Here is a 52,757-nt window from a genome sequence, read left to right as displayed (position 1 = left end):
GAACACCCTCACCGGCAACGGCGGGGGTGTTTCTTTTATACAGTGGCAACCGCAGCTCCCGACCCGCAACAGGTCACCGCCACGGGCTTTTTCCTGGAAGGCCTCCCCATCTGGCAGGCCTTCGCTTTTGAGCGGTCGCCGTCCGCTACGGCGAGATCCTGGAAGACCTCTCGATTCTAGTTTTCGGATACGGGCCAGCCGCGTCCATCAGGCTGGCGACCGACGCCGAGCCCCAGTTCGGCCCCGGCAGTGGAAGATGGCGCCGGCGGTGATACCCCAGCGCCACTCCTGTCCGGGACCATGATGCGCATCGCGCATGTCCAGTTGCTACGCTCTGTCAATGGCTCGCGTGGAAGGAATGGCGGTGGCGCAACGTTACATACTGGCGATAGATCAGGGCACCACCAGCTCGCGCGCCATGCTGTTCGACCGGGCCGGCGGCGTGGTCGGCTCGGCGCAGCGCGAATTCAGGCAGATCTTCCCGCAGCCGGGCTGGGTGGAGCACGATCCGCAGGAGATTCTCGCCAGCGTGTTGGCCACCGTGGCCGAAGTGCTGGCCTCGGCACGGGCCGAGACCAGCGAACTGGCTGGCATCGGCATTGCCAATCAGCGCGAGACCACGGTGGTATGGGATCGGCAGAGCGGCAAACCGGTCCACAACGCGGTTGTGTGGCAGTCCCGGCAAAGCCTGGCAATCTGCGAACGGCTGGAAGCCGATGGTCATGCGCCGCTGGTGCGCGAGAAGACCGGCTTGCTGATCGACGCCTACTTTTCCGGCAGCAAGATCCGCTGGATCCTCGATCACGTCGATGGCGCGCGTACCCGGGCGGAGCGCGGCGAACTGCTGTTCGGCACCATCGACAGCTGGCTGATCTGGAATCTCACCGGCGGCAGGCTGCACGTCACCGACGTCAGCAACGCCGCGCGCACGCTGCTGTTCGACATCCACACGCGTCAGTGGGACGACGAACTGCTGCGCATGCTGGATATCCCGCGCAGCCTGCTGCCGCAGGTGCGTTCGTGCAGCGAGGTCTACGGGCACACCGTGGCGCTGCCCGGTTTGCCGGCCGGTGTGCCGATCAGTGGCGTGGCTGGCGATCAGCAGGCGGCGCTGTTCGGCCAGGCCTGCTTCGAGCCCGGCGTGGCCAAGAACACCTACGGCACCGGCTGCTTCATGCTGATGCATACCGGCACCCAAGCCGTGCCATCGCAGCACGGCCTGCTGACCACGATCGCGTGGGAGCTGGATGGTCTCACCGAGTATGCGCTGGAAGGCAGCATCTTCGTCGCCGGATCGGTGGTGCAGTGGCTGCGCGATGGCCTGCACATACTGGAGCAAGCCAGCGATTCGCAGGCATGCGCCGAAAGCGTGGAATCGAGCGAGGGCGTGTACCTGGTGCCGGCTTTCGTCGGGCTGGGCGCGCCGTACTGGCGCAGCGACGTGCGCGGCGCGATGTTCGGGCTGTCGCGCGGCACTCGCAAGGAACACGTAGTGCGCGCCGCGCTGGAGTCGATGGCCTACCAGTCGCGCGACGTGCTGGCCGCGATGGAAGCCGATGCAGGCATCCCGCTGATGGAACTGCGCGCGGACGGCGGTGCCATCGCCAACGACTTCATGGCGCAGTTCCAGAGCGACATGCTCGGCGTGCCGGTGCTGCGACCGAAGATCGCCGAGACCACTGCACTGGGCGCGGCCTACCTCGCCGGCCTGGCTGTGGGTTTCTGGGAAAGCCGGGCGCAGCTCGCGAAGCTGTGGCAGGTCGAGCGGCGCTTCCAGCCGGCGATGGCTGAGCCCGCCCGCGAGCGCCTGTACCAGGGCTGGCGCCATGCCGTCGCTGCCACCATCGGTTTTCGCGTGGGCTGAAACGAACGAGGCTCCCGGCATGGCGAGGGAGCCTCGTTTCATTGTGACCAGTGGCGACCTGGCTCAATCCAGCGCGTAACCGAACTGGTCGAGGAACTCTGCGGCGAATTCTACATAGTCGAAGCGCTGGTTCTGCGTGCCGGGATGTTCCACCTTCAACGCGCCCATCAGCGAGGCCATGCGGCCGGCGGTCGGCCAGTCCTTGCCGTGCATGATGCCGAAGATCATGCCGGCGCGATACGCGTCGCCGCAGCCGGTCGGGTCCACGATCTGGCGCTCGCGCGCCGGCGGGATGTGGTGGGTATCGCCGCCGGCGTGGATGACCGAGCCGCGCGGGCCCTGCGTCACGATATACGCCGTCACCCGCTCGGCGATTTCGGAGGTGCTCCAGCCGGTGCGCGCCTGCAGCAGCTGCGACTCGTAGTCGTTGACGATCACGTAGGTCGACTTGCCGATCATCGAGCGGAACTCGTCGCCGCTGAACAGCGGCATCGCCTGGCCCGGGTCGAAGATGAACGGCACGCCGCGTGCGGCGAACTCGTCCACGTGCTGCAGCATCGCCTCGCGGCCGTCGGGGGCGACGATCGCAAAGTCGATCTGCGGGATGTCGCGCACGTGGTTTTCCTGCGCGCTGGACATCGCGCCGGGGTGGAAGGCGGTGATCTGGTTGTTGTCCAGGTCGGTGGTGATGAAGCACTGCGGAGTGAACTGTTCGTCGAACTCACGCACGCCATCGAGCCGGATGCCGCATTGCTCCATGTGCTTGCGGTACGGCCCGAAGTCCTGGCCCACGGCCGCCACCGGCAGCGGGTCGCCACCGAGCAGCTTGAGGTTGTAGGCGATGTTGCCGGCGCAGCCGCCGAACTCGCGGCGCATGCGCGGCACCAGGAACGACACATTCAGGATGTGCATCTGGTCGGGCAGGATGTGGTTCTTGAACTGGTCCTGGAACACCATGATGGTGTCGTAGGCCAGCGATCCGCAGATGACGGCAGGCATGACGTGCGGGAACCCCCGGGCAGCGAAGTGGAAAAGAGCACGCGCCCGGCCTGGAGCCGGACCGGGTGGCTCCGGTCAAAGGGTGGAATGGTAGCGCCATCTGCTCGTCTTGGCGACTTCGTGCGCCGGCGACCAGCTCACTTCGCGGCGCAGAAAGTGTGCTTATGATCGTGTTGTAGAAGGGTTTCTTAACGTTATTGTCCTTGCACCTGGCAGTCGCGCTGACTAGACTGGCGAGCTTGATTTTTAGCCAGGCCGAATGCGGCGGACCCATGTTCAAGAAGTTTCGCGGGATCTTCTCCAACGACATCTCCATCGACCTCGGCACCGCCAACACACTGATCTACGTGCGTGGCCAGGGCATCGTGCTGAACGAGCCCTCGGTGGTGGCGATCCGCCAGGATCGCGGCCCCGGCGGCCCGCGCACGATCGCCGCGGTCGGCAGCGATGCCAAGCGCATGCTCGGCCGCACGCCGGGCAACATCGCCACGGTGCGGCCGATGAAGGACGGCGTGATCGCCGACTTCACCATGACCGAGGCCATGCTGCAGCACTTCATCAAGCAGGTGCACAAGTCGCGCTTCCTGCGCCCGAGCCCGCGCGTGCTGGTGTGCGTGCCGTGCGGCTCGACCCAGGTCGAGCGCCGCGCGATCAAGGAGTCGGCCGAAGGCGCCGGCGCCCGCGACGTGTTCCTGATCGAGGAGCCGATGGCCGCCGCGATCGGCGCCGGCATCCCGGTGCACGAGGCGCGCGGCGCGATGGTGCTGGACATCGGCGGCGGCACCTCGGAAGTGGCGGTGATCTCGCTCAACGGCATCGTCTACTCGCAGTCGGTGCGCGTGGGCGGCGACCGCTTCGACGAGGCCATCATCAACTACGTGCGGCGCAACCACGGCACCCTGATCGGCGAATCCACCGCCGAGCGGATCAAGCTGCAGATCGGCTGCGCATTCCCGCAGAGCGAGGTCAAGGAGATCGAGATCTCCGGCCGCAACCTGGCCGAAGGCGTGCCGCGCATGTTCACCATCAACTCCAACGAAATCCTGGAGGCGCTGCACGAGCCGCTGGCCGGCATCGTGGCGGCGGTGAAGTCGGCGCTGGAGCAGACGCCGCCGGAACTGTGCTCCGACGTGGCCGAGCGTGGCATCGTGCTCACCGGCGGCGGCGCGCTGTTGCGCGACCTCGACCGGCTGATCTCCGAGGAGACCGGCCTGCACGTGCAGGTGGCGGACGACCCGCTGACCTGCGTGGCGCGCGGCGGCGGCAAGGCGCTGGAGCTGATCGATCAGCACGGCAGCGATTTCTTCGCGCCCGAATAAGCCGGGAGCCTGCTCGTGGCCTTCGAGTGCCCCGCGTCGCCATTGAGTGGCTGTCAGGTGGCAGGGCGTGGTGCGGGCCTGCCTGGCTGGCAGGCCAAGCCGCGCGCTGCCGCATGGGGGCCACTCAATGGAAACCCCAGCACTCATAAATTCCGGGGCCGGGTCTGTTTGCCCACATGCCGGCGTCATCACTCAGTCGCGGACGGACGTCCACTCCTCGCTCCTCAAAGCCGAGTCCATCCCTGGACTCTCCCCACGTGCCCTCGTTCTTCCTTGACCTGCACGCAAACAGCTGCCGGCGCGGGGTACTCGAAAACCATGAGCAGGCTCTAGCGATGGCGCGTGCACGTGACGAGTCCTCGCCGCTGTTCGCCGGCAACGCTGCGGGTACGCTGCGGCTGATCGTCTACCTCGCGCTGGCCGTGGTGCTGATGGTGCTCGACCACCGCAACGGCTGGCTGTGGCGCCTGCGCTACGCGGCATCGGCGGTGGTCGAGCCGGTGTACCGGCTGGCCGGGTTGCCGGCGGTCGGGATTCGCACCATGAGCGTGGCGTTCGCCGATCGCCAACGGCTGACCGAGCAGAACCAGCGCCTGCGCGAGGACCTGCTGCTGGCCAACGCCAAGTTGAATCGACTGGCCGCCGTCGCCGAACAGAACCAGCGCCTGAAGGAACTGCTCGACACCCAGCACAGCCTGGAACTGAACGTGCAGCTGGCGCGGGTGATCGGCGTGGATCTCGGCGCCTATCGCTACCAGCTCACCCTGAACATGGGCGCCCGCGACGGAGTCAGGCCAGGCCAGCCGGTGATCGACGCGCACGGCGTGATGGGCCAGGTGAAGGAAGCGCTGCCGACCACCTCGGTGGTGATGCTGATCACCGACCCGGCCCATGCGATTCCGGTGGTGGTCGAGCGCACCGGCCTGCGCACGGTGGCCTACGGCTCGCGCGACGGCGACCAGCTCAGCCTGCCGACCATTCCGCAGGCTGCCGACGTGCGCGTGGGCGACAAGCTGCTCACCTCGGGTCTCGGCGGGCGCTTTCCGCCGGGTTTTCCGGTTGGCGAGGTGCGCTCGGTGGCGCCATCGGCGACCGGCATGTTCCTGGTGGCGATGGCGAAGCCGTCGGCGGATCTCGACCGCAGCGAAGACGTGCTGCTGCTGCATGATCAGGCCGAGCCGGACGGCCCGCCGGCGCCGGTAACCCCGATGGGGCCGCCGGCCGGGTTGGCGCCGGCCGTTGCCGGCTCGACCCCCGCGCCGGCGAGCACCAGCGGAGCGCCGCGATGAACCGACAGCGCCTGAGCCTGTGGTGGTTCATCGGCACGCTGGTGCTCGCCCTGCTGTTGATGCTGGTGCCGCTGCCCGGCGTGCTGGAGCCGTTCAAGCCGTACTGGCCGGCCCTGTTCCTGCTGTACTGGTCGCTGGAATCGGAAGACCGGGTTACCCTCGGACTGGCGTTCACGGTGGGCCTGGCGGCGGACCTACTCAACGGCGTCGTGCTGGGCGAGCAGGCGCTGCGCCTGTGCGCGCTGGCGTTCATCGCGCTGCGCTTCCGCTCGCGGCTGCGCTTCTTCCCGATGTGGCAGCAGGCGCTGGCGGTGCTGGCGCTGCTGCTGAACGACCGCATCCTGCTGCTGATCGTGCGCGTGCTGGCCGGCGCGTCGCTGCCGCCGGCGAGCTGGTGGATCTCGCCGTTCGTGGGCGCCGCGCTGTGGCCGTTCCTGTTCCTGCTGCTCGACGACCTGCGCGCGCGGCTGCGGATCCAATGAGCCATGAACCAGTGACATGAAACCCCGGCGTTCGATCAAGGACCCCCGTGGCGAGAGCCTGTTGTTCCGGCGTCGCGCGTTGGCGGGTTTCGTGCTGATCGTGTTGTGCCTGTGCCTGCTCGTCGGCCGCTTCGTGTTCCTGCAGGTGATGCACCACGACGAGTTCGTCACCCGTTCGCAGGCCAACCGGGTCAAGCCGCGCGCGATCCCGCCGGCGCGCGGGCTGATCTACGACCGCAACGGCGTGTTGCTGGCCGACAACGTGCCCGCGTTCCGCCTCGAAGTGGTGCCCGAGCAGGTCAAGGACATGCCGGCGCTGCTGGAGCGGCTGGGCCAGGTGGTGCCGCTGGACCCGGGCGACCTGGACGCGTTCCGCAAGCAGCTGAAGCAGAGCCGGCGCTTCGAGAGCGTGCCGCTGAAGCTGCACCTGACGGAGGACGAGATCGCCCGCTTCGCGGTAAACCGCTGGCGCTTTCCCGGTGTCGACGTGGTGCCTTACCTGACCCGGCGCTATCCGCTGCGCGGGTTGTTCGCGCACGTGGTGGGCTATGTCGGGCGCATCGACGCGGACGACCTGGAACGGCTCGACCCCAAGCGCTACCAGGGCACCAGCCATGTCGGCCGCAGCGGCATCGAACGTTCCTACGAAAACATCCTGCACGGCACGCCGGGCTACGAGCTGCTCGAGGTGAATGCCGACGGGCGCACGCAGCGCGTGCTGGAGACGCATGCGCCCACGCCGGGCAGGAATCTCTACCTGAGCCTCGACGTACGCCTGCAGAAGGCTGCCGAAGCGGCGTTCGAGGGCCGTCCCGGCGCGGCGGTGGCGATCGACCCGCGCAACGGCCAAGTGCTGGCGATGGTCAGCGTGCCCAGCTTCGACCCCAACCTGTTCGTCAACGGCATCGGACAGGCCGACTACGCCGCGCTGACAAACGACCCCGACAAGCCGCTGTACAACCGCGCGCTGCGCGGGGTGTATCCGCCCGGCTCCACGGTGAAGCCGCTGATCGGCCTGGCCGGGCTGGAAACGGGCATGCGCACGCCGCAGGACACCGTGGTCTCCACCGGCGTGTTCTACATTCCCGGCCAGCAGCGCGGCTATCGCGACGACCAGCGTGGCGGCGTGGGGCGGGTTGACCTGGTGGGGGCGATCGAGCAGTCGGTGAATACCTACTTCTACAAGCTCGCGCTGGACATGGGCATCGACCGCTTCAGCGCCTACATGGGCAAGTTCGGCTTCGGCCGCCCGACCGGCATCGACCTGGTCGGCGAATCCTCCGGCGTGCTGCCCTCGCGCGAATGGAAGGCGGCCAACTTCCGCCAGCCGTGGTACCCGGGCGAGACGGTGATCGCCGGCATCGGTCAGGGCTACTGGGCGGTGACGCCGCTGCAGCTGGGACACGCGATCGCCACCTTCGCCGGCCATGGCGTGCCGTACGCGCCGCGTCTGGCGATGGCGACCCAGGGCGGCGTCAATGCGGCGCCGCAGCCGCTGGCCAATCCGCCGAGCGGGCCGTCGGTGATCCGCAAGCCGGCCGACTGGGACGTGGTGAACCAAGGCATGCAGCAGGTGATTTACGGCGCGCGGGGCACCGGTCGCCAGCTCGGCGTCGGCTTTCCTTACCTGATGGCCGGCAAGAGCGGCACCGCCGAGCGCTTCTCGCGCCGGTCCGAGGCCTATGACACGAACCGCAGCACGGAGTACCTGGCGACCCGCCATCGCGCCTGGTTCGTTGCCTACGCGCCGGCCGACAACCCGCAGATCGCGGTGGCGGCGATCCTGGAATCCGGCGCCTGGGGCGCCTCGGCGGCTGGACCGATCGTGCGTACCATCCTCGATACCTGGCTGGCGTCGCACGGTGGCGAGATCGCGGATGCGAAACGCCTGTCGGTATCGGCCGCGCCGCTGCCGCCGATAGCCCGGAACGCTCCGCCCGACGCCGGCGTGGAAGACAGCGAGCCGGTGGAGGATCTGCCGGCGCCGGCGACGAGCAGCGGAGGCACGCCATGATCGAGGCGCTATACGCGCGGGCGCACCGCTTCGTGCGCCGCATCCTGAGCCGGCCGCGGATCGACCTGCCGCTGGCGTTCGGTCTGTTCGTGCTGGCGCTGACCGGCCTGGTCACCCTGTACAGCGCCGGCGACGGCAACCTGGCGCTGGTCGCCGGGCAGGCCGGCCGCTTCGTGCTGGGCGGCGCGCTGCTGCTGCTGGTGTCGCGCATCCCGCCGCCGGTGCTGCGGGGCTGGACGCCCTGGCTGTACGCCGGCAGCACCGCGCTGCTGCTGGTGGTGGCGGTCCTCGGCGAGGGGCGCGGTTCCATCCGCTGGCTGGACCTCGGCATCATGCGCTTCCAGCCGTCCGAGCTGCTCAAGCTGACCATGCCGATGATGGTGGCCTGGTACCTGCACCCACGCCAGCTGCCGCCGGGCTGGAAGGACATCGTGGTGGCCGGGCTGTTGATCGCGGTGCCGGCCGGGCTGATCGCCGAGCAGCCGGACCTGGGCACGGCCGTGCTGGTGGCCGCGGCCGGCGCGTTCGCGCTGTTCCTGTCCGGCATGGCGTGGTGGCGCATCGGCCTCCTGGTCGGCGCGGTCGCCGGGATGGTTCCGGTCGGCTGGCACTTCCTGCACCAGTACCAGCGCGACCGCGTGTTGACTTTGCTGAACCCGGAGTCCGACCCGCTCGGCAACGGCTGGCACATCATCCAGTCGCAGATCGCGGTAGGCTCCGGCGGGGTCTTCGGCAAGGGCTGGCTGCACAGCACGCAGTCGCGGCTGGATTTCCTGCCCGAGCACACCACCGATTTCATTTTCGCGGTGTTCTCCGAAGAGTTCGGCCTGGTCGGGGTGATCGCGCTGGTTGCGCTGTACGCGTTCATCATTGGCCGCTGCCTGTGGATCGCGATGGAGGCGCGTGACACCTACTCGCGCCTGCTCGCCGGCGCGATCGGCATGAGCTTCTTCGTTTACGTGTTCGTCAACGGCGGCATGGTCGCCGGCATGCTGCCGGTGGTCGGCGTGCCGCTGCCGCTGATCAGCTACGGCGGCACCTCGGCGGTGTCGCTGCTGACCGGCTTCGGCGTGCTGATGTCGATCCACGCCAATCGCAAGATGCACCTTTAGAAACGCCGGTTTTCCGCCCGGTTCGCGCCCGCGTGCGTGCTAGGCTTCCGGCGACGTCGAAATTCTGTGAGGCAAGCCACGACATGACAGTTGCGCCCGTGCCGTCAGCGGTCCGTTTCTTCGCCATCCTCCTCGTGCTGTGGATGGGCGCTTCGACCCCCGCCACGGCGACGACGCACCCCGGCCAGGCCGAGCTGGTGCGCGAGGTGGCACGCGAGACCGGCAAGAACCCGCAGGCGCTGAATGCGCTGCTCGACGGCGCGAAAAGGCAGCAGGCCATCCTCGATGCGATCAGCCGCCCGGCCGAGGCCAAGCCGTGGAAGGACTACCGGCCGATCTTCCTCACCCAACAACGCATCGCCGACGGCATCGCGTTCTACCGCGCGCACCGCGCGCTGCTGGAGCAGGTCGGCAAGCAGTACGGCGTGGCACCCGAGTACATCGTGGCGATCATCGGCGTGGAGACCAGCTACGGCCGCAACACCGGCAAGTACAAGGTGCTCGACGCGCTGGTCACGCTGGGGCTGTATTACCCGCCGCGGGCGACGTTCTTCCGCGCGCAGCTGAAGGAACTGCTGAGCCTGCCGGACAACCACCTGGCCGGGCCGGTCGACACGCTCACCGGCTCCTACGCGGGCGCGCAGGGCTGGGGCCAGTTCATGCCCACCAGCATCCGTGACTTCGCGGTGGATGCCGATCACGATGGCCACATCGATCTGTCGAATTCGCTGCCGGACATCTTCGCCAGCGTGGCGAACTACTTCGTGCGGCACGGCTGGATTGCCGGCGGCCCGGTGGCGGCGCGGGCCCAGCCGGATGGCGCGGCGAAGCCGATCGCGGTGAAGGACGCCACGCCGCAGTGGCCGCTGGAGCAGCTGGTGGCGTGGGGCTACGCGCCGCTGCAGCACCTGCCACCGGGTGAACCGGCCAGCCTGCAGACGCTGGAAGGCCCGAGCGGGCCGGAGTACTGGTTCACCTTCCAGAATTTCTACGTGATCACCCACTACAACCGCAGCCCGCTGTATGCACTGGCGGTGGACCAGCTGGCGCAGGCGATCGCCGCCGGCGTCGGCCCGGCGGAAACCACGCGATGAGGGCGGCAGGCGCTGCGGTGCTTCTGCTGGCGGCTCTGCTGCTGGCCGGCTGCGGCGGTCATCGGACCAGGCCCTCGCATGGCGGCAGCCGGCAGGATCGCGCCTGGGGCCAGCCGGCAGACAGCCGCGGCGGTTTTTACGACGACCTCAGCAAGCCGCAGGGCAGTCGCTATCGCGACGGTGCCGACAGCGTGCCGCCGCCACTGGACGTCAGCAAACTGGTCGAGCCGGTGCCGAAGGTCGAGCCGCGTTCGCTGTACGGCAACAAGTCGCCGTACAGCGTGCTCGGGCAGACCTACCGCGTGCTGCCCAGCGCGCGCGGCTACGACGAGCGCGGCATCGCCTCGTTCTACGGCAACAAGTTCCACGGCTACAAGACCTCCAGCCTGGAAACCTACGACATGTACACGTTCAGCGCGGCCAGCACCACGCTGCCGCTGCCCAGCTACGCGCGGGTCACCAACCTGGAGAACGGCAAGAGCGTGATCGTGCGGGTCAACGACCGCGGCCCGTTCCATCAGAACCGGCTGATCGACCTGTCCTACGCCGCCGCGGTGAAGATCGGCATCTGGCCCAAGGGCACCGGACTGGTCGAGGTGCGCGGGATTGATCCGTCCACTCCGGCGCAGGAACTGCCGCTACCGGTTGCGGTCCCAGCCGGACAGCCGGACATCTATCTGCAGGTGGGTGCGTTTGCCGACGCCGACAACGCCGAAAGGCTGGCCCGGCGCTTGCGCCAGGCCAACCTGGGTGCGGTGCAGGTGAGCGACGCCACGGTCAACGGCCGTCGCATGCGCCGCGTGCGCGTGGGGCCACTGGCCAGCGTGGATCGCGCCGACCAGATCAGTGCCCGGATCGAGAACATGGGTCTGCCGCGGCCCCAGGTCGCAGTAGACTGAGCAGGATTTGCGCACCCTTTTTCCTTCCGCCGGCGCCGCGACGCCGACACCAGCCATCGGACCGATTTCCACGATGAATTTTCTCCGCCGCACCCTGATCCCGTTCGCCGCCGTCCTGCTGGTCGGCGTTGCCGTTGCCCAGACGCCGCCGCGCCCGTCGCCGGTACCGCGTCCGGTGGTGCCGGACGCGCCGGTGCCGCCGCCGCCGGATGTCGACGGCAAGAGCTGGGTGCTGATGGACTACGCCACCGGCCAGATCCTCGCCAGCAAGGAGCCGGACCTGCGCGTGGAGCCGGCCTCGATCACCAAGGTGATGACCGATTACGTGGTCTCCGCCGAGATCGCCAACGGCAAGATCCACATGACCGACCCGGTCACCATCAGCGAGAACGCCTGGCGCGGCGGCGGCGCCGGCACCGACGGTTCCACCAGCTTCCTCAAGCTCAACAGCCAGGTGCCGCTGAAGGATCTGCTGTACGGCATGATCATCCAGTCCGGCAACGACGCGGCGATCGCGCTGGCCGAGCACACCGCGGGTTCCGAGCCCGCGTTCGCCGGGCTGATGAACGCCTACGCCAAGCAGCTGGGCATGGTCAACTCGAACTTCCAGAACGCCTCCGGCTATCCGATCGCCAACCACTACACCACCGCGCATGACATCGCGATCCTGTCGCGCGCGCTGATCCACGATTTCCCCGAGGACTACGCGATCTCCGCGGTGAAGGAGTTCGAGTGGAACGGGATCAAGCAGCACAACCGCAACACCCTGCTGTGGCGCGACCCCAGCGTGGACGGCATCAAGACCGGTCACACCGCGGCCGCCGGCTACTGCCTGGCCGCCTCGGCCAAGCAGGGCGAGGCGCGCATGGTCGCGGTGGTGATGGGCGCCAGCAGCGAGAAGGCGCGCGCCGATTCGGCGATGGCGCTGATGAGCTACGGCTTCCGCTTCTACGAGACGCACAAGCTGTACGGTGCCGACAAGCCGCTGGCCACGCCGCGGCTGTGGAAGGGCGCGGCGAACCAGCTGCCGCTGGGCGTGGCCGACGACGTGCTGGTCACCGTCAAGCGCGGCCAGTACGACCAGCTCAAGGCGACCATGGACATTCCCGCCACGCTGATCGCGCCGTTCACCAAGGGCCAGCAGATCGGCACGCTGCGCATCACCCTGGATGGCCAGCCGGTGCAGAGCGTGCCATTGATCGCGTTGCAGGATGCGCCGCAGGGCGGCTTCTTCTCGCGCCTGTGGGACAGCATCCTGCTGTGGTTCCACAGCGACAAGAAGGCCGATGCCCCGGCACCGGCCAAGGGCGCGGACGCGAAGTGATGCAGCCGATCGACTTCAGCAAGGCGAAGCAGGAAGGCAAGGGCTTCCAGTTTCCCGGCGAGTTCGAGATCACCGCGGTCGGCAACGCCAGCGCCAACCTGCCGGCGCACGTGCCGCAACTGCTGGAGCGTGCGGGCCTGCACGTGTTGCATGAGACCGTGCGGCATCGGCACTCCGGCGCCGGCAACTTCGTCTCGGTCACGGTGAGCTTCGGCTGCGATACCCGCGAGCAGTACGAGGCCGCGCACCACGCGCTGCGTGCCGACCCGGATATCCGGTATACGTTGTGAGAGCAGGGAATAGGGAATCGGGAGTGGGGAGTAGGGAAGGCTGGCGTTCCCGGTTGCCTATGCCTCGACAGCCAGCATGAGCCCCCTGCACGCTTTCCGCCTCAAGCAACGATTACCCGTCCCCTTTTTCCGATTCCTTCGCCGACAGTGAACACCGATTTCCCATTCCCTATTCCCGCTTCCCTGCCCCTGAAAATCCGCCGCCTCGGTCGCCAGCCCTACGCGGCCACCTGGAAGGCGATGAGCGCGTTCACCGACAACCGCACGGCGGACACGCCGGACGAGCTGTGGCTGCTGGAGCACGACCCGGTGTTCACCCTGGGCCAGGCCGGCAAGATGGAGCACGTGCTGGCGCCGGGCGACATCCCGGTGATTCCGGTCGATCGCGGCGGCCAGGTGACCTACCACGGGCCGGGCCAGATCGTCGGCTATCCGCTGATCGACCTGCGCCGCGCCGGCGTGGGCGTGCGCGAGCTGGTGCACCGGATCGAGCAGGCGCTGATCGACACGCTGGCGCACTGGAACGTGGTGGCGGTGCGCCGCGAGGGCGCGCCCGGGGTCTACGTGGCGGACGCCAAGGTCGCCGCGCTCGGCCTGCGCGTGCGCCGCGGCTGCAGCTTCCACGGGCTGGCCTTCAACGTGGCCATGGACCTGGAGCCGTTCCACCGCATCAACCCCTGCGGTTACAAGGGTTTGGCGGTCACGCAGCTGCTAGACTTGGGCGGTCCGTCGCAGTTGGCCACGGTCGAGGACGTGCTGGTGGAGGAGTTTTGCCGCCAGTTCGGCTTCACCGCCGCGCCCGCCGCTCCCATTCTGCCCGAACTCCCCGCCCGCATGGCGGTCTGAGCCGTCTACCCATGAGCGAAATTTCCGCCCCTTCCCCCAGGATCATCCCGCTCGCCGTGGTCAGCGGCGCGCCCGCGGGCGAAAAGCAGCTGGGCAACGACAAGATCGCGCTGAACCGCGCCGGCTTCGATACCGGCGCGCCGACCCTGCGCAAGCCCAGCTGGATCCGCGTGCGGCTGCCGCAGGGCAACGCCGTGCAGCAGCTGAAGGCGCGCCTGCGCGAGAACTCGCTGGTCACGGTGTGCGAGGAAGCGTCCTGCCCGAACATCCACGAGTGCTTCAGCAAGGGCACCGCCACCTTCATGGTCCTCGGCGAGGTGTGCACCCGGCGCTGCTCGTTCTGCGACGTGGCGCATGGCCGCCCGGTGGCACCCGATCCGCTGGAGCCGGCGCGGCTGGCCGAGACCATCGCCGACATGCGCCTGAAGTACGTAGTGATCACCTCGGTCGACCGTGACGACCTGCGCGACGGCGGCGCCGAGCACTTCGCCGCCTGCATCCGCGCCACGCGCCATGCCAGCCCGCACATCCGCATCGAGATCCTCACCCCCGACTTCCGCGGCAAGGGCCGCATGGAACGCGCGCTGGAGATGCTGAAGGACTTCCCGCCGGACGTGTTCAACCACAACCTGGAAACCGTGCCGCACCTGTACCGCGAAGTGCGCCCCGGCGCCGACTACCAGTGGTCGCTGGACCTGCTCAAGCGCTTCAAGGCGCAGCACCCGCAGGTGCCGACCAAGTCCGGCATCATGCTCGGCCTGGGCGAAACGATGGAGCAGGTGCTGGAGACGATGCGCGATCTACGCGCCCATGACGTCGAGATGATCACCATCGGCCAGTACCTGCAGCCCACGCCGCACCATCATCCGGTGCTGCGCTACTGGAGGCCGGAAGAATTCGATGCGCTGCGCGCGGAAGGCGAGGCGATGGGTTTCCACCACGTCGCCTCCGGTCCGCTGGTGCGCTCGTCCTATCACGCCGACCTGCAGGCCCATGCAGCCGGCGTCACCGAGTCAGCCTGAGAACCCCCATGAAATTTCGTCCCGCGCTGCTCCTGCTGCTTGCCTTCACCGCGACCTGCGCGTTCGCGCAGTCGGCCGCTGACCTCGGCGCCGGCAAGGCCCGCAAGGCGGCTACCTGGCCGCTCACCTCCACGCCCGAGGAGGCGCAGGCCGCGCAGCTGTCGGCGCGTTTCCTGACCCGTTTCCACTACGACGCGCAGCCGCTCGACGATGCGATGTCGGCGCGCATCTACAAGGCGTATTTCAAGCTGCTGGACAGCGAGAAGGTGTTCTTCACGCAGGCCGACATGGCCAAGTTCGCGCCGCTGAAAACCCAGCTGGACGACGCGATCTGGAACCAGGACCTGTCTGCGCCGTTCGCCGTGTTCAACCTCTATGTGCAGCGCGCGGTGGAGCGCATGAACTACGCGCGCGGCCTGCTCAAGCAGGGCTTCGACCTCGCTGTCGACGAGAGCTACACCTTCGATCGCGAGCACGCCGACTGGCCGAAGGACCAGGCCGAGTTGAACGACCTGTGGCGCAAGCGCACCAAGAACGACTGGCTGCGCCTGAAGCTGGCCGGCAAGGACGACGCCGAGGTCCGCAAGACGCTGGACAAGCGTTACGCCAACTATATCGAACGGGTCCGCCAGCTCGACGGCCAGGATGCGTTCCAGGCCTTCATGACCGCGTACGCGGAGACCACCGACCCGCACACCGACTACCTCGGCCCGCGCGCGGCGGAGAACTTCGACATCGCGATGAAGCTGTCGCTGGAAGGCATCGGCGCGGTGCTGCAGCCGCGCGACGACTACACTCAGATCCGCGAGCTGGTGCCGGCCGGGCCGGCCGCCAAGTCCGGGCGCATCGAGGTGGGCGACCGCATCGTCGGCGTCGGCCAGGGCGACAACGGCCCGATCGTCGACGTGATCGGCTGGCGCCTGGACGACGTGGTCAACCTGATTCGCGGCAAGAAGGACACCACCGTGCGGCTGGAGGTCATCCCCGCGGACGTCGGCGTGGACGGCAAGCACGAGATGGTCAGCCTGGTGCGCAAGAGAGTCAGCATCGAGGAGCAGGCGGCGAAGAAGAAGATCGTGGAGATCAAGGACGGCGAGGCCACCCGCAAGATCGGCGTGATCGAGCTGCCCACGTTCTACTCCGACTTCGGCGCGCGCAACGCCGGCGACAAGGATTTCAAGAGCGCCACCCGCGACGTCGCCCGGCTGCTCGGCGAACTGAAGCATGAGGGCGTACAGGGTGTGGTGATGGACCTGCGCAACAACGGCGGCGGCTCGCTGGCCGAGGCCAATACGCTGACCGGCCTGTTCATCGACAAGGGCCCGGTGGTGCAGGTGCGCGACTCCAAGGGCGGGGTCGAGGTGCAGGGCGACGACGACCCGGGCATGGCCTGGAGCGGGCCGCTGGCGGTGCTGGTCAACCGCGGCACGGCGTCGGCTTCGGAGATCTTCTCCGCGGCGATCCAGGACTACCACCGTGGACTGATCATCGGCGAGCCCACCTTTGGCAAGGGCACCGTGCAGAACCTGGTGGACCTGGACCGCTTCGCGCAGGGCGACAGCGAGAAGCCGCAACTCGGCGAGCTGAAGATGACCATCCAGGAGTTCTTCCGCATCAACGGCGGCTCCACCCAGCTGAAGGGGGTGACGCCGGACATCGCGTTTCCGAAGAACGGCGACGACAAGGACTTCGGCGAGTCGACCTACGACAACGCACTGAAGTGGACGCAGATCGCGCCGGCCGGCTACCAGGTGGTGGCCAATCTCGCCGCCTACCTGCCGCAGCTGCAGCAGAAGCACGCCGAGCGCGTGGCCCATTCGCCGGCGTGGAAGCTGATGCTGGACGAGCTGGCGCAGTACCGCAGCATGCGCGCGAAGACCTCGGTCTCGCTGAACTTCGCCACGCGCGAGGTCGAGCGCAAGCAGCTGGAGGCGATCCAGGCCGACTTCCGCGCGCGGCACAAGGCCATCGACGGCAGCGACGCCTCGCTCGCCGACGAGGCGAGCAGCCTCGACGACGGTCTCAACGCGAACGAGCGCAGCCTGAAGAGCGAGCTGAAGCAGGAGAAGGACGCGAAGAAGGCCAAGGACGTGCAGCTCAACGAGACCGCGCACATCCTGTTCGACGCGATTGGCCTGATCAAGGCCAACCCCCAGCTGGCCGCCGAGGTGCTGCCGTATGGCGGCAAGTTCTCGCCCCACGCACTGGCCAGCCTGCCGGCAGCGGCCGCGAGCAGCGTCGCGCACTGAACAATCCGTTCCCGCATGACGGAAAAGGCAGCGCACGGCGCTGCCTTTTCGTTTCGTGGGTAGGAGCCCGCTTGCGGGCGATGCTTCTGGAGCCGGGATCCGGAATGACCCGACATTCGCTGTTGAAAACCGGGATTCGCCAGGGCAAAAGCATCGCCGCGCAAGCGGGCTCCTACGTCTCGTAGCCGAGGCGGTCGAGCCACGGCTGCAGCACCGGCAGCACCGGCTCGAACTGTTCGCGGTAGTGCTGCCAGCGGTCGACCGCCCTGCGATGGACGCCTTCGGTGACCTGCGCGTAGCTGGGCGTGCTGATGAAACGCTTGCGCCGCGCGTGTTCGGCGAAGCGCGTCATCGGTGACGCATCGGCGGTTTCGAGGAACTGGCCGAGGCGCGCAACCTGCGCGTCGAACTGGCCGACCACCGATTCGTAGCGCCACTCCAGCACCTGCGGCGCGAACGCCTCGACGTCGCGCGACCACTGTTCGAAGGCGTGCGCGTAGCCCTGCGCCAGGCGCTGCAGCGACGAGCACAGCACCATGAAGGCCGGCGAGCGGAACGCCTGCATGCTGCAGCTGAGCAGCACGTCGCACGGATGGCGCAGGCACAGGATGATGCGCGCGCGCGGGAACAGTCGCATGATCATCGGCAGGCACAGCATGTTGAGCGGATTCTTGTCCACCAGGCGGCGCTCGCCGAGCCCCGGCAGCACCCCGGCGACCCGGCGCCAATAGACGCTGCGCAGCTGGTCGACATCCTGCTGGCTCAGCGTCGCCAGGTCCGCCGGGTAGTGCTGGCCCACCAGCTCCATGCCTTCGATCAGCTCATGGATGTAGGCGCGCTCGTCCATGGACTGGAACGCCGGATGGGCGTCGAGCATCTGTTCCAGCAAGGTGGTGCCGGAACGGGGGAAGCCGACCACGAAGACCGGGCTGTGCCGGCCGTCGGGCGAGCACAGCGGCGGCCAATCGAGCGGGACACACCGGCCGGATGCCTCGCCACCGAGCTGCAACGGCCGGCTGTCGGTCGCCAGCAGTTCGGGCACCACGTGGCGGGCGATTTCGAGCTGCACGGCATGCGCCTGCTGCAAGGCCTGCCACGCCTCGGCATACCGCCCTTGCCGGTCGCAGGCGGCGGCCAGGCCGAAGGCGGCGCTGGCGCGGGCCTCGTTGTCGACGGCACCGTCGAGCGCACGCTGGTACAACGTCGCGGCGTCGGCCGGGGCGGCCGCGCGCATCGCCAGTGCCGCGTGCGCGCGCCAGCCATCGGCGCGCGCCTGCTGCGCCTCCGCCGGCAGCGCTTCGAGCGCGTCCAGCGGCAGCTGCCGCAGCTCGTCGCGTGCCGCGTCGATGCGGTTGTTCCTTTCGTGCAGCAGCACGCGCTGCGCGGCGATGCGCAGGCGCATGACCGTGGCCGTCGGCTCGGCGGGCAATTGCGCCTGCGCCAGCGCGTGCAGCGCCGCGTCCGGCTGGCCCTGCGCCGACAGCATGGCGGACAGCAGCAGGGCCTGCTCGGCCGGTTGCGCGGGCCAGTCGTCGGCGCCTTGCAGCATCGCTTCCTGCTGGGTGTTGTCGCCGCAGACATGGCAGGCATAGGCCGCCTGCAGCCGGGCTTCGATGAACGCCGGGCTCAGTTCCACCGCGTCCAGCAGGGCCTGCCGAGCGTCCATCCAGCGCTGCTGCTGCGTGTACAGCAGGCCCAGGTTGTAGTGCACTTCGGCATCGCCGGGTGCCAGCGCCAGCGCGGTGCGCAGGGCCTGCTCGGCGCCGGCCAGGTCGCCCGCCTGACGGCTGACCACGGCCAGGTTGTTCCAGTACGCCGAGACCTCCGGCCGCTGCTGCGCCAGCTGCCGGAAAGTAGCGGCGGCCTGCGCCGGGCGTCCGGTGGCCTGCTGCGCCAGGCCGAGCAGCAGCAGCACGCCTTCGTCGTTTTCCTGCGCCGGCGTGGCCTGCCCGGCCAGGGCGATCACCCGCTCCGGCTCGCCGGCGTTCCAGGCGTCGGCCATGGTGCCGGCCAGGTCCGTGTTCGCGGTGGGCATGCCTTCTCCGTCGATGGCCTTGCGTAACCCATTATGCAAGAGGGCCGCGAATGTTCGCGGCCCTCCCGTTTGTTGCCGGTTTGCTCAGACGATCAGAACTTGACCGTCGCCCGCGCCCAGTAGTAGCGGCCGAGCACGTCGTACGTGGCGGTGTCCACGTTGTAGTTCGAACCGTTCTGGTAGACCAGCGGCGGCGCCTTGTCCATGAGGTTGTCCACGCCGACGTCGAAGCGGGTGTGGATCGACGGCACCGCGTAGCCCAGCTGGATCGAGTGGTAGATCACCGAAGCCACCGGAATGTTCACCCCGGCAATGGCGGCGTCGGCGTTGAGCGCGGTCAGCTTGTTGATGTAGCGCGACTGCCACTGCGCGTTCCAGTTGCCCTTGTCCCAGTTGAGCGTGACCGTGCCGCGCCAGCGCGCGATATTGCCGAACTGCGGGCTGAGGGTGCCGGCGTAGTTGACCGTCTTTGCGCCCGGCTCGCCGGGTGTGGCGTTGACGTTGTACGTCGACGTGTAGCTGGTGCTGAGGCCGGCGCGGAAGTTGCCCGGGTCCACGCTGCCCAGGTTGAAATGCGGGATCTTGTAGCGCAGCGTGTAGTCGATGCCGGTGGTGCTCAGGGTGCCCAGGTTGACCACCGGCGTGTTGATCAGGAACACCTGGCCGGGCTGCCTGCTGGTGCTGTCCTCGCGGTGGATGAACGAGCAGTACTGGCTGCTGGCGTTGTTGTAGCAGGAGTTGACCACGGTATCGGCGGTGATCGCCGTGAGCGTGTCCCTCAGGTAGATGTGCCAGAAGTCGAGGCTGGTGGACACGCCGGGCAGCCAGTCGGGGTCGTAGACCAGGCCGATGTTGATGGACTTGCCCTTTTCGGGCTTCAGCGTCGAGCCGACAGTGTTGGAGCCGGAGTAGAACGTGTTGACCTGTGCGGGCGAGTTGCCGGCCCAGTTCACCGGAACGAACTGGCATGCTGCCGCATGCGCCGCCAGTTCGGTCGCGCTGAGTCCGACGCAGGGATCGTTCAGGTTTGGCTGGACCAGGGTGCGGCCATCGTAGAGTTCATTGAGGTTGGGCGCGCGGAACACCTGTGAGATGGTGCCGCGTACCAGCAGGTCGGCAATGGGACGCCACTCGATCGCGAGCTTGCCGTTGGTGGTGGTGCCGGTGGTGCTGTAGTTCGACGAGCGCACGCCGAGGTCGAGGTTCAGCGAGTGGGCCCATGGCTGGTCGGCAAGCAGCGGGATCAGCGTCTCGGCGTACACCTCCTTGACGTTGAAGCTGCCGCGGCCCGGCGAACCGCAGGCTTCCTGCAGGATCTGGCAGGTGGTTGTGGTCGGATCGAGCACGGCGAAGTCGCTCACCGTGTAGTTCATGAACTGCTTGCGGTACAAGGCGCCGGCGGACAGCTGGACCGCGCCGGCGGGCAGATTCCACAGCTCGCCGCTGGTGTCGAACTGGGCCTGCTTGGTGGACTGGGTGTAGATGTAGATCGGCGTCTTCACGCCCTTCCTCAGCTGGTCGCCCACGCTCGCCTGGTCGAAGATGTTGGCGCCGCCGTCGACGGCTGCCTGCAGCGACGGGATGTCCACCTCGTTGGTGTCGCGCTGGTCACGCTTGGTGTGGCTGTAGTTGACCGACGCGTCCCAGGTCCAGCTGCTTTCCTGGCCGAAATTGCCGCGCAGCCCCGCGTTGATCTGCGAGGTGTCGGTGGTGTAGTGGTGCACGCGGGTGCCGGCCCCGGTGAGGCGGGTCTGGAAGTTGTAGCCGCTGTTCGGGTCGCCCGGAACCGGGTTCTGGCTGAAGGTGATGCCGAACGGATTGATCGGGTTGCTGGAGGAGATGATCAGGCCGTCGCCGGTGCCGACCGGCGAGGGCGCGTCCTGGCCGCTGGATACCGTGTGGTTGTAGAACGCATCGACGAAACCGGTCAGATTGTCGGTGAAGTCGTAGCTGCCGAGCACGAAGCCATTGGTGCGCTTCTGCGCGGTCTGGATGTAGTTGAGCGCGGCGTAGTTGAAGGTGTCCGAGGGGAGCCGGCAGCGGTAGTCGCCCAGCGAGGAGCCGTTGCCCGTGGCCAGGGTCACCTGCGCGTAGCCGCTGGAATTGAGCTTGCAGCCGTATTGGCTGGCGATCGACCCGGGCACCTGGATACGGCCGGTCGGGATCGAGCTGGAACCGGCCGGGATGACCGAGCCGCTGGACAGGTACAGCTGCTGCTTGGAGAACTTGCGCCTGGAGGCGAGCGTCGCGTCGTACTTGTTGTAGTCGAGGCCGGCGGCAATGCTGTAACGCTCGCCGGTCATGCCGCCGGTGAGGTTGAACCCGCGGCGCTGGGCGTCGCCATGGCTGGAGATGCCGTCATTCAGGCTGAACTGGGCGCCCTTGAAATCCTTGCGCAGGATGAAGTTGACCACGCCGCCGATGGCGTCGGAGCCGTACACCGTGGAGGCGCCTTCGGCCAGCACGTCGACCTTCTCAATCATGTCCGGCGGGATCAGGTTGATGTCCGGGTTGGACATGCGCTGGCCGTTGACCAGCACCAGCGTGCGGCTGATGCCCAGGCCGCGCAGCGAGACGCGCGAGGCGCCATCACCGGCTTCCAGCAGCGGGCTGGCGACACCGCCGCCGTTGCTGTTGTTCTGCGGGTTGGTCGCGTTGCCCGAAATGCTCGGCATCTGCTGCAGCACGTCACCCAGCACGGGCTTGCCGGAGTTGCTGATGGTCGCGCGGTCCAGCGTCACCACCGGGCTGGCCGTCTCCACGTCCACGCGGCGGATCAGCGAGCCGGTCACCACCACCGCTTCCAGATTCTTGGCCTTGCTCTTGGACGGCGGCGTGGCCTGGTCCGTCGAGGTTGGGTTGTCCGCCTGCGGTGCCTGCGCCTGGGCCACGCCCGCCGCGGCGAAGACGCCCGCGGTCAAGGCCAGTCGCACCGCCAGTGACAAGTGATTCATGCCGTATTTCATTTGTTCTCCCCATTGGATGTTGTTATGTGATGCGTTCCCAGCCCTCGAACCTGTCGCGCCCCTCCCGGGTACACACTGGAACACGCCACGACAACCACCCGCGGTGCCCAGCCGGCAAGAGACTACTCTCAGTAATGGCCCCGCGCACCACCACCATCGGTGCGGTCGACGCTCAGTCCGCCCGCACTCAGGACCGGGGCGGTGCGGCAGGCGCCGTCCCGCTTTCGCGGTTGAAGTCGCCGATGGCGGCGACCAGGTCGGCCACCGCCGCCCGTTCGGCCTCGCTGAGGTCGGGGTTCCAGCTGTCCAGGATCAGCACCACGCGGGTCTGCGTGCCGCGGTTCCATGCTTCGTGCTCGAAGGTGTCGTCGAAGGTGACGCAGCGGCCTTGTTCCCACACGTGGGTTTCGCCACCCACGCGCAGGGCGCAGTCCGGCGGCACGATCAGCGGCAGGTGGGTGACCAGGCGCGTGTTGGTGACGCCGCGGTGCGGCAGGATGTGCGTGCCTGGACGCAGCACCGAAAACAGCGTCTCCGGCGCGTGCTCGCGCACCCGCACCAGTGGCAGCGAGTCCAGCATCGCGCTGGTGCGCGGGCAGCGGGTGCAGTGCAGGTCGTGGCGCTGGCCGTGCCGGTAGAAGAAGAACGCATCCCAGGCCGGCCCCTGCGTGCCGGACGAATCGAGCAGTTCCCCGCTGGCGTTGGTGCCCAGGAACGGCACCAGATCGTCCTGGGCGAGCACGCCGCGCAGCTCCTCGCCGATCGTCCCGGCGGCCGCCTCCAGCCGCGCGTGCTCCGGAAAGCGCTCGCGCGGATAGAACGTGCGGCTGGGAATGCCGGGAAAATACAGGAAGGTGGGACGCTGCCGCGGGTCCGGCAGGTCCGCTTCCCGCTCATGCAGGTAGATCGCCAGGCACTGGTCGACGCGGGTCAGCTCCGAGCGGCCGTAGCGTTGGCGCAGCGGCTCGATGACCGCGTCGAACAGTTCGCGCCGGCCGGCCGCCACGAAGCGCGCGGCATGCTTCACCGCCTCGCGCAGGCCGGGCGCGGTGGTGTCGTCGCTGAGCCAGCGGCCCTGCGCCTGCGCGGCGTCGAGTGCGCCGAGGTAGGCCAGCATCGCCTCGTGCCGACGCCCCAGCTGTTCGAGCGCCACGCCCAGGCGCAGGCGCGCCACGAACATGCCGGGTGCGAGCTGCAGGCCCTGGCGCAGGCTGTCGACGGCGGCTTGGTGTGCGCCGGCCAGCATCTGCACCTCGCCGAGACGGTGCAGCACGGCGGCGTCCTCTGGCTCGGCGCGGTGCGCCGCGGCCAGCAGGGCGATCGCGCGCTCGGCATCGCCCCGGCCAAGCTCGCAAGTGGCCACGAACTGCAGCGCTTCGGCGTCGTCCGGCAGCAGCTCCAGCAGGCGCCGAAAGGCCTGCTCGGCGGCTGCCGTGTCGCCGCGCTGCCAGGCGGCCAGCGCCTGCTCGCGGCACGAGGCGGAAACGGCAAGGGGGGGCGGCTGCATCGGCAGGATCCATGGCTGGACGTGCGGTGATTATAGGGACGCCCGCGGCCGTCCGATCGGTTATTTCCCCGCGCGCGGCGCTGCCCGCTGCTGCTTCATCCATTGCTGGTAGGCCACCACGTGCGGCATCTCGCGCAGCACCTTCGAGCGCGGGTCGACGATCAGCAGGCTGCCGGCCGGCACCTGCAGCTGGCCGCTGCCGTCGCTCATCGGCAGGGTGTGCAGGGTGTCGCCCACCTGCACCTCGACCGGCATCGGGAACGGCTTGCCATGCTGGGTGACCCAGCGCAGCTTCAGCGTGTCGCCCACGCGCTGCTCGTCCAGCCGCGGCAGCGTGGCGTCGCGCAGGTAGACGTCGAAGAACCAGTCGAGCTTGCGGCCGGTGACCTGGTTGACGATCGCCACGTAGTCGCCGGTGCTGGCGTAACGCGGGCTGAAGTTGCCCGGTCTGGGATCGGGGCGGCCGTAGACCAGCCGGCGGATGCTGTCGAAGAAGGCCTCGTCGCCGATCAGCTGGCGCAGCGTGTGCAGCATCAGCGCGCCCTTGTTGTAGATGTCCTGGCCCGGGCCGGCCTTCTCGTCGTAGACCTGTTCCTCGGTGCGGCTGCTGCCGGAGACGATCGGATGGCGGTTGCGCAACTTCAGGCGCAGCTCGTGCAGCCAGCTGAAATAGTCCATGTCGCCGTTGAGGTACTGACTGTACAGCGACTGCATGTAGGTGCCGAAACTTTCGTGCAGCCACATGTCGTCCCAGTCGGCGTTGGTCAGCTGGTTGCCGAACCACTCGTGGGCGAATTCGTGCTGCAGCAGGCTGTCGTAGCCGTAGCCATTCAGGCGGTAGCGGTTGCCATAGGCGTTGATGGTCTGGTGTTCCATGCCCAGGTGTGGGGTTTCCACCACGCCCATCTTCTCGTCGCCGAACGGGTACGGGCCGATCTGCTGCTCGAAGAAATCCAGCAGGCGCGGGAACTCGCCGAACAGTTGCCGCGCACCGGCCGCATGCTCGGGCAGGTACCACAGCTCCATCGGGATGGTGTTGCCGTAGCGGCTGGCGTAGTTGCCCTCGAGCAGCTTGAACGGACCGACGTTGATCGAGATCGCGTAGGTGTCCGGGTGTTTGGCGCGCCAGTGGTACGTGTGGCTGTCGCCTGCATCGGTAATGCCGACCAGCACGCCGTTGCCGGGTGCGGCGAGCGTCTTCAGCACGGTGATCCAGGTATCGACCAGGTCGGGCTCGCCCTGCGGCTGGTCGATGCACGGCCAGAACAGGTCGCAGCCTTCGCCCTCGACCGCGCTGGCCACCCACGGCTGGCCGTCGGCGGTGTGGCTCCACACGAAGCCGCCGTCCCACGGCGCCTTCTTCGCCACGTGCGGCTTGCCGCCGTAGCGGATCGTCACGCTCAGCTTGCCGCCGGTGGCCAGCGGTGCCGGCAGCCGGATGCGCAGGCGGCCGTCGGGATTGCTCCACGCGCTGGCGGCGAGCGGACGGCCGTCCAGCTCGATCGCGCCGATCGGCAGGTTGCGGTCCAGGTCCAGCAGCAGCGTGTCGGTGGCGGACTTGGCGGTGAAGCTCAGGATGGCGCGTGCGTCGATGCTTTGCGTGGCTGGCAGCACGGTGAAGTGCAGCTCGGCGTGGTCGAAGTGCACGCGCGCCTGTTCGGCCGGCATGCCGCCGCCGGAGCTCAGCGTCTGCGCGGTCAGCGCCGGTCGGGCCGGTGCCGCGGTGCGGGCGACGGGAACGCCGGTGCAGGCGGCGAGGCCGAGCGCCGCGCTGATGGCGAGCAGGTGCAGGCGGAGCGGCATGGCGGGTTTCCGGCCGGGGAAACCCGCAGGATGCAGTCTTTCACTGCGGCACGACAACGCCGGAAGTCATGTTGCCGTAGCGCTGGTGCAGGAACGCGAACATCGCGCGCAGACCCATCGCCTCGCCGCCGCGCGGGCGGCCGGGGCGGTCGGCGTCGTTCCAGGCGTAGGTGTCCAGGTGCAGCCACGGCGTGCCGTCCGGCACGAAGCGCTCCAGGTACAGCGCCGCGGTGATCGCGCCCGCGTGGCGCGACGCGCCGGCGTTGGCGAAGTCGGCCAGGTAGGAATCGAGCATCTTGCGGTACGGCCGCCACAGCGGCAGCCGCCACAGCGGATCGTCGACCGCGCGACCGGCGGCGAGCAGCGCGGCGGCCGCGGCCTCGTCGTTGGCGAACAGCGCCGGCAGGTCGGGCCCCAGCGCCACGCGGGCGGCGCCGGTGAGGGTGGCGAAATCGAGCATCAGCTCCGGCTGCTGTTCCGCGCCGTAGGCCAGCGCATCGCACAGGACCAGGCGGCCCTCGGCGTCGGTGTTGTCGATCTCCACCGAGTGGCCGGCGCGGGTCACCACCACCTCGCCCGGGCGCAGCGCGTTGCCGGCCACCGCGTTTTCCACCGCGGGGATCAGCAAGGTGAGGCGCACCGGCAGTTGCGCCTGCATCACCAGCCCGGCCAGCGCGATCGCGTGCGCGGCGCCGCCCATGTCCTTCTTCATCCAGCGCATGCCGTCGGACGATTTCAGGTCGAGCCCGCCGGTGTCGAAGCACACGCCCTTGCCGACGATCACCAGCTTCGGGTCCGCCTTGCGGCCCCAGCTCAGCTCGACCAGCCGCGGCGCGCGATGGCTGGCGCGGCCCACCGCGTGGATGGTCGGGAAGTTCGCCTTGAGCAGCTCCTCGCCGACCCAGTCGCGCACCTTCGCCTGATGCGCCTTGCCGAGCCGCTTCACGGCATCGCCGAGCTGCTCCGGGCCCATGTGCTCGGTCGGCGTGTTGACCAGGTCGCGCACCAGCGCGGTGGCTTCGGCCAGCGGCGCCAGCTGTTGCAGCTGGGCCGCCGGTACGGCGAGCCGGGCCGGTGCACGTTTCGCCTGGCGGTAGCGGGTGAACTGGTAGGCGCCCAGCGCCCAGCCCAGCGCGGCCTGCAGCGGATCGGCCAGCACGCCTTCGTCGGCGAGATGGTAGGTCGCTTCGGGCAGGCTGCACGGCAGTGCGGCCAGCGCCGCCAGCGGCTCGCGCGGATCCACGCCTGCCAGCACGCGCACCGGCTTGCCCGTGGCATCGGACAGCAGCGCGTACGTGCCCGCCGCCGCCTCGAAACCGCTGTCGGTCAGCCAGCGTCGCTGCGCCGCGGTGAGCCGGCGACGGGTCGCGGCGTAGTGTGCGGCGTCGGTGGTCTCGATGGCGATGCTGCGGCGGTTGCCGGACTGGCGTTCGATCAGGGCGGACATGCGGGATCCTTCGGGCTTGCGGCGGCACGGTGCGCCACGACATGGGCGATGAGCCGGCAATGATGCGCGCATCGCGCACAGCTTGCCTATGGTCCCTTGGTCAGCGGGCGCCGTGCGCGTCGAGCCAGTTGGCCAGCTCGGTCATGTCGCGCAGGTCCAGCTCCGGCGCCACGCCCAGTTCGGCTGGCCAGGGCAGGCCCGCGCGGTTAATCCAGGCGGTGCGCAGGCCGGCGTCGCGGGCGCCGGCCATGTCCATCGCCGGATCGTCGCCGACGTGCAGGATCTGCCCGGGCGCCACGCCCAGCCGTTCGGCCGCGGCCAGGAAGATGCGCGGGTCGGGCTTGGCCACGCCGCTGTCGCGCGCGCAGACGTGGTGGGCGAAGTGCGCGTGGATGCCGATGCGCTGCAGGTCGGCATTGCCGTTGGTCAGGCTGGCCAGCGGCCAGTGCGTGGCGATCCGTTCCAGCGCGGGCAGGCTGTCCGGGTACAGCTCCACGCGGTTGCGCGCGGCGAAGTAGATTTCCCATAGCGCTTCCACCGGCGCGTCATCCACGCCGCAGGCGGCGAATGCCTGCTGCAGGGTGAGCTGGCGCTGGCGGGTGAAGTCGTGCGCCAGGTCGAGCCGCTCGGCAGCGACCTGCAGGCGCAGCGCACGCATGGCTGCGATCGGCCACGCGCGGGCGACCTCGGGGTGGTGCTGCCGCAGCCACGTGTCCACCGCCTGGTCGGCGCGTTCGAGCGCCGGCAGCACCGGCCACAAGGTGTCGTCGAGGTCGAGCGTCAGCGCGAGGATCGGCACGTCCGCGCGGGCTCAGCACTCGAGAAGAAAGCCACTTCCCGTGGTTTTCTTCTGTCGCGAGTCCGGTACATGCCCGGACTCGCTCATGCGAATCAGCCACTGACGTGCCCGATCCGCGTCCGGCCATCGGGCAACCGCTCCTTGCGTTGCCTCAACTCGGGCATCGGGCAACCGCTCCCTGCATTGCCTCGACTCGGGTATCCATGCCTTCGCCATGCCCTCGCCATGGCCGGGCTTCGCGGTCGAAAAATTCATGGGCTCTCAGCGGTCGCGGAGGCGCAGCACCTGGCCGAGCTTGAGCTGGTCGTTCTTCAGGTGGTTCCACAGGCGCAGCTGGGCCACCTCGACCGAGTGCCGCTTGGCGATCGTCGACAGAGTGTCGCCCTTGGCCACCTTGTAGGTGGTCAGCGCGTGGCTGGCGTTGGCGTCGACCTTGCCGAAGTCCTTGCCCGCGCTGCGATCGAGCGAGGTGGCGCTGCCGCTCGCATGGTCCACGCTGGTGACGGTGACGTCGCTCACGCTGCCCTGGATCCGGCTCAGGCGGGCGTTGTCCTTCTCTTCGGCGCGGCGGCGTTCGACCGCCTGCCGGGCCGCCAGCGTATCGGGCGAGGTCGGCGCGATCGCGGCGCGTGCCGCGTAGGTGGCGCCCGGCGCCGACACCGGCGTGCCGCGGACCGGGCGCGCGCCCGCTTCGACCAGGATCCGGCTGCGCCGCGAGGTGTCCAGTGCCACCAGCGCCGCGCCATCCTGGTAGGGCAGCACCGCGTGCTTGCGCAGCGCGGCCTCGGCCGGCGCGGTCTGCATGAAGTCGATGAAGGCCTGCGCCTGGGCGGCCTTCGGGCTGCGCGGGTTGGTCACCAGGTACAGCGGGATGAACAGCGGGTAGCTGCCATCGGCGATGTTGGCGGCGGTGGCCGGCTTGCCGTCGATCGGGATCGCCTTGAGCTTCGGGTTGCCGCTGATGCTGGCCAGGGTGCTCACGCCCAGGCCGTTCGGGTTCAGCGCAATGCCTTCCTCCAGCTTGCGCGTGTTGACGTACAGCCGGGGCGCCGCCACCGGCTGGTTGCCGCGGCCGAACAGCAGCTCGCGCAGGCTGTATTCCACGCCGTCGCCGGGGCTGGCCACCGCGTAGACGTCGATCGGCGCATTGCTGCCGCCGACTTCGCTCCAGTTGTGGATGCGGCCGTAGTAGATGTCGTGTACCTGCTTAAGGCTGAGGCTGCGCACCGGGTTGGACGACTGGGTGACGATCACCAGCGCGTCCCACGCCACCGGGGTGAAGGTGAGGTTCGCGTTCTGCGCGCTGTTGTCGCTGGCGCGCGCGCTGCCGGCCAGGTCGGCGGTGCCGCCGGCCACCGCGTCGATGCCCGAGGCGGTGTTGAACGGCTGCAGCTCGATCCGTCCGTGGCCGCTCTTCTCCCACGCCTTGGCCACTTCGTTGACCACGCCGTTGGCGGTGGCCACGTCGCCGCGCCACACCAGGCTGCTCTTGACGGCGGCGCTGGCGTGCTGCGCCTTGGGCTTGCTCTTGGCGAACGCGGGAGTGGCGAGACAGGCCCCGATCAGGGCAACGGACAACAGGCGGGCAAGACGGACGGACATGATGGTGGGGAGCCCCGAGGTCATTTGGGTGTGGAGGGAGAGGCGCGAGTATGGCGCCTCGCGGGCGCACACTGGGTGAAGCGATACGCGTATTTCATCGGCCCGAATGCAGAACATCAAGCGCTTTTACCGCTTCGCGCGGCGGCACGGGCCCAAGCTGTGCACCGGGACACGGCCCGTGGGCGATCCCGGCCACGCTTTCGCCTGAATGGTTTTGGCCCAAGGATGCACTGAACGGGTCAGCGCATCCCTGGAAAGGTCTTCTTGCCCGTCATTCCTGCGAGGCGCGCAGAATCCAGCGCGTCGCTAGTTCACCACCACGTAGCGCGTGCCGTCGTCGTCGGCGACCACCAGCACCAGCTGGCGCGGTTTCACTCCGGCCAGCCCGCGCAGCATGTGCAGGCTGGTGATGCGCTGGCCGCCCACGCCGATCACCACGTCGCCGGCGCCCAACCCGGCGCGCGCCGCGCGGCTGCCCGGCTGTACCGCGCTGACCGCCGCGCCGTACCAGCCCTGATTGCGCTGGCCCTGGCTGAGTTCGCTGAAGCGCACGCCGGCCAGGCGCGGATCGAGTTGGCCGCCGTCGACGCTGGCCAGTTTCTCTTCGGTGAGCGTGGCGTTGACCTCGCGCAGCTTGCCGTCGCGCAGCACGCCCAGGCGCAGCGTGCTGCCCAGCGGCAGCAGGCCCTCGGCGTTGTTCAGCTCCTGCACGTTGTGCAGCGGCTTGCCGTTCAGCGTGGTCAGCACGTCGCCCGGCTGCAGGCCGGCGTGCGCGGCGGCCGAACCGTCGGTCACGCCGGTGACCACCACGCCGTTGCTGTCCTTCAGGCTCAGCAGGCGGGCGATGCGCGGGGTGATCGTCTGGGTCTGCACGCCCAGGCTGCCGCGCTGCACCTTGCCGTGCGCCAGCAACTGCGCCATCACCTCGCTGGTGAGGTTGCTGGGGATGGCGAAGCCGATGCCCACGTTGCCGCCGGACGGCGAGAAGATCATGGTGTTGATGCCGACCAGTTCGCCGCGCAGGTTGACCAGTGCGCCGCCGGAGTTGCCGGGGTTGATCGAGGCGTCGGTCTGGATGAAGTTCTGGTAGCCCGAGCTACCCAGCCCCGAGCGGCCAAGCGCCGAGACGATGCCGGCGGTAACCGTCTGGCCCAGGCCGAACGGGTCGCCCACCGCCACCACGTAGTCGCCCACCTGCAGCGCGGAGGAGTCGGCCAGCGGCAGCGCCTTGAGGTTCTGCGCCGGGATCTGCACCACCGCCACGTCGGTGGCCGGGTCGGTGCCCAGCAACTTGCCTTTGAACGTGCGCCCGTCCTGCAGCGTCACGCTGATGTCGTCGGCGCCGCCGACCACGTGGTTGTTGGTCAGCACGTAGCCCTTCGCCGCATCCACGATCACGCCCGAGCCCAGGCTCTGCTCGACCCGCTCGCGCGGCGTCGCCGGCAGGCCGAAGAACTGGCGCACCATCGGGTCGTCGAAATACGCATCGCGCACCTGCACCCGGGTGGTGGTGGAAATGTTCACCACCGCCGGCGTCACCCGCGTCAGCATCGGCGCCAGCGAAGGCATCGGCTGGCCGCCGACCGCCGCCGGCAGGGTGGCTGCGCGGCCGCTGGCCGGCACGCTACCGACGGCGACGACAGTCAGCATCAGCAGGCCGGTCAACCAGGTCATAAGGCGCGAAGGCAGCTGCAACATGGGGTCCTCCTGAAAGCGACGAAAGCGGCGCAGGTTCGACCGATGGGCGGCGCCACGGTTCCATGAGGCCGCCTGCACTCGCAGGCCTTTGACAACCGGCAGCGAGGAGGGTTAACTTGCCTACCCGATATCAACCACAACATCTTGTGTTAACGAGCTAGCGCTCAGACTAGCACTGGTGTCGACCGCCGTACTCTTGGGGGAGAGTCGCTGCTGTCGGAAATCAGCTGGCGCATGGGCCGGGGGCGTCCCCGCCGGCCCTTCAGGCGCCGCCCACGTGGCATGAGCAACAGTACCGCATCGAATAAAAAAACAACGCCGGCCGTGAGGTCGCAGCGAGAGGTCAGGAAGCCAATGAGCACAGTGCGTGCACCAGCCACCAGTTCAACCGCCGGCGCGAACCCAGGTTCGGGCGCGCCAGCCACCAACCGTGACGCCGCCGTGGAAATCCCGCTGCAGCCGGCGTCCTACGACATCTGGGACAAGAAGTACCGTCTGAAGGCGAAGTCCGGCGAGCCGGTGGACGCCACCATCGACGGGACCTACCAGCGCGTGGCGCGCGCGCTGTCCGAGGTGGAAGCCAGCGACGAGCTGCGCGGCCACTGGTACGAGAGGTTCCTGTGGGCGCTGCGCCGCGGCGCGATCCCGGCCGGCCGCATCACCTCCAACGCCGGCGCGCTGGCGCACAAGCCGGCCACCTCCACCATCAACTGCACCGTCTCCGGCACCATCCGCGACTCGATGGACGACATCCTGGAGAAGGTGCACGAGGCGGGCCTCACCCTGAAGGCCGGCTGCGGCATCGGTTACGAGTTCTCCACGCTGCGCCCGCGCGGCGCGTACGTGTCCGGCGCCGGCGCGTACACCTCCGGCCCGCTGTCGTTCATGGATATCTACGACAAGATGTGCTTCACCGTCTCCAGCGCCGGCGGCCGCCGCGGCGCGCAGATGGGCACGTTCGACATCAGCCACCCGGACGCCAAGGAATTCATCCGCGCCAAGCGCGAGGACGGCCGGCTGCGCCAGTTCAACTTGAGCCTGCTGATCACCGACGGCTTCATGCAGGCGGTCGAGCACGACCAGGACTGGCCGCTGGTGTTCCCGGTGCACGTGAAGGAGCAGGACGAGCTGGACCTCACCAACCCGGCCCAGGTGGTCTGGCGCGAATGGCCCACCCACGAGAACTACGTCGACCGCGAGGACGGCCTGGTCGCCTGCAAGATCTACGGCCACATCCGCGCGCGGCACCTGTGGGACATGATCATGGTCTCGACGTACGACTACGCCGAGCCCGGTTTCATCCTGATCGACAAGGTCAACGAGATGAACAACAACTGGTGGTGCGAGCACATCCGCGCCACCAACCCGTGTGTCACCGCCGACACCTGGGTGCAGACCGCCGAAGGCCCGCGTCAGGTTGGCGACCTGCTCGGCCACGGCTTCATGGCGCGCGTGGACGGTACCGATCACGCCACCGGCGCCGAGGGTTTCTTCCGCACCGCGACCAAGCCGGTGCTGGCGCTGCAGACCGAGGAAGGTCACCGCCTGCGCCTGACCGAAGACCACCGCGTGCGCCGCGTCTCGCGTATGACCCGCTGGAACGTCGAGACCGAATGGTGCGCCGCCGGCGCGCTGCAGCCGGGCGATCGCGTGCTGCTGAACGACCATCGCGCCAACGCGCAGTGGCCCGGCGCGCTGAGCGCGGAGCAGGGCTACCTGCTCGGCCTGCTGGTCGGTGACGGCACGCTCAAGCACGAAGCCGCCGTGCTGTCGGTGTGGCCGCAGGCTGCCGTCGTCAACGGCTCCGTGAACGACGGTGCTCGTGCCCTGATGGCCGAAGCCATGCGTTGCGCGCAAACCCTGCCGCATCGCGCCGATTTCGCCGGCTGGTCGGAAGTGGCCGGTCGCGGCGAATACCGCATGAAGTCCGCCGCGCTGCGCGACCTCGCCTTCGATTTCGGCATGGACATCGGCAGCAAGGCGATCACTCCGGCGCTGGAGCAGGCCTCGAGCGAGGCCTACCGCGGCTTCCTGCGCGGTTTCTTCGATGCCGACGGCTCGGTGCAAGGCAGCCAGGCCAAGGGCGTGTCCGTGCGTCTGGCGCAGTCGGACCTGCCACGGCTGGAAGCGGTACAGCGCATGCTGCTGCGTTTGGGCATGCCGTCGCGCATCTACCGCAACCGCCGCGGCGCCGGCGACAGCCGGTTGCCGGACGGCCATGGCGGCACGCAGGCATACGCCACCCAGGCCCAGCACGAACTGGTCGTCGCCGGTGAGTCGCTGCAACGTTTCGCCGAGCTGATCGGCTTCGCCGACAGCGACAAGGCCATGCGCCTCAAGGCCGCCCTGTCCGGTTACAGGCGCACCCTCAACCGAGCACGCTTCGTCGCCACCGTCGAATCGCTGCGGGCCGACGGCGTCGAGGACGTCTACGACGTGCAGGTGCCGGGCATCAACACCTTCGACGGCAACGGCCTGCACGCGCACAACTGCGGTGAGCAGCCGCTGCCGCCGTACGGTTCGTGCCTGCTCGGCTCGGTCAACCTGACCACCTTCGTGCGCGACCCGTTCGGCCCCAAGGCGCGCTTCGACTGGGACGAATACCGCGAAGTGGTCAAGGTGTTCACCCGCATGCTCGACAACGTGGTCGAGATCAACGGCCTGCCGCTGGAACAGCAGCGCAACGAGATCATGGGCAAGCGCCGCCACGGCATGGGCTTCCTCGGCCTGGGCTCCACGATGACCATGCTGAAGCTGCGCTACGGCTCGGCCGACGCGGTCGCCTTCACCGAGGAGGTGTCGCGCGAGATGGCGGTGGCCGGCTGGGAAGTCGCGCTGGAGCTGGCCAAGGAAAAGGGCGCCGCGCCGATCCTGCTGCGCGACTACACCGTCACCGGCGACATGCTGCGCAAGCGCCCGGAAATGGCGCAGGACGGCTGGAAGGTCGGCGACAGCATCCCCGGCCGCGTGCTGCACGCGAAGTACAGCCGCTACATGCAGCGCGTCGCCACGGTGGCGCCGAACCTGGTCGGGCAGCTGGCCGAGACCGGCGCGCGCTTCACCCACCACTCGTCGATCGCGCCCACCGGCACCATCTCGCTCAGCCTGGCCAACAACGCCAGCAACGGCATCGAGCCCAGCTTCGCCCACAGCTATTCGCGCAACGTGATCCGCGAAGGCAGGAAGACCAAGGAAAAGATCGAGGTGCTCAGCTACGAGCTGCTGGCCTATCGCGCGCTGATCAACGCCGACGCCAAGATCTCCGGCGACGAGCCGGCCAACAAGCTGCCGGATTACTTCGTTGCCGCCGACGACATCAGCCCGAAGCAGCACGTGGACATCCAGGCGGCCGCGCAGCTGTGGATCGACTCGTCGATCTCCAAGACCGCGAATGTGCCCACCGACTACCCCTACGAGGACTTCAAGGACATCTACTTCTACGCCTACAAGCAGGGCCTGAAGGGATGCACCACCTTCCGCTTCAACCCCGCCGCGTTCCAGGGCGTGCTGGTCAAGGAAGCGGACCTTGAAAGCACCCTCTACCGCTTCGAGCTGGAAGACGGTAGCGTTGTCGAACTGAAAGGCAATGAGCAGGTGGAGTACGACGGCGAAATGCACTCCGCCGCCAACCTCTTCGATGCCTTGAAGGAAGGCTACTACGGCAAGTTCTGAACCGCCGTCCCTGCAGCCGCGGGCGGCAACTCAAAGCGGTCCACCGGAGGGGAACACCAGCATGTCCATCGATAACGAAGTTGAAGTGAACGGCACCACCATCACACCGGCCGCCGCCGAGGCGCCCGCCGTCGTCCTGCCGGTTCTGCCGGAAGTGCCGCCGGCCGCGCCGGTGGCCGCACCTGCACCGGCGAAGAAGAAGCCGGCGGCGAAGAGGAAGGCTGCACCGAAGAAGGCCGCCGCCAAGAAGAAGGCAGCACCGAAGAAGGCTGCGGCCAAGAAGAAGGCAGCGCCCAAGAAGGCCGCAGCGAAAAAGGCCGCGCCGAAGAAGGCTGCCGCCAAGAAAGCCGTGAAGAAGGCGGCGAAGAAGGTCGCCAAGAAAGCGGCGGTGAAGAAGACGGCGAAGAAAGCCGCGGCCAAGAAAGCCGTCAAGAAGCCCGCCGCCAAAAAGGCGGTGAAGAAAGCCGCGAAGAAAGTCGCCAAGGTGGCTCGCAAGAAGCCCGCCAAGGCAACCCGGAAGGTCAGCAGCAAGAAGACGGCCAGCAAGAAGGCCGCACCGAAGAAGGCGGCAGCGAAGAAGTCCGCCAGCAGGAAAGCCGTCGCCAAGACGGCCAAGAGGTCCACTGCCAGCAAGAAGGCGGGCACCCGGTCGGCAGCGCGCAAGCCTGCCGCCAGGAAGGCCGCCGCAAAACGGAAGTAAGCGACACCCGCATCCGGCCCGGCCGCTGCGCCGGGCCGGATGACCTTCGCCGCACGCCGCGTCCACTCCGGCATCAACACCCATAAATAGAAGAAGCGAACACCATGGCGATCAAGATCGAAAAGAAGATCACCGGCTACAACGTGGTCAAACCCGAAGACAAGGTTGCCGCCGCCCCGGTCACCGCCGCCGCGCCGAAAGAGGCGCCGACGGCTGAAGTGATCCAGATGCACGAAAGCGTGGAGCGCCCCGAGACCCTGGTCGGCTCCACCTTCAAGATCAAGTCGCCGCTGTTCGAGCACGCGCTGTACGTCACCATCAACGACATCGTGCTCAACGCCGGCACCAAGTACGAACAGCGCCGTCCGTTCGAGATCTTCATCAACTCGAAGAACATGGACCACTTCCAGTGGATCGTGGCGCTCACCCGCATCCTCTCCGCCGTGTTCCGCAAGGGCGGCGATGTCGCCTTCATCGTGGAAGAGCTGAAGGCCGTGTTCGACCCCCGCGGCGGCTACTTCAAGGCCGGCGGCATCTACATGCCCAGCATCGTCGCCGAGATCGGCGGCGTGATCGAACAACACATGAAGAACATCGGCCTGATCCACGATCCGGAGATGGACGAGGCCACGCGCAAGCTGATCGCCGAGAAGCGCGCCGCCTACGAGGCGCTCGGCGCAAAAAAAAACTCTGAAGTGAGCGCAACGGCCGCGGCACCAGGCGAAGCCGCATCCTCCGAGACACTCACTTTTCCCGCCGGCTCGATGATGTGCGACAAGTGCAACACCAAGGCGCTGGTGTTGATGGACAACTGCCAGACTTGTTTGAATTGCGGGTATTCGAAGTGTGGGTGAGGTATGGTTGAGAATGTGGTGGTGGAGGGGCGGCATATGCCGCCCTTTTTTTGCTGGGCCGATTCAAACTCCGTGTGCAACACCTCGATAGATCGCCCCCATCATGGCTTGGTGACCAAGGTGGTGGGGAATGGGGCTGTCAACGGCGCGACAGCGCTTGCGTAGCCGTTGACAGGCCCATTCCCCACCCAATCATGGGCTTGGCCATGATGGGGGTGTTGCATGTGGACCTTGAAACCGCCCTTCTTGGCATACGCGCCATCATGATCTACAGTAAGTTTCCGCAAGGAATTGCGACGATTTCAGGGGATTGATATGAATTGGATTGGTACGGTTGGACTTGCATTGCTTGTAATCCTCGGTTCTGGTTGTGTTCAAAACACGACGAAGCCCGTGACTACTCGCAATAGCGAGCTAACGCATGGCAACGTACAGCTGAATGTGAAGGTCGGGCAGACATCCAAAGCTGACGTTTTGGAGCGTTTTGGCGCGCCAAACATCACCACCGTAGATGGGTCTGGTCAAGAGGTTTGGTCCTACCAACGCCAAGCGACTGTCACTCAGTCCAGTTCTAGTGATAACTACTGGACTGTGATCCTTGCAGGGGGGAGTAATTCTGCCGCGGGCTTCGAGCAGACGCAGCGAACCATGACCTTAATCATTAAGTTCGGAAAGGATGATCTGGTTTCTGATTTTAGAAGCCGATCGAGTGAGTTTTGACACGCATGGAGAAACAGGGGATGAAAAAAATTATTGTTGCGGGTTGCCTTGCAATGGCAACCTTGTCTGGTTGCGCAACCTCGCCCAAGTCAGCACCAACTTCATTACAGGTTCAGTCTTTCCAGACGAAAGAATTTGAAACAACTAAAACGATCGTCTTTGGGTCGGTTTTGAGCGTATTCCAAGACCTAGGATACATCGTTCAGAGTGCCGATAAGGATACTGGATTTATAACTGCCGCCAGCCCAACTTCCAACAAGACAGGTTTTTGGCAAGCGATGGCTGGTGTGGCATCCAGCGGGCAGACAAAAGCCACGGCATTTGTTGAGGAGATTCGGCCAGGAAACGTCCGCGTACGTTTGAATTTCGTCAATACGCGCAGCAATTCAAGCTCGTACGGCCAGAATCAAACTCAGGACGTCCCCATTTTGGATCCGAAAGCCTATCAGGTGGCGTTCGAAAAAATTGATGATGCTGTTTTTGTCAGGAAAGGCACCACAGCCACTAGCCAGAACTAAGTCAAAAAAACCGAAAGCTGGGGCCGGAGTGCGCTTTCTATGTAAAGTCGACTCTGGCCCGTTTTTTTGAAGCACTGCAAGGGCTATCGTCTGAGCTCTGGAGAAGGTGGGAGAAGGTGTCGAGAAGAGAAAAAAGGTGTCCGATACGATACGATAACGGGGTCAGGTTCACTTATATAGCTCTCAGAAGTGAGCCTGGCCCCTTTTCGCTTGGAACAATTCCTGTTTGGCCCGTCGTATCGGCGCCAGCCTGTCGTTGGCTCGCTTCACCGCGTGGTGCAGGGGTTCGTGGGCTGTCGCGCAGGCGATCGCATCGAACAACTGCCACGTCAGTTTCACCTGATAATAATAATAATAACGGGGTCGGGTTCACTTATCTAGCTCTTAGAAGTAGACCTGACCCTGAGGTCTCTCCACGAATCTTCCCATTCAATCAAGAACTTGCACGTGGGAGGAAGGTGCCAGGGACAATTTCCGTAGTGGTTTATTTAGAATTTCCTACTGCGCCTTTCGATTATGCTTTTACTCCCAGTGAATCTTAGTGCGTAAACTTTATGAAGAAACCTTCCAACCCACTGGATGAGATCGGTGCCACTGTTATTGGTGGAGTGCTCGACGCAGCGCGCACTCTCATTATAACTGGCCCCGTCGCAATACTTACGATTGGGGCGGGCCTCTACCTTTTTGCAGCCCATTGGAAGCTGGTGGCTGCCGCGGTCGTGCTAGTTTTATTACTTGCCGCTGTGCTCTTTTGGTACGAAGGGCCCAAGGAAAAAACTTATCGAGAGCCTCACAGCCTGATTAGCGTAGAGTTCCGCACGGAGGGGAAGGAACATCCTGACCCAGTATCGAAAAAGGAAAGAAGAGCTATAGATCTAGTTGGCAGCGAAGTTCGCTCGAATGAAAGGCGAGCCAGAAGAGAGGCTGAGACAGCAAGTGCAGATCATGCAAAGAAGGCAAACAGTCGACTTGCACCTTTTTTCTATTTGCCAGTGGTACGCCCATCAGCTGGCCGTGAGCTCTTTGCCTATACCGATGCCTGGTTGACGCTGGCCGGTCTTTTTGAAGGCGGTAGTATTAAGAAAAATTTGGCGTTTGAAGTTGCGAGAATGGCTGCAATCAACTACCACCTAAAACTGGCGAATTTCGGTTTGTTGGGGGACCGCGGAGAGCTTCTCTCACTGACCGATAAAGGCGTGGCTTTCTTCAAGTCAAGGCGCCGTGTTGGACAAAAAAACTTCGCACAACCTGGTGATGTAAAGGGGTGGATCCAATTCTTTACTAGTGGTAGCGGGCCAAAGGCGGCCTGAAAGATAAAGAGATAACGGGGTCAGATAACGGGGTCTATGAGATAACGGGGTCAGGTTCACTTATCCAGCTCTAGGAAGTGAACCTGACGCTGCTTTTGACTAGTTTTTGCTGGAGTATGTGATGCGTCTTTTTATTTTGGGTTTAGCCGCCTTCAGCCTTGCCGCTTGTGGACCGTCCCCTGAGGAGGTCGAACACCAAGCGCGCATTCAAAAAGATCGTGAGATGTCTGCGTTGATTGACAAGGCAAAACAAGCGATTTCGTCTCAAATGATAGATCCAGGCTCAGTTCAGTGGCAGGATGTCCAAGTCATTCCAGCTGACCTGAATCCTGCCAAGACCGTGGCTGTCTGCGGCAAGTTCAATGCGAAAAATGGTTTCGGAGCCTACAGCGGCTTTGAGTTATTTGCGGTCGCCATGACGCCGGAGGTTCAGCCACACTTTCTGCCCTCTGCTAAATCGCGGAGAGCCGTAGATTTGGCAGGTCTCACCAGCGTCGCGGGGAGCGCGGAAAAAATGGAGGACCGGATCCAGGCACTTGGGGAGCTAGGCGAAGCGGCGTCTCAAGCGACCGATGAGTTCATGGAGATTGAGAAGATGAGGGCGCTGTGCACCATCGACGAAGAGGTTGTGCAGAGAATAATGAGCAGAAAGTGATAAAGAGAGTCACGATTTTGCTGCTGTGATCAATAAAGCAATAGAGGGGACGGAGGTAATTAAATCAGAATAATTACCTTCACCCCTTTGATTCGAACTTATCCCCGTGCTAAAGCGCGTTATTACGAATGTCGGATGAATCATGAACCCGAACGAAGCCTTCCACCGGACAACGGGGTCGGACAACGGGGTCAGGTTCACTTATCTAACTCTCAGAAGTGAACATGACCCCCGTTCTTTTTCAGTCAGTTCGCCTGCATCAGCGTCCACTGCTGATTGGGGCCGCCATGGCAGGGGTACTGGATGAGTCCAGTGCCTTTCGTGGTCGAGGAGTTGGGTACGTCGAGACATTGGCCGCTGTGCTGGTTGATCAGTTCGTAGCCGCTACCCTGGATCTTGCGCTGCCACTGTTGCTCGGCCCCGCCCGTGCAGGTCGCCTGGACCACGGCAGCGCGGAGGGAGGTCGAGGCATTCGCGACGGCCGCGCACAACCCGCTCAGCACGTTCTTGATGGTCCATGAGCCGCTGACACCCTGCGTAAACACCCACTTCTGGTTGTTGTAGCCGCTTTTCGGATACTGGATCAGCTGCGTATTGCTGGTGGTCGAACTCCGCGGATCGTCCACGACCAGGCCCGAGTTGACGTTCTTCACCCAGTACGCCACGCCGACGGGCGCATTGACGGTGAGGTTGATGGTGCTGTTGTGGACGAGCGAGCCGGCGACAGCGGTCACGGTGACCGTTGCACTGCCGACCGCGGCCGAGGGTCCCGCGGACAGCGTCAGCGTGGAAGTGACGCTTCCGCTGCTCGAAGGCATCAGCGACGCGGGCGAGAACGTCGCCGTCACCCCGCTCGGCAGTCCGGAGGCGGACAGGGTGACCGCTGAATTGAAGCCGCTGGAGCCGGAGACGGTGACCGTGCTGGCGGCTTGCGCCCCCTGACTCACACCGACCGACGTCGGCGACGTGAGTACGCCGAAGTCGGGCGCACTCGTAGTCGTGCTCCAGACATCGGTGATCGGTGTGGCGGCGGAGGCATTGCCGAGCGGAGCCAGGCCATACATGTCTTCCAGCGTCCGCAGCACCCGGTAATGATCGATCCGCTCCGCATAGGCGCCCGCGTTGATGTTCGCGCCGACGAACAGCGTGATGATCTGGTTCGCTTCGGCGAGGCTGTCGTTCTCGTCCCAGGTCAGAATCAGCAGGCTGTTATGGGTCTTGGCCCAGTTGACGTAGGCGCCGATGTGGGTGCTCAACCAGTTGTCGCCGGTGGTTATGGAGCAGTCGTGCATGTCGTTGCACAGGTTCGGAATCACGAACGACAGCGTCGGCAATTGGGTGAAGTCGCTCGGGAATGCGGTGTAGGGTAGGTTGGTCGACGGCGAAAGGTTGCTGAAATTCACCCAGGGGTTGTGCCGGCGGACGTATCCGGACAAGCCATACCCGCAGCCGCTGTAGCCGATCGACGGCATGGTCTCCGAGTAGCCGGCAAAGGTGTGGCCAGCGGCAATCAGCTGGTTGCCGAGATTGTCCGTGCCGAAGGTGTGCGGGCAGCTGTCGTCGGTGATGCCCTGGGCGGATCCGGAAAACAGGGCCACGTAGTTCGGCTGGCTCGGGTGCGTTACCGCATAGGCCTGGGTGAAGTTGGCGCCACTGGAAAGCAGCGAGTTGATGTACGGCGCGTCGACGGTGTTGCCGACGATGCTGCTCCTGCTGGCGTTCTCCATGACGACGATGACGACGTGGTCGTAACGGGGAATCATGCCGCTGGTTGCCGCCGTGGCGGACAGGGAAGAAAACTGCCCCTTGTGATCCGGCGTAGTGGTGGTGGACCGCGTGGGAGTGTTCACCGCGCCGTTCAACGCTTGATACCCGCTGGGTTTGGCGTCGAAGGCGTGTGCATTGCCAACGGTAGCGACGGCTACGACAGCGAGCATTGTCAAGGGAAGATACCTGGTTAGGCGACATGCTTTCATGACGGTGACTTTCTCGAAATTGGATGGAATTTGGGATGCACGCGTTTGCGTGCTGAAAGCACGAGTTGGTCTGCCCTGGTGGAACTCATGAAACAGCTGGGGCACGCCTGGTCGGATTGAGCCGCGTCATGCCGCATGACCAAGCTTGAGCTCGCCGCTCGCGGCGCATCGAATACAAAAACGCGCACATCCATCGGGCGAACGTTAGAGCGATGTCCGAACCGGGCTATCGCTCCTCGACCCAAGTAAACTCCATCGAGCGCACTTCACCCATCCCCGAAAGGGCGTGGATGCCAGGAACTGTGACGAGATCCGCAGGATGCCTGCACCGTGCGGGCATTCGGCCGACATGCGCTGCGGCGCGTTCTGGTGTAGGCAGGAGTGGAAGCGACCTGAACATCGTCGGGGACGCGCATCGCTCCAGTCCCCGCTGATGTTCGGGTTGACCGGGCAGACATCTTCCTGTCATCGCCACGCCCGGAAAACCGGGTAACGCGGAACGCACTTCCCGAGCGGTGGCCTCGGCGGGGTTCTTGGAACTCGGCGGTGCACCCCTCACAGGGCGTGAACCTTGAGCCGAGTCGTACAATGGCAATACCGGGCATCCGTCAGTGTGATCCATGTCCAGCGACGCCATGAAGCCAAGAAAACTCCCTTCGCACTACGGCAGGTACGTTACGCCGCTGATCCTGACATTCCTGATGACCTTCGCGGTCGCTGGGATCAGTACGTGGATCGCCGTGGAATCGCTGGGTGTGTTTTTCCTGAAGAGCTGGATGAAATCCTGGATGGTGTCGTGGGCGATGGCATTTCCGGCAATGGTGATGTTGATGCCGGTGACCCAGCGCATCGTCGCGCTGATCGTGCGCAAGGATCAGGAAGATCGATAACGGGGCCAACTCAAACTGACCCTGCTCAGTTGGCTATTTCAAGGCCGGCGGCGTCTACATGCCCGGCATCGTTGCCGAGATTGGCTCGGTGGTGGGGCAGCGCATGCACATGAAGAACATCGGACTGATCCACGACCCGGAGATGGATGAGACGCCCCGCAAGCTGATCGCCGAGAAGCGCACGGCCTGTGAGGCGCTGGGCGCAAAAAAAAAGTTGATGCCGGCGTAACTGCCGAGTCGACCAGCGCCGAGACGCTGACCTTTCCGCCCGGCTCGATGATGTGCGACAAGTACAACACCAAGGCGCTGGCGCTGATGGGTAACTGCCAGGCCCGCTTGAATTGCGGGGCCGCCCTGAAGCCATCAATAGTCAAGGCCCATGCCCAAGCATGGCGCCTTGGCATAAATGACCCATTTGGACCATTTTGGGTACTATGGGCCACGGCTGACGTAGGAGATCTCCCATGTCCTTTGCCACAAAATCCGATGCGATCGATGCATTGCCGAAGACCCCGGCGTCCGACATGAAGAAGCTTGGCTGGCGCGGCGTGATGCGCGATGTCCAGAGGAGCGGACGCGTCGTAGTGACCAATCATAATGCGCCTGAAGCGGTCATCCTGTCGGCGCAGGAGTACGAGACGATCGTCCAGGCCTTGGACAAAGCCAGGGGCAGGGATCAGGCGACACTGGGGGCCCTGCGGGAGCGCTTCGATGAGCGGCTGAAGGCACTGAAGGCGCCGGGAGCGGCGGCCGGCTAACGGGGTCAGGTTCACTTCCTGGCTAAAGTGAACCTGACTCCGTTCGACTGGAGGGCTTCGCCGCCGGTCAGGACAATGGCCAGTTCGCGGCGGTAGGAATCGGCCGTGACAGCAAGCACACGGTGGCAATCGTGTCCAAACCGTGTGCTGCGATCAGCCGGCAGGTCAACGGGGGCGTTGTGCGCTACTCCGGCGTGCTACGGCTAACGGGGTCCGGCTACGGCTAACGGGGTCAGGTTCACTTCCTGGCTAAAGTGAACCTGAGCCCGTTCGACTGCTGTGTTGTCCATGATGTGCGCTGCGCTGACCAGCTCTGCGTCGCTGCAGCTGAAGTTGCCGCACCAGTAGGCCCGAGAGAGTGGGTCATCCATGTCGATATGTTCGTCCATGGCTGCCACGTTCCCGCAGCTTGGCCGTCGCGGATATCAGCGGCTGGATCGGCGTTCTGTAGGCACTTGCAACCGATGGGGTCGGGCATTGCCGCGCTCAACCAAAATCGGTTGGAAGAGGACGGAAGAGGACGAGCTGGCATCTTCTAGCAGTTCACCGCTTTCCCTGCTCGGGCACTTGGCCGCTTCCGATCAGCGTTTGCCCCTGCTCCGCCCTTTGAAATCAGCAATCAGCTGCGCAAGTTCGTCATCTTCGGCATAGAAGTAGGCCACCGGTAGTTTGAGGACCGCTGCAAGGCGCTGCAGGGTCTGCAGGTCGGGCTGGTGTACACCTGTTTCGTAGCGGTTGACGCGGGTGCTGGCGACGAATTCGTCCAAGCCGGCCTTGATGCCCAAGGTGCGTTGTGAGATGTCGAGGGCTTCGCGTGCTTCACGCAGCCGCCGACTATACACGGGGAGCGGACCCTTCTCAGCCACGGGCGCATGTGTCTTGAGCTTCCATGCAGGGAAGCTTCCGGATACATGTGCAAATGCGATACTACGTTAAACGTAGTAATCTTTCGACCAGGTAAGAAGCTCCACTGAGATGTTCCGTGGCGCGTCAAGTCAAGTGGGCATGATGACCGCCGGAGATAGCCGCCGATCGCATGGTGGCCTTACTTCTCAAGCACGTCGCTTACGCATGGGGCACGAGTCAAGAGCCAGGAGGATGGCGAGGACCTGCTCCCGTCGGGGATCTACTTTCCCTTCAACTTTCTCTCGATCGCCTCTTTCAGCTGGACCGGCTTGTCGCTGCGCGAAGCCTCCGCGATCAGTCGCGCTTCCTCGTCGTCCTCGATGTAGAAGTATTTCAAAGGCAGTGCCAAGGCCTTGGCAAACAATTTCTGCAGCCCAAGTTTCACCTCGTGCTTGCCAGTCTCGTAGTGGCTGACGCGGCTGCCTGCAACGGACTGATCAAGTCTCGCCGCTATCCCCAGCTGTGTTTGAGAGAAGCCATAGATCTTCCGTGCCTCGCGTAGGCGACGACCGTAGATGGTTGCCGGGCACTTCTCGGTCATAAGCGCATATCAGTTCCGATATGCAGCAGCTTCCCGGCGGGTGCTTGACAGCGATACTACGTAAAACGTAGTGTTAACAAAGCTACGTTTATCGTAGTCACGGGGCTTTTTGCCGGTGAGTCGGCGCAAACGTAATCCAGCCGGAACCGGTGAGGGGTGAAGACAAAGACATGGCGGCTTAGCCGGCGGCAGGCTTGTACGCGCTGAGAAGCGCGATCCGAGCCTGTGAACAAGTAGCAGCTGGCAACGCGCCAATCAGGGGAAAGCAAGGGACGCAGCATGAAGACACGCACGCTACGCAACGCCATTTCCATCGCCTTGCTCGTGGCTGCCTCCGGCACCTGCGAGTGGGCCATGGCCCAGGACTCCACGAAGGACACGACCGCGCAGGGCAGGGCGCCGGTGGCCGAGGCACCGGCCAAGACGCAACCAAAAAAACCGGCCGACAAGCCTGCGGCACCAGCGGCAACCGAATTGCAGACCGTAACCGTCACCGGCACGCGCATCCGCGGCGGCACCACGCCCTCGCCGGTCATCACCATCGGCAGCGAGCAGATCCGGCAGGAAGGCTTCACCGATCTCGGCGAGGTCATCCGCAGCGTGCCGCAGAACTTCGGTGGAGGGCAGAACCCCGGTGTTGTCGTTGGGGCGACAGCCGGGGCAGGGGGTATTGCAAACCAGAACATCACCGGGGGCTCGTCGCTGAATCTGCGCGGGCTGGGGCCGGATGCAACCCTCACGCTACTCAATGGACGGCGCCTTTCCTATGGGGGCTTCGTGCAGGCGGTGGACATCAGCGCAATCCCTATGGAGGCGGTCGATCGGATCGAGATCGTCCCGGACGGGGCTTCGGCCATCTATGGCTCGGACGCGGTTGGCGGTGTGGGCAACGTCATCCTCAAGCGGGATTACGAGGGGGCCAAGGTCGGGGTGCGCTATGGCGGCGCGACAGACGGCGGATTGGCCACACGGGAATACACCGCCACCGGCGGTGCCCTCTGGTCCAGCGGTGGGCTGCTTGCCACCTTTCAGGACACCTCGACCGATCCGATCTATGCGCGCCAGCGTGATTACACCGACTACATGTTCGATCCCAATACGCTCTATCCGCAGAGCAAGCTGCGCAGCGGGCTGATCAGCGCACACCAGTCGTTCGGGGAGTCCGTGGAATTTCGGCTGGATGCACTGAGGACCACCCGTTCGCAGGACATGTATCCCTGGAATTCGGGCCTGGCCCCTTACTACTTTCATGTGAACACTAAGACGAAGACCTCTCTGGTCGCACCGACCTTGGAGATCTCACTGGCCGGCGACTGGACGCTGTCGATGGGGGGAAGCTGGGGCAGGGACGAGAACATCCCGCGACTGTCGACCGTGGACATCGCCTCATCCACGCCACAGACCTTCGTCCTTAACTGCTACTGCAACCGCGCGCGCTCCTGGGAGGCCGGTGCGGAAGGGCCGCTGATGGCCATGCCGGGTGGCGATGCCCGCCTTGCAGTCGGTGCCGGCTACAGGAAGAACGAGTACGACCAACACGACCTGCTGCTTGGCGTCGACACCACACGGGGTGAGGAGAGCAGTCGGTTTGCCTATGCGGAGCTGGGCGTGCCCTTGGTCGGATCGGCACAAGGGATCAGCGGCATTCACCGCCTGGACCTGACGGCTGCGGTGCGGGGGGAGGACTACAGCAGCTTTGGCCGCGTCGCCACGCCCAAAGTGGGCGTGATCTATGGTCCCAGTGCGGACTTCACCCTGAAGGCTTCATGGGGCAAGTCCTTCAAGGCGCCGACGCTGCTCCAACGATTCCAGGCCAAGTCGGCCGTGTTGGACCCCGAAAGCTACTACGGTGGGTCGACTGGCGGGCCCAATGCCGCAGCGCTGGAGCTCTCTGGCGGCAATCCGGACTTGGACGCAGAGCGCGCTACCACCAAGAGCATTTCCCTGGCGTTCCACCCGGAATCGCTCGAGGGGCTGGAGGCGGAGCTGACCTGGTTCGATGTCGATTACACCAGCCGGGTGGTGCAGCCGATCACTGACTACAGTCGTGCGATCGGCAATCCGGACTATGTTCGGTTCATCGACTACGCGCCGACGCCGCAGGCGACCCAGAACGCGATCGACTCTTCGGCCGCGTTCTACAACTACACAGGCCTCCCATACGACCCGAATAACGTCGTGGCCATCCTGTACAACCAGTACGTCAACATTGCCAGCCAACGCGTCAAGGGCTTGGACCTGAGTGCGTCCAATCGCTTCGACCTCGGTGCCGGCAGGCTCACGGTGCGTGGTTCTGCAACCTGGAGCGATAGCACGCAGCAGAACTCGGCCATACAGGCGCCTTACGACGTGGCCGGAACCCTCTTCAACCCTGCCAGGGTCAACGCCCGGGCCGGCGCAGTGTGGAACCAGGGCGGATTTTCAGCCTCCACCTTCGCCAACTACAGAAGCGGTGTGACGGACCGGGTGAGCGGCCGCAAGACGGCGTCGTTCACGACGTTCGATGCCACGTTTCGCTACGTCACCAGTCAATCGACAAGTGCCCTGTCAGGCATCGAGGTGGCGCTGTCCGCGCAGAACCTGCTGAATCGAGCGCCGCCGTCCTACGTGGTTCTTTCGCCGTATCAGCCGCCGTACGACTCGACCAACTATTCGGCGATCGGTCGATTCGCGAGCTTGTCCGTGTCCAAGCGGTGGTGACAGGTCTTTGTGTCCCGCAGTGCGGGCGGGGCCGAGTGTCGGAAGGAATTTGCCACCGCTTTTTCCGGTGGCGTCGACCAAACTATGAGGTAGTCATGAGCGGGAGAATTGCTGCAGGGACCGTGCGTGCGCTGGCGTGCGCGGGATTGCTGGGTTTGCTTTTCCATGTTCCCTATGGAGTCGCTGCGACCGTCCGCCAGCTTGTCGAGGTCATCGACATCAAAAACGTATCGATTTCACCGGATGGGCGACTGGTGGCTTTCAGGACGGAGCAGGCCTCGATCGAGCAGAACACGTATGGGACGGTCTGGTATGTACAGGCTGTCGATGGAGCATCACCACCGCGACGCCTGGCCGATGGTGGCGAGATGCTGCCGGACGGGGGCGGGTCGTCCAAGCCGCAGCTACCGACATGGTCGCCCGACGGAAAGTGGATCTTCTTCCGTGCGGTCCACGAAGGACGGATTGAAGTCTGGCGCGCGGCGGTGGACGGTTCGCGCACCGAGCAGCTCACGCACGGGAGCGCAAACGTGCGTGCTTTCTCACTGAATCCCGACGGTTCGGTGCTCTATTACAGCGTCGGGGCCACACGCCAAGCGGTCGTCGACGCCGAGCTTGCCGAGTATGACCGGGGTGTCCACATCGATCGGACCGTGATGCTCGGAGAAGCGTTGTTCCGATCGGGATTCCAGGACGGGCGCCTGGCGACACAACGTCTCAGTAGCGGTGTGCGTCTACCGTTACTGTCCGATGTGCCTGACCACTGGAAGGCGTTGAATCTTTCCACTGGCGTCACGACCGAGCTGGCATCGGGTCAACATCCCGCGTCCACGGTGAAGATGGCCGATCTGCCAGACATTGACGGCGCGATTTCGCTGATTGCGGAGGATCGCAGGACTGGAAGGATTGCGATGCTTACAGGTCAGCCCTCAGTCGTTGGTCAGCCTCAAGTCGTTCTGGCCATGCTACCCAGCAGAAAATCTCATCGGTTGGTCAAATGCACGGCCGAGCCATGCACGGGCAAGCAGATCACCCACATCGTCTGGCGCCCGGGAAGCGACGAGGTCCTCTTTACCGTCTCCGAGCGTGATAGTGAGTTGCAGGAGTCGATCTTTCGCTGGAACGCCGTCACCGGCGATGTGCATCCGGTGGTCCGCTCGCGTGGTCAGATCACAGGAGGTGGGCGCTGGGGGCCGGAGCCATGCGCAGCCTCGGCCTCGGCCCTGGTGTGCGTCGCTGCCGAAGCAGATGTGCCACCGAGGCTGGAACGTATCGATCTGGAGTCGGGAAGTCGGACGGTTCTCTTCGCTCCCAACCAGACGCTCGCGCAGGACATGAAGGAGTTTGTACGCGTTCGATTCGTCGCCTGGGCCGATGCACAGGGCAGGCGTTACACCGGGCAGTTCTATCCTTCGGCCGCGAGAGGCGGCAGGCCGCCACCCCTATTCGTCGTCTACTACCGGTGTACGGGCTTTCTGCGCGGCAGCGTGGGGGACGAGTGGCCCCTTGCCACCTTTGCAAGGAGCGGTATCGCGGCACTCTGTATCAATGCCGCGCCCTTAGCGGATGATGCGGTCGCTCGTTATCAGCAAGGGCTGTCGTCGGTCGAGGGGGCGGTGAAGCTGCTGGCGAGGCAGGGCGCCATTGATTCGACCCGCGTTGGCATGGGCGGGTTGAGCTTCGGGTCTGAGGTCACCGTATGGACTGCGATGCACTCCGATTTGCTTCGAGCCATATCGGTGAGCTCTCCAGTGGTCACCCCGATGGGTAGCCTGATGATGAGTTTGGGCGGGGAGGAGGAGCACACGCGTATGGGTCGCTATTGGCAGCTCGGTACCCTTGAGGAAACGCCGGATCACTGGCGGCAGCTCTCGCCGACCTACCATGTCGAGCGGATGCGTGCTCCCGTCCTGATGCAGATGCCCGAACAGGAATTCAGGTACTCACTGGACTTTATAGTGCCCTTGATTCGAAGGCACCGTGCAGATGTATACGTATTCCCCCATGAGCAGCATCAGAAGTCGCAACCTCGGCACAAGCTGGCTGTCTATCAGCGAAATCTGGACTGGTTCCGGTTCTGGCTGCTCGGCGAGGAGGATGCGGACCCGGAAAAGGTCGGCCAGTACGCCACCTGGCGACAGATGCGCCAAAATCTCCCTGCTGTGCAGCCGCACTAGCGCTGTCTTTAGGGGTATTGGGACTGCTGCCGTACCCAGTTCTCCAAGGCGCACAGCTGGAACAGTCGCATGAAAGAGTTGTCGTCCCGGACTTGCTCGCGTTCCTCCAGTCGGCGCAATGCGTCGGCGTCCACAAGGCCATGCGCTTGCAGTTGGCCGTCGGCGAGGAAGTCGGTGATCTCATGCTTCCTTCTTCGATGGAGTGCGCCTAGGTAGGCAGTGAGCGTGCCCTTGCTTTTCCTTGCGATGATTTTCTGTGGAAGCAGATCCGAGAACGCCTGCCTGGCAACAGCGCGGTTCTGGCCGTTATGGAACCACATCCAGCTCGGAACACGTAGGCACGTCTCGATGACTGGCTGCGACAGAAGCGGCATCCTGATCGGCTTGACGAAGCTGCGCAGACCAGTGTCCTTGTAAGCCTGTGCCGCGCTGAGGTCAGCGATGCGTTGCCTGTCTCCGGGAAGAGCTTGGGGCGGGTGTATCAACCAGGGATGCAAATCTGGTTCCGGGGCGCGCAACTGCGTAGAAACCATAGAGAGGTCCGCCTTGTATTGCTGGGTGTTGCGTAGCATTTTGCACAGCGCAAAGCGGCCCACTTTCCAATAGGTACATTGATGAAACGTGGAGAGGTCGACTATGGAGCGCAGGCCGGTACTAACTCCTGCCGCCATGAAGGCGTCGGCTGCAGGTGCAGCGCTGGTTAGGTAGCCAAATACGGCGTCTCCACCAGCGCCGGAGAAGAAGCTGTTCGCTTCGCAGCGCGCCGCCGATGACTGCAGGAGGCGGTCCACGGCATATTGAAGTGGTCCTACGGATGGTGAGACAAGCTCCTGAGGCAGCGGGAAATCGAATGCCGCGTCGTCGAATCCAAGTTCGGTCTCGAGCAGTTCTACGCCCAGCATGCTGGCAACCGCCGCCGCATATTCACGCTCATCGGCGCCCGGTACCGGTGCCATCATCGTGGTGTAGCTCACTCTTGCACTCGAGCGTTTCAGGCAAGCCCCAATGATCGAGGAGTCCAGCCCGCCTGAGAGCTCGAGGAGAGTCAACTGGTCGAGATCGGCCAGTGACTTGACGACCGTCTCTACGCTGCTCCGTATTGCAGACCCGGCTTCGTTACGATCCTCGTAGCGCATATCCGGGCGGACGAAGTTCCATGGATCCCAGTGGATGGCCAAGCTGGTGCTGACATCGCATAGGTGCAGAGTGAGACCTGGGAGTAGCTCGCTGATTCCCGACAGCGCCGTTCGACTCGTCTTCAGGTTCGGGTAGATCAGGCGATGCGCGATGGACTCATAGTCGACGCGCCGCTGGTAAAGACCTGCACGGATCCCAAGCGTGACATCGGAAGTGACGAAGCTACCGCTTACATTCAGCGTGTAGAGGCATGGAAGCTCGCACGCATGGGATGGGCTCCGCGTCACTGTGAGTGCGCGCTGGTCCCCTGGTACCGGTTGTACAAGAATGTAATCGCCCCAACAGTTCGACAGGATGTAATCGCGGACTGCGGAAACGGAAGACAGCGTGGGAAGCAGGCCTGCTCCAACGATCCGCTGACCATCGCGAAAGTAAAGGTCACCGATGATCAATCCGCCTCGCGACATGTCAATGACGGGCGTGTCGACCGATGCAAGGACGCTTGAGGCGCCGGCCTGCCATCTCGGTCGCAGGCCGCTCGACTTCAGGCGCATAGCCGGCTCGGAGTACTCCGCCTGTCCTGCCTGGACTCTCCAATCGACGAGCACGAGATAGGCGTACCGCATCAAAGCACCCGGATGGGCGAGTAGATCCTGACGTTCCCCAGCGCGTCGTTCAGTACCATATCTCCCGCCTGCACCCAGCAGTGAGCCGAAAATGGATCGCCGGTGACACCAACTATGACGTTGACGCGCATGCGCCGTCTCTTGAGGAATTTAGCCATTGCAAGGGAATCAAGGAGACAGCGCGTACCGACGGGTACGAGTTTTCTCGCTTCCAGAAAATCATGCGCGGCGGCCAACAACTTCCCCTGATCGCTTCCGGTAGCCGCCATTCCTAGCTTGTCGTCAGGCCTGAGTCCTCGCTCGACAGTCCCTTTGATTCCAATTGTTTTCAGCTGAATCTGTGTCCAGCTAACCGTGATGAAAACTTCGATCAGGATCCTGGCGCCGCATGAAGCATGGGATAGTGGAAGTTCCAGCGCGCTCAGCTGCGGCGCCCGTATCGGTTCGCGTGGACTCCTCGAACGAGCCGATAGATTCGTAAGGATCTTTCGCTCGACAAGCAGTGCAATATCGTTTTCTTCGCAGGCGTTGCCGAGCCAGTTCATGAAGATACGCTCCATGCTGCCAGATAATCTGAAGTAACGATCGCTGCCCATATCCAGGAAAATTGGGTGGCCATCGACTAGGCAGAATGAGAGGTCGTCGTGTAGCCAATAGCTGGTCATCATCACTTCCTTGGGGCCAGTTGCGAGGCGCACCTCACGGTGCGCCTCGCGTTTGTTACTCGGTGATTCCCGGAGTGGCGGCGTGGCCCATGAACTCATTGCCGATGGGCAATACTCCTTTGGTCTCGACACTGGCGACGCTGAGCTCGATGACATCGTCCTGCGCGTTGCTGCGGATGTTCTCGTTCGTGTCCATCTCAGTCTCCTGCGATTGCGTCATGGCAGTCCCATGACGAGGGCAGCGTAGGAGGCGGAAATCTTGATTTTCAAATGATTATTGCGTTGTCATCCTTTAATTATTTCGGCAGCATGATGGTCGTCCCACAATGCCGGACCCCAGCTTCGATGCTTCTTCGGCCGAAGCGAGCTAGTGAAGGCGGTCGCTGCGCTCGCTGAGCAAGGCCACGATGCACGGGACGAGCTGCTTGCGGCGCTCGTGATAGTCGCGCAGCGCGGACTTCACGGCGGGCATGTCGCGTCTCTGCCAGTGCCGGTTCAACTGTGAAAGCTCTTCGCCTGTGTGCTCGAGCAATTCCTGTTTGGCCCGTCGTATCGGTGCCAGCCGGTCGTTGGCTCGCTTCACCGCATGGTGCAGGGGTTCGTGGGCTGTCGCGCGGGCGATCGCATCGAACAGCTGCCACGTCAGCTTCACCAGATCGCCTTCGGCGGTCACGGACTCCGGTTTTTCGACCTTCTGGAATGTCGGCACCTCGCCGATATCGCATGCCATCAGCAACAGCCGCTCCATCCAGTCGTAGAGGTTGCGCAATGCGACTTCATTGAGTAACGGCACGTGCAGTCCGTCGCGGGCGTAGTCGGCGACCATGCCTTCGCCGACCATGCGGTACAGCGCGAATCGAACCGGTGTGGGGCTGGTATTGAATTCTGCGGCGAGCCGGGCCGGATCGATCCGCTGCCCAGGTGCGTAGCGTCCCGACTGCAGGGCGCGCCTGACCTGTCCGTACACGAATGCACTCTTGGAATCCATCCGGAGGACCTCCGGACCCGCTTTTAGCACGAAAGTTATTGCATCACAACGCAGGATGTTGCGTGCCGAAACCCGGGTCACCATTTCGCCGCTGGAGTCGATAGGCACGCGATTGTTCTTCCCCAGCAGTGTCGAGGGGGTAGATACCCGTCTTGTCCGTGGCCAGCCGCTAACGGGGCCAGATTCGAATGGTGCTTGCTTAAGCCTCGTTCGTCCCTGGATCAAGTTCGGGGCAGGCTGTGAGCGTAGGCCGAAGGCCGAAGTCGAAGGACACGCCGGCAATTGGGGGCGGCCCTCACCTGGC

The 52,757-nt window shown here is 65.3% G+C and carries 41 protein-coding genes; 25 read left to right on the top strand and 16 right to left on the bottom strand.

The genetic code is table 11. The features are described from left to right. The first annotated feature begins 364 nt into the window (after nt 1–364). Entirely contained in the window at nt 365–1,864 is a 1,500-nt protein-coding gene (gene glpK / locus UUA_RS12190) for a glycerol kinase GlpK (RefSeq protein ID WP_008437273.1), read from the top strand. A gap of 63 nt (nt 1,865–1,927) precedes the next feature. Here glpK and UUA_RS12185 read toward each other — a convergent pair whose 3' ends face one another. Further along, nucleotides 1,928–2,863 (bottom strand): carbohydrate kinase family protein, encoded by a 936-nt coding sequence (locus UUA_RS12185; protein ID WP_008437272.1) that lies wholly within the window; start codon nt 2,861–2,863, stop codon nt 1,928–1,930. Between the two features lie 272 nt (nt 2,864–3,135). On the opposite strand from UUA_RS12185, the gene UUA_RS12180 reads away from it, so the two are divergent. The 12 genes from UUA_RS12180 (at nt 3,136) to UUA_RS12125 (ending at nt 16,803) form a co-directional block, all read left to right on the top strand. Then, the gene (locus tag UUA_RS12180) at nt 3,136–4,182 is read left to right on the top strand and encodes a rod shape-determining protein (protein WP_008437271.1); all 1,047 of its coding nucleotides are present in this window, start codon (nt 3,136–3,138) and stop codon (nt 4,180–4,182) included. Nucleotides 4,183–4,517: 335 nt separating this feature from the next. After that, nucleotides 4,518–5,471: a rod shape-determining protein MreC gene (gene mreC, locus UUA_RS12175; RefSeq protein ID WP_008437270.1), complete on the top strand. Its 954-nt coding sequence runs from the start codon at nt 4,518–4,520 to the stop codon at nt 5,469–5,471. After that, nucleotides 5,468–5,953, top strand: a complete 486-nt coding sequence (mreD, locus tag UUA_RS12170; RefSeq protein WP_008437269.1) for a rod shape-determining protein MreD — start codon at nt 5,468–5,470, stop codon at nt 5,951–5,953. The genes mreC and mreD overlap by 4 nt, the downstream gene beginning before the upstream one ends. A 16-nt stretch (nt 5,954–5,969) precedes the next feature. Then, the gene (gene mrdA, locus UUA_RS12165) at nt 5,970–7,967 is read left to right on the top strand and encodes a penicillin-binding protein 2 (protein ID WP_008437268.1); all 1,998 of its coding nucleotides are present in this window, start codon (nt 5,970–5,972) and stop codon (nt 7,965–7,967) included. Beyond that, nucleotides 7,964–9,079 carry a rod shape-determining protein RodA gene (rodA, locus tag UUA_RS12160; RefSeq protein WP_008437267.1) on the top strand — a complete coding sequence of 372 codons (1,116 nt, stop codon included), beginning with the start codon at nt 7,964–7,966 and terminating at the stop codon, nt 9,077–9,079. The genes mrdA and rodA overlap by 4 nt, the downstream gene beginning before the upstream one ends. A gap of 83 nt (nt 9,080–9,162) precedes the next feature. After that, a complete protein-coding gene (mltB, locus tag UUA_RS12155) occupies nt 9,163–10,173 on the top strand; it encodes a lytic murein transglycosylase B (protein ID WP_008437266.1) in 1,011 nt (336 codons plus the stop codon). After that, nucleotides 10,170–11,072 (top strand): septal ring lytic transglycosylase RlpA family protein, encoded by a 903-nt coding sequence (locus tag UUA_RS12150; protein WP_008437265.1) that lies wholly within the window; start codon nt 10,170–10,172, stop codon nt 11,070–11,072. The genes mltB and UUA_RS12150 overlap by 4 nt, the downstream gene beginning before the upstream one ends. 73 nt (nt 11,073–11,145) lie before the next feature. Continuing rightward, on the top strand, nt 11,146–12,396 hold the full coding sequence (locus UUA_RS12145; protein WP_008437255.1) for a D-alanyl-D-alanine carboxypeptidase family protein: 1,251 nt from the start codon (nt 11,146–11,148) through the stop codon (nt 12,394–12,396). Then, on the top strand, nt 12,396–12,686 hold the full coding sequence (locus UUA_RS12140; RefSeq protein WP_008437244.1) for a DUF493 family protein: 291 nt from the start codon (nt 12,396–12,398) through the stop codon (nt 12,684–12,686). The genes UUA_RS12145 and UUA_RS12140 overlap by 1 nt, the downstream gene beginning before the upstream one ends. Nucleotides 12,687–12,869: 183 nt before the next feature. Next, a complete protein-coding gene (gene lipB, locus UUA_RS12135; RefSeq protein ID WP_081491559.1) occupies nt 12,870–13,532 on the top strand; it encodes a lipoyl(octanoyl) transferase LipB in 663 nt (220 codons plus the stop codon). Between the two features lie 11 nt (nt 13,533–13,543). Next, a complete protein-coding gene (gene lipA / locus UUA_RS12130) occupies nt 13,544–14,554 on the top strand; it encodes a lipoyl synthase (RefSeq protein WP_063107748.1) in 1,011 nt (336 codons plus the stop codon). 8 nt (nt 14,555–14,562) lie between these two features. Then, the gene (locus tag UUA_RS12125) at nt 14,563–16,803 is read left to right on the top strand and encodes a carboxy terminal-processing peptidase (protein WP_008437241.1); all 2,241 of its coding nucleotides are present in this window, start codon (nt 14,563–14,565) and stop codon (nt 16,801–16,803) included. A 172-nt stretch (nt 16,804–16,975) separates the two neighbouring features. Here UUA_RS12125 and UUA_RS12120 read toward each other — a convergent pair whose 3' ends face one another. The 8 genes from UUA_RS12120 to UUA_RS12085 all read right to left on the bottom strand — a co-directional run bounded on the left by UUA_RS12120 (nt 16,976) and on the right by UUA_RS12085 (nt 30,660). After that, a complete protein-coding gene (locus tag UUA_RS12120) occupies nt 16,976–18,838 on the bottom strand; it encodes a tetratricopeptide repeat-containing sulfotransferase family protein (protein ID WP_008437240.1) in 1,863 nt (620 codons plus the stop codon). A gap of 92 nt (nt 18,839–18,930) precedes the next feature. After that, entirely contained in the window at nt 18,931–21,792 is a 2,862-nt protein-coding gene (locus tag UUA_RS12115; protein WP_008437239.1) for a TonB-dependent receptor domain-containing protein, read from the bottom strand. 199 nt (nt 21,793–21,991) lie between these two features. After that, nucleotides 21,992–23,311 carry an aspartyl/asparaginyl beta-hydroxylase domain-containing protein gene (locus tag UUA_RS12110; RefSeq protein ID WP_008437238.1) on the bottom strand — a complete coding sequence of 440 codons (1,320 nt, stop codon included), beginning with the start codon at nt 23,309–23,311 and terminating at the stop codon, nt 21,992–21,994. Nucleotides 23,312–23,371: 60 nt separating this feature from the next. Next, nucleotides 23,372–25,114: a M1 family metallopeptidase gene (locus tag UUA_RS12105; RefSeq protein WP_008437237.1), complete on the bottom strand. Its 1,743-nt coding sequence runs from the start codon at nt 25,112–25,114 to the stop codon at nt 23,372–23,374. Between the two features lie 40 nt (nt 25,115–25,154). Then, on the bottom strand, nt 25,155–26,561 hold the full coding sequence (locus UUA_RS12100; RefSeq protein WP_008437236.1) for a leucyl aminopeptidase family protein: 1,407 nt from the start codon (nt 26,559–26,561) through the stop codon (nt 25,155–25,157). A gap of 100 nt (nt 26,562–26,661) precedes the next feature. After that, complete coding sequence (locus tag UUA_RS12095) at nt 26,662–27,360, bottom strand: HAD family hydrolase (RefSeq protein ID WP_008437235.1); 699 nt, start codon at nt 27,358–27,360, stop codon at nt 26,662–26,664. A 261-nt stretch (nt 27,361–27,621) separates the two neighbouring features. Then, the gene (locus UUA_RS12090; protein ID WP_008437234.1) at nt 27,622–28,962 is read right to left on the bottom strand and encodes a LysM peptidoglycan-binding domain-containing protein; all 1,341 of its coding nucleotides are present in this window, start codon (nt 28,960–28,962) and stop codon (nt 27,622–27,624) included. A 306-nt stretch (nt 28,963–29,268) separates the two neighbouring features. After that, a complete protein-coding gene (locus UUA_RS12085; protein WP_008437233.1) occupies nt 29,269–30,660 on the bottom strand; it encodes a DegQ family serine endoprotease in 1,392 nt (463 codons plus the stop codon). Between the two features lie 354 nt (nt 30,661–31,014). Here UUA_RS12085 and UUA_RS12080 point away from each other — a divergent pair, with 354 nt between their 5' ends. The 7 genes from UUA_RS12080 to UUA_RS12065 all read left to right on the top strand — a co-directional run bounded on the left by UUA_RS12080 (nt 31,015) and on the right by UUA_RS12065 (nt 39,089). Next, complete coding sequence (locus tag UUA_RS12080) at nt 31,015–34,332, top strand: LAGLIDADG family homing endonuclease (protein ID WP_008437232.1); 3,318 nt, start codon at nt 31,015–31,017, stop codon at nt 34,330–34,332. 61 nt (nt 34,333–34,393) lie between these two features. Then, nucleotides 34,394–35,032, top strand: coding sequence for a hypothetical protein (locus UUA_RS20310; RefSeq protein ID WP_081491557.1), 639 nt, complete (start codon nt 34,394–34,396; stop codon nt 35,030–35,032). A 104-nt stretch (nt 35,033–35,136) separates the two neighbouring features. Further along, entirely contained in the window at nt 35,137–35,886 is a 750-nt protein-coding gene (locus UUA_RS12070) for a TSCPD domain-containing protein (RefSeq protein WP_008437230.1), read from the top strand. Nucleotides 35,887–36,201: 315 nt separating this feature from the next. Continuing rightward, on the top strand, nt 36,202–36,606 hold the full coding sequence (locus UUA_RS18910; protein WP_081491556.1) for a hypothetical protein: 405 nt from the start codon (nt 36,202–36,204) through the stop codon (nt 36,604–36,606). Nucleotides 36,607–36,626: 20 nt separating this feature from the next. Further along, nucleotides 36,627–37,124: a hypothetical protein gene (locus tag UUA_RS18905; RefSeq protein WP_081491558.1), complete on the top strand. Its 498-nt coding sequence runs from the start codon at nt 36,627–36,629 to the stop codon at nt 37,122–37,124. A gap of 554 nt (nt 37,125–37,678) precedes the next feature. Further along, nucleotides 37,679–38,434: a hypothetical protein gene (locus UUA_RS19375; RefSeq protein WP_155943271.1), complete on the top strand. Its 756-nt coding sequence runs from the start codon at nt 37,679–37,681 to the stop codon at nt 38,432–38,434. 121 nt (nt 38,435–38,555) lie between these two features. Next, nucleotides 38,556–39,089, top strand: a complete 534-nt coding sequence (locus UUA_RS12065; RefSeq protein ID WP_008437229.1) for a hypothetical protein — start codon at nt 38,556–38,558, stop codon at nt 39,087–39,089. Nucleotides 39,090–39,334: 245 nt separating this feature from the next. Here UUA_RS12065 and UUA_RS19635 read toward each other — a convergent pair whose 3' ends face one another. Then, nucleotides 39,335–41,026, bottom strand: coding sequence for an alkaline phosphatase family protein (locus UUA_RS19635; protein WP_082827203.1), 1,692 nt, complete (start codon nt 41,024–41,026; stop codon nt 39,335–39,337). Between the two features lie 659 nt (nt 41,027–41,685). On the opposite strand from UUA_RS19635, the gene UUA_RS12055 reads away from it, so the two are divergent. The 3 genes from UUA_RS12055 to UUA_RS12045 all read left to right on the top strand — a co-directional run bounded on the left by UUA_RS12055 (nt 41,686) and on the right by UUA_RS12045 (nt 42,713). Next, nucleotides 41,686–41,955: a DUF2798 domain-containing protein gene (locus UUA_RS12055; protein ID WP_008437226.1), complete on the top strand. Its 270-nt coding sequence runs from the start codon at nt 41,686–41,688 to the stop codon at nt 41,953–41,955. A gap of 58 nt (nt 41,956–42,013) precedes the next feature. After that, a complete protein-coding gene (locus tag UUA_RS20305; RefSeq protein WP_008437225.1) occupies nt 42,014–42,184 on the top strand; it encodes a hypothetical protein in 171 nt (56 codons plus the stop codon). Nucleotides 42,185–42,419: 235 nt separating this feature from the next. Beyond that, a complete protein-coding gene (locus tag UUA_RS12045) occupies nt 42,420–42,713 on the top strand; it encodes a type II toxin-antitoxin system prevent-host-death family antitoxin (protein ID WP_008437224.1) in 294 nt (97 codons plus the stop codon). Between the two features lie 581 nt (nt 42,714–43,294). Here the strand turns inward: UUA_RS12045 and UUA_RS12035 are convergent. Beyond that, nucleotides 43,295–43,579: a helix-turn-helix domain-containing protein gene (locus UUA_RS12035; RefSeq protein ID WP_039953928.1), complete on the bottom strand. Its 285-nt coding sequence runs from the start codon at nt 43,577–43,579 to the stop codon at nt 43,295–43,297. A gap of 260 nt (nt 43,580–43,839) precedes the next feature. Further along, on the bottom strand, nt 43,840–44,160 hold the full coding sequence (locus UUA_RS12030; RefSeq protein WP_008437221.1) for a helix-turn-helix domain-containing protein: 321 nt from the start codon (nt 44,158–44,160) through the stop codon (nt 43,840–43,842). 279 nt (nt 44,161–44,439) lie between these two features. Here UUA_RS12030 and UUA_RS12025 point away from each other — a divergent pair, with 279 nt between their 5' ends. Together UUA_RS12025 and UUA_RS12020 are read left to right on the top strand one after the other, a co-directional pair. Continuing rightward, on the top strand, nt 44,440–46,860 hold the full coding sequence (locus tag UUA_RS12025) for a TonB-dependent receptor plug domain-containing protein (protein WP_008437220.1): 2,421 nt from the start codon (nt 44,440–44,442) through the stop codon (nt 46,858–46,860). A gap of 95 nt (nt 46,861–46,955) precedes the next feature. After that, nucleotides 46,956–49,037 carry an Atxe2 family lasso peptide isopeptidase gene (locus UUA_RS12020; protein WP_008437217.1) on the top strand — a complete coding sequence of 694 codons (2,082 nt, stop codon included), beginning with the start codon at nt 46,956–46,958 and terminating at the stop codon, nt 49,035–49,037. An 8-nt stretch (nt 49,038–49,045) separates the two neighbouring features. Here the strand turns inward: UUA_RS12020 and UUA_RS12015 are convergent, their stop codons facing one another. From UUA_RS12015 to UUA_RS12005, 4 genes are all read right to left on the bottom strand, one after another. Then, nucleotides 49,046–50,800, bottom strand: a complete 1,755-nt coding sequence (locus UUA_RS12015; protein WP_039953927.1) for an asparagine synthase-related protein — start codon at nt 50,798–50,800, stop codon at nt 49,046–49,048. Beyond that, nucleotides 50,800–51,468, bottom strand: coding sequence for a lasso peptide biosynthesis B2 protein (locus UUA_RS12010; RefSeq protein ID WP_008437215.1), 669 nt, complete (start codon nt 51,466–51,468; stop codon nt 50,800–50,802). The genes UUA_RS12015 and UUA_RS12010 overlap by 1 nt, the downstream gene beginning before the upstream one ends. Nucleotides 51,469–51,520: 52 nt before the next feature. Continuing rightward, entirely contained in the window at nt 51,521–51,661 is a 141-nt protein-coding gene (locus tag UUA_RS19815) for a hypothetical protein (protein ID WP_167316983.1), read from the bottom strand. 171 nt (nt 51,662–51,832) lie between these two features. After that, nucleotides 51,833–52,453 (bottom strand): GntR family transcriptional regulator, encoded by a 621-nt coding sequence (locus UUA_RS12005; RefSeq protein WP_008437214.1) that lies wholly within the window; start codon nt 52,451–52,453, stop codon nt 51,833–51,835. Nucleotides 52,454–52,757: the final 304 nt, after the last annotated feature.

The sequence above is a fragment of the Rhodanobacter thiooxydans LCS2 genome, assembly GCF_000264375.1.
GTDB lineage: Bacteria > Pseudomonadota > Gammaproteobacteria > Xanthomonadales > Rhodanobacteraceae > Rhodanobacter > Rhodanobacter thiooxydans.
The sequence above is the reverse complement of the archived record's forward strand: the minus strand, read 5'-3'. Positions and strand labels throughout refer to the sequence as shown.

Excerpts from the sequence above, each read along its gene's own strand:
- UUA_RS12185 (WP_008437272.1), bottom strand. The coding sequence starts at position 2,863 with ATGCCTGCCGTCATCTGCGGATCGCTGGCCTACGACACCATCATGGTG.
- UUA_RS12180 (WP_008437271.1), top strand. The coding sequence starts at position 3,136 with ATGTTCAAGAAGTTTCGCGGGATCTTCTCCAACGACATCTCCATCGAC.
- mreC (WP_008437270.1), top strand. The coding sequence starts at position 4,518 with ATGGCGCGTGCACGTGACGAGTCCTCGCCGCTGTTCGCCGGCAACGCT.
- mreD (WP_008437269.1), top strand. The coding sequence starts at position 5,468 with ATGAACCGACAGCGCCTGAGCCTGTGGTGGTTCATCGGCACGCTGGTG.
- mrdA (WP_008437268.1), top strand. The coding sequence starts at position 5,970 with ATGAAACCCCGGCGTTCGATCAAGGACCCCCGTGGCGAGAGCCTGTTG.
- rodA (WP_008437267.1), top strand. The coding sequence starts at position 7,964 with ATGATCGAGGCGCTATACGCGCGGGCGCACCGCTTCGTGCGCCGCATC.
- mltB (WP_008437266.1), top strand. The coding sequence starts at position 9,163 with ATGACAGTTGCGCCCGTGCCGTCAGCGGTCCGTTTCTTCGCCATCCTC.
- UUA_RS12150 (WP_008437265.1), top strand. The coding sequence starts at position 10,170 with ATGAGGGCGGCAGGCGCTGCGGTGCTTCTGCTGGCGGCTCTGCTGCTG.
- UUA_RS12145 (WP_008437255.1), top strand. The coding sequence starts at position 11,146 with ATGAATTTTCTCCGCCGCACCCTGATCCCGTTCGCCGCCGTCCTGCTG.
- UUA_RS12140 (WP_008437244.1), top strand. The coding sequence starts at position 12,396 with ATGCAGCCGATCGACTTCAGCAAGGCGAAGCAGGAAGGCAAGGGCTTC.
- lipA (WP_063107748.1), top strand. The coding sequence starts at position 13,544 with ATGAGCGAAATTTCCGCCCCTTCCCCCAGGATCATCCCGCTCGCCGTG.
- UUA_RS12125 (WP_008437241.1), top strand. The coding sequence starts at position 14,563 with ATGAAATTTCGTCCCGCGCTGCTCCTGCTGCTTGCCTTCACCGCGACC.
- UUA_RS12120 (WP_008437240.1), bottom strand. The coding sequence starts at position 18,838 with ATGCCCACCGCGAACACGGACCTGGCCGGCACCATGGCCGACGCCTGG.
- UUA_RS12115 (WP_008437239.1), bottom strand. The coding sequence starts at position 21,792 with ATGAATCACTTGTCACTGGCGGTGCGACTGGCCTTGACCGCGGGCGTC.
- UUA_RS12110 (WP_008437238.1), bottom strand. The coding sequence starts at position 23,311 with ATGCAGCCGCCCCCCCTTGCCGTTTCCGCCTCGTGCCGCGAGCAGGCG.
- UUA_RS12105 (WP_008437237.1), bottom strand. The coding sequence starts at position 25,114 with ATGCCGCTCCGCCTGCACCTGCTCGCCATCAGCGCGGCGCTCGGCCTC.
- UUA_RS12100 (WP_008437236.1), bottom strand. The coding sequence starts at position 26,561 with ATGTCCGCCCTGATCGAACGCCAGTCCGGCAACCGCCGCAGCATCGCC.
- UUA_RS12090 (WP_008437234.1), bottom strand. The coding sequence starts at position 28,962 with ATGTCCGTCCGTCTTGCCCGCCTGTTGTCCGTTGCCCTGATCGGGGCC.
- UUA_RS12085 (WP_008437233.1), bottom strand. The coding sequence starts at position 30,660 with ATGTTGCAGCTGCCTTCGCGCCTTATGACCTGGTTGACCGGCCTGCTG.
- UUA_RS12080 (WP_008437232.1), top strand. The coding sequence starts at position 31,015 with ATGAGCACAGTGCGTGCACCAGCCACCAGTTCAACCGCCGGCGCGAAC.
- UUA_RS20310 (WP_081491557.1), top strand. The coding sequence starts at position 34,394 with ATGTCCATCGATAACGAAGTTGAAGTGAACGGCACCACCATCACACCG.
- UUA_RS12070 (WP_008437230.1), top strand. The coding sequence starts at position 35,137 with ATGGCGATCAAGATCGAAAAGAAGATCACCGGCTACAACGTGGTCAAA.
- UUA_RS18910 (WP_081491556.1), top strand. The coding sequence starts at position 36,202 with ATGAATTGGATTGGTACGGTTGGACTTGCATTGCTTGTAATCCTCGGT.
- UUA_RS18905 (WP_081491558.1), top strand. The coding sequence starts at position 36,627 with ATGAAAAAAATTATTGTTGCGGGTTGCCTTGCAATGGCAACCTTGTCT.
- UUA_RS19375 (WP_155943271.1), top strand. The coding sequence starts at position 37,679 with ATGAAGAAACCTTCCAACCCACTGGATGAGATCGGTGCCACTGTTATT.
- UUA_RS12065 (WP_008437229.1), top strand. The coding sequence starts at position 38,556 with ATGCGTCTTTTTATTTTGGGTTTAGCCGCCTTCAGCCTTGCCGCTTGT.
- UUA_RS19635 (WP_082827203.1), bottom strand. The coding sequence starts at position 41,026 with ATGCTCGCTGTCGTAGCCGTCGCTACCGTTGGCAATGCACACGCCTTC.
- UUA_RS12055 (WP_008437226.1), top strand. The coding sequence starts at position 41,686 with ATGTCCAGCGACGCCATGAAGCCAAGAAAACTCCCTTCGCACTACGGC.
- UUA_RS20305 (WP_008437225.1), top strand. The coding sequence starts at position 42,014 with ATGCCCGGCATCGTTGCCGAGATTGGCTCGGTGGTGGGGCAGCGCATG.
- UUA_RS12045 (WP_008437224.1), top strand. The coding sequence starts at position 42,420 with ATGTCCTTTGCCACAAAATCCGATGCGATCGATGCATTGCCGAAGACC.
- UUA_RS12030 (WP_008437221.1), bottom strand. The coding sequence starts at position 44,160 with ATGACCGAGAAGTGCCCGGCAACCATCTACGGTCGTCGCCTACGCGAG.
- UUA_RS12025 (WP_008437220.1), top strand. The coding sequence starts at position 44,440 with ATGAAGACACGCACGCTACGCAACGCCATTTCCATCGCCTTGCTCGTG.
- UUA_RS12020 (WP_008437217.1), top strand. The coding sequence starts at position 46,956 with ATGAGCGGGAGAATTGCTGCAGGGACCGTGCGTGCGCTGGCGTGCGCG.
- UUA_RS12015 (WP_039953927.1), bottom strand. The coding sequence starts at position 50,800 with ATGCGGTACGCCTATCTCGTGCTCGTCGATTGGAGAGTCCAGGCAGGA.
- UUA_RS12010 (WP_008437215.1), bottom strand. The coding sequence starts at position 51,468 with ATGATGACCAGCTATTGGCTACACGACGACCTCTCATTCTGCCTAGTC.
- UUA_RS19815 (WP_167316983.1), bottom strand. The coding sequence starts at position 51,661 with ATGGACACGAACGAGAACATCCGCAGCAACGCGCAGGACGATGTCATC.
- UUA_RS12005 (WP_008437214.1), bottom strand. The coding sequence starts at position 52,453 with ATGGATTCCAAGAGTGCATTCGTGTACGGACAGGTCAGGCGCGCCCTG.